This is a genomic window from Poseidonocella sp. HB161398, assembly GCF_005870025.1.
Taxonomy (GTDB): Bacteria; Pseudomonadota; Alphaproteobacteria; order Rhodobacterales; family Rhodobacteraceae; genus Mangrovicoccus.
Genome location: NZ_VATA01000023.1, coordinates 1 through 57671 on the forward strand (window position 1 = coordinate 1; position 57671 = coordinate 57671).

Genomic DNA, 57671 nt, shown 5'->3' on the forward strand with positions numbered 1-57671 from the left:
TCCGGCACCGAGGGCGCTGCCGGAAACAGGAGGAGCTCGAGGTTGTCGTCGGACAGCGCCTCCGGCAGCGGCCAGCCCAGCCCAGCCCAGCCCAGCCCAGCCCGGCCTTCCGGGCCCGCCCGATTTAGGCCCCGACAGTTCCTTTTCCCAGCCCGAGCGACGTGGCGATCGCCCGCTTGCTCAGCCCCTGGGCATGCTTCAGCCACCGTGCTGCAGACAGACGCCGAATACATGGCCGCACCCGACCAGACGCTTGAAGCCCACGAAACGTCCTTGCCACGCGGGAGCCATCCATACACGGTCTGAGCGCATCGCGAGCGGCGCGCATCGTCTGGGCCTTGATGAAGAGCGGAGAGACCTACCGGGCTCCGGCCATGGCGGCGTAAGGCCAGCCACCGGTCGTGAGACGTCGGAGCGGAGGAGGGCTAGGAGCAGCTTGGCGCAACGGTCGTGAGACAGGATCGGAAAACCAGGGCGCAACAGAGTGCCATCGAGCACGCGGCGTTGATTTGGAGCCGATCCGCGAACACCATGCGGGCCCGCGGCATGGAGAAGGCCGCACCATGAGGCCGGATGCATGTCAGCACCCGACACCGCGCCAAAATGCTCCGAAAACCCTCTTGCGCAAGGGGCGGTTATACATGTTGCGCAAATCCAGAAGGATTCATCTTGTGAATCCAGCATGGTAGCTGGGCAGCATGAGCAAACCTCCGAAGCCGACCTACAAGACGACCAACTGGACGAGCTACAATCAGGCGCTGAGGCAGCGCGGATCGCTGACCGTCTGGTTCGATCCTTCGATGCAATGGGAGGCCATCCCATCGGGGCGTCGCGGCCGTCAGCAAGACTATAGCGACGCGGCGATCTAGGCCTGCTTGACCCTCAAGGTCCTGCTCGGCCAGCCACTCCGGCAAACCACCGGTTTCGTGGCGAACCTGCTGGAGCTGTCCGGACTCAACTGGTCCGTGCCCGACTTCAGCACCCTGTCGCGTCGCCAGAAGACCTTGGACGTCACCATCCCCTATCGCGGTTCGAAAGGCGCGCTGAACCTGCTAATCGACAGTACAGGGATCAAGGTGGAAGGCGAAGGCGAGTGGCACACGCGCAAGCATGGTGGCTCGAAACGGCGCAGTCGCGCTGCCGCTCGGACCGGTGGCGCGGCCCGCTCATGGCGCAAGATCCACGTCGGGATCGACGAGCAAACATTGGAGATCCGCGCCGTCGAGGTCACCTCCGGCAATCTCGGCGACGCGCCGATGCTGCCCGACCTGCTCGCCCAGCTCCCGGCGGGCGAGGAGATCGCCACCGTTACCGCCGACGGCGCCTATGACACCCGCGGCTGCCATGACGCCATCGTGGCCCGCGGCGCGGCGGCGGTCATTCCGCCGAGACGAACCGCAGGGCCATGGAAGCCGGACACCGCCGGAGCCCGGGCACGCAACGAGATCCTGCGGGCGTCCAAGCACTTGGGCCGCAGGCCGGGCGCTCTGGCGGAACTGGAGCGGGTACCACCGGCGCAGCGTATTCATCCGGCGAGGGCCGCCTGACGGGGTTGGTGCTTCGGTGATAGGTCCGACCTTATGCGCGACCTTATGTTCGAACCCAAAATTGAAGTCCTGTCCGCTGCAGACGGCGTTCGCCGACGGCACTGGGACGACGCGGACAAGGTCCGAATTGTCGAGGAAAGCTTGCGCGGCCATCTGCCGGGATTGCGAGCGGATCTGCCTGACACCAAGGTCTCGCGCGTGCCTGAGCTGCTGCCCTGGAACTGGACGGCACAAAGCGCCCAATCACGCAAGGCCGCATGACCGCGGCCCTCGCCGGATGCTTACGGCGCAGCAGGGTGGAAACGAAAATGAACTGCGTGAAGCTGCTCGGGCAGCGGCTGATGTCACGGCATTTCGACCGCCAGGTGACGGAGGTCCAGATCCGGGTGGCGGTCCTGAACCGCTTCACGGCGCTCGGCATACCGGTGACGGTGGCTGTAGGATAAGTGTTTCCGGGGAAAGGGGGACTGCGGTCGCCAGCTGATTTGTCCAACAACGCCTCCACCCGAGGTACATCGCGCGCCCGTGAGGTGCGGTATCAGGCTTCAAAGAGGCGGGGGAAAAGCATCTCGTGCGTCTGACTGGGGAAGCGCAGTTGCAGTGGCGCGCGGGGCGTGGTGGACCCCAGCACCCCATCATCGGTGAGTTCCTTGATAACGGCGCGCGCGGTGCGCGGCGCCACGCCCAGGATGGCCGCTGCATCCCCGCGATCAACTTCTCCCCGAACGAGGACTGACCGCAACAGATCGGACGCGCCGGCACGGAAGTCGCGGCTCGTCGCATAGCGCGCCAGACGCTTGCCCATCACGTCAAATCCCAGAAGCTCGTCCATGAACTCCACCTGATCGAGACAGACCTTCAGGAACCAGTCGGTATAGGTGGTCAGTGCCGCAAGGGAGAGATTGCCTCGCCCGTCCCGATCGCCCTGCCGAACTCGGTCGGCCAGATGCATCATGGACTTGTACTCGTCGCGCCCGGGTATTCCTCTCTCCAGTCCGCGGGCGAGCCCCCGGGAGACCGACCAGAGGCCGCTGGCACCGATCCCGGCATGATGGGCCAGAGCATGGCTCATGAGCCGGCTGACGCGGCCGTTGCCATCGTAGAATGGATGGATGAAGTTGAGCCGGTGGTGGGCCGTGGCCACCGCGAGGATCCGGGCCGTCTGCCCGTGCAGCCAGTCAAGCCGGAAGCGCTCATGGAAGTGATCCATGAAGGCCGGCACCTTGTCATGGGGCGGAGGCACATGCTCGCCGATCTCCACGTCCCCGTCACGCCATTCTCCTGGCACCATGACCACCGGGTGCGCGCCTTCCCGGATCGTCAGGGCGGAGGCGTCGAGGTCCCGGTAGAATTCCGCGTGGAGCCAGCGGATGAAGTCGGGTCCGGTCGGGTCTCCGAGTGTGCCGGCCGCGGCCAGGGCATCGATCTGTGCCTGGATGCGGACGTGGGCGGCGCTTTCCTGTTGCAGGGCACGGCGCTTCGGGTCGGCATCGAAGGTGCCTGACAAGGCGCGCTCGATCTCCCGGGGACGGGTGTTGTTGCCCTCGATCCGGTTCGAGTAGTAGCTGTTCATCACCCGGATCATCGTGGCCACCTCGGTCAAGGTTTCGTCGGGCAGGTTTCGACCCAGCTTTGTGGTAGCGGACGCTAAAGCCAGGGCGGAGTCGGCCAGCTTGATCGGCAGATCCTCGATACGGGCAGGCTCGATTCGCGTAGGGGCGATGATAATCTCAGCCACGCCAGAACTCCATTTCGTGCCACTAAGTTGTTTATCTAAGTATCTGCGTTGTGAAGGCTTATTCAAGGTTATTGCAGTTTTATGCCACTAAGGTATGCCACTATTTCGTGCCACTCCGCCCGACCGCTAGACGTCCCAATGAAGCTTCCTGAGCCGGTTAAGGAGATGAACTACGGCCAGCCAGTGCTGTGGCGGCAGGGCCGCCTTCATAGCCCTGGGTCTGAAGCTCCTCGAAAATCCGGATCCGGGTCAGCCTCTCGCGCTTCGGGCGGCGGGAGTTCTCCTCGAGCAACCGGTCGAGGGCGTCGCGGAACGGATCGATCGTGAGCGTCACGAGCCGGCCGCTGTCGACCGGCCTTGACGGGCGGATCGCTCTCAGCGGAAGGACTTTGCCCTGCGCGGCATGAAGTGCGCGCGGATGGCGACGACAGCCCTGGCAACCTTCGCGACAGCGGCGGCATCAAGGTTGGCGCGGGGGTCGGCCATTTCTCTGATCGGTCCTATCAGGTCGCCCTCTGCTCCCTGCAATACCGGTTTCCAGAGCCTGGGCGCGAACTTCGTCCCGAGCAGGAAGCCACCTGCCCACAGGTAGGGCGCAGCCGCCGCATCGCCGTGCGCCACCAGCCGCGGGCGCCAGGTCCCGGGCGTGTCGCCCAGCCCCGAGGAGATCGCGTTGTAGGCCGCAACCAGGGACTGGACCGCCTTGGCCTCGGTCGTGTGCTCGGGCGCCATGAGGGCACCTTCGCCGACGAAGGACGGGATCCACTGGCGGGGATCGATGAAGTGCGGCCCGATGATGAGCGCGGTGAGGTATCCATCCAGGGTTTGCGGATCGGTGGCGGGCGGACTGGGGCGCTGCGCACGGAGGAAAGCGAAGAAGTCCTTCTCGTCGAGCATGAGCCGCTTCGGCGCACTGGTCGGGGTGGATGTGTTCATGCAGCCTGCGCCTCCAGAGTGTCGTTGGCCTTGGCCAGGCGTGCCGCCTTCCAGTTCCAGGGCAGAAGCTCATCGAGCCGGTTGATGGTGGTGCGCCCCGAGACGATGCGCTCGAGCACGTCGGAGAGCCGGGTCTCTGGGTCAATGTCGTTCATCTTGCAGGTGTTGACCAGCGAGGCCAAGACAGCCCAGCTCTCGCCGCCGCTGGCAGAGCCGGCGAAGAGTGCGTTCTTTCTCGTCAGGCACACCGGCTTGATGGCGCGCTCGACGATGTTGCTGTCCACCTCGATCCGACCGTCCTGCAGGAAGACAGTCAGTCCTTGCCAATGCTTCAAGGTATAGGCCGCGGCCTTGCCGATCGAGGACTGCGAAGCGACGGCGTCGCGGAACTCTGTCAGCTGCCGCTTCAGATCCTCCATCAGGGCCGCACTCTCCGCCTTGCGCACCGCCAGCCGTTCGGCATCGCTCAGGCCACGGATGCGCTTCTCCACCTCGTAGACCTTTGCAATCCGGCCCAGGACCTCGAGCGCCGCCCGCGACTGGGTCGTCTTGAACACGTCCGCGAACTTGCGCCGGGCATGGGCAAGGCAGAAGGCAAGCTCGAGCGGGGCGGCGTTGCTCTTGCGACGCTGCTTGGCCACGGTCTTGTAAGCGCCAAACCCATCTACTTGGAGAACGCCGGCAAAGCCGCCCAGGTGCGCCAGAAGATCCTGCGCGCCGCGTCCCTCGGTGTAGACATAGGCCACGGCTGGCGGTGCGGGGCCCCGCCAGTTCCGGTCGTCGACGGCATAGGCCCAGAGCTGGCTCACCTTGGTTCGGCCGCGGCCGGGGGCGAGCCGGGGCAAAGGTGTCTCGTCACAGAAGACCCGCGGCTGCGCCAGGATGAAGCGCAGCAGCCGCTCATGCAGGGGCTTGAGCCACCAGGCGGCGCGTGCGATCCAGCCGCTCAGCGTGCCGCGGTCAAGCTGGACGCCATGGTCGGCGAAGATCTGCGTCTGCCGGTACAGCGGCAGGTGCCATGCAAATTTGGCGGCCGCAACATGGGCCACCAGCGCCGTGCTGACCATGCCACCAGACATCACCCGGGCAGGTGCCGGCGCTTGAACGACGCGCTCCTGGCAGTGCCGGCAGGCATACTTCGGACGGATCGTGCGGATGACACGCAGCCGCGCGGGCACGACATCCAGCGCTTCGCTGACATCCTCGCCGATGCGCACCCGCAGGGCGCCACAGCAGGCATAGCCTGCGTCTTCGGGTTCGATGACGGCCTCGACGCGGGGCAGATGCCGCGGCAGTGCCCCCATGTTGCGTGCCGCCGCGCGCGGCGTGGCGGTCTTTGGCGCGTCCCGCACCTCTGGCGTCGTCGGAGCGTCATCATTTGCAGCTGCAGGCAAATCCGCCAGGTCCCCGAGATCTAGGGCAGTCTGCGTGGGATCAAGCGTCGCAAGCTTCTCGGTTTTGGCGCCGAAGATCATGATCCGCAGCAGGGTGGCATAGACGCGCAACTCTGCATTTTCGGCCTGAAGGGCCTTCACGAGCCGCGTCAAACCGGGCGCATCAGTTGGGATCAAAGTGCTGTCAGCCTGCATGGCGAACCATACCATGCAGGCGACAAAACTCAAACAAATACAGATAGTTCAGACAATATATACGGGCCTTTTGACAGCTGGGCGTCGAGCCTTCGTCCAATCCAGGCCGGCCAGGAGCAACCCGAACTCCTCGCGCGTCAGCACCATCGCGCCATCCCCGGGAGCAGGCCAGGCGAACCGGCGGCCCTCAAGCCACTTCGTGGCCAGAACCATGCCGCTGCCGTCCCAAAAGATCAGTCGCAACCTGTCCGCGCGGCGCGGTCGGAAGATGAAGGCGTCACCGCAATACGGGTCGGCTGCGAGCGCGCTGGCGACGATCGCCACCAGTCCGTTGATGCCGCGCCGGAAGTCGATCGGCGTCGTGGCGACGACGATCTTCACGCCAACTGTCGGCAGGATCATGATGCGCGCAACGCCGCGACGAGCGCAGTCACGACAACGGGGTCGACGGGCCCGGTCAGGACCATGCGGCCCCCGCCGATCTCGAGCTCGATCCGGCCGCAGGCCGTGCTGCCCGGCTCTTCCGGGCGCCGCGCCGCGGAAGGCAGCGGAGCTTCCGAAGCGGCAAGAGTGATCGGCACGAATTGAAGCGGCCCCTGCGGCGGGGTCACCGTACGGCGACCGCGCGCGCTGCCGCTGACGCCAGCTTCCCGCCGCCAGACAGTGAGCAGCCCGGCCGTACATTTGCCGCTTCAGCATCTTCAGGCGGTTGATTTGACCTTCTGTCTGGCCATTGGACCATGGCTCGGTCAGGGCCGCGGCCACCGCGTCGCAATCTTTCTGGAGGCCGCGGGCAAAGGCGCCCAGCATGCTGTCCTCGGCCTCTTCGAGCCAGGGAGCCAGCGCAGCTTCCTTGCCATTGCGGAATGAGCGCGGGTGCGCCATCGGTCCGCGCGAATGCGGCGAACCTGTCCGCCAGCGTCCTGGCGGTTGCCAAGGCCGGCAGCGCCGCCTCGACGCGGGCCACCGTAAGCGCGTCTTCCCGGTTCAGATGATCCCGGCCCAGTGTCAGCAGCCGCGCGATCTTGCGGGCGGGCGGCGCTTTTCCCGTCCCAGCGGAGAGCACCCGCCCTGCGCGGCGCTGACGAGTGGCCCATTCGCCGAGTTCAAGACGGTCTGCGAAGCAGGTCGATCGATCCGCGGGATCGATCGAAGTCGCAGAACACGGAGACTGCCGCGGAATCCGTCAGCACGCAGGCGGCGCCAGAGCTCGGCGCCGGGCCGCACAGCCACCTGACCATTCCCGTTCCAGCTTGGGCAGCCACGGCGTCAGGCTGCTCTCGCGGATGCGGAAGACATCTTCGCGCTCGCCGCGAAGGACCTGCCGGACGAGCTTCCGGCTGCGGCCGGTCTGGCGCATGATCTGCCGGTCAGGCCATGCCACTATCTGCGAGTTGCCGGACCAACTGGCTGGTTGGCCGGCGCCGCAGGAAGCCCTCGTATTGCAGTTTTTCCGCGGCGCTCAGCATCTTGGGGTCCAGCGTCAGGGCGTCGGCTGCCTTGCGGATCGCGGGCATGCTCTTCTTCACAGCCAGCAGGAAGGCTTCGCTCGCCTGCTGCGGGACTTTCGCCGCGCCACTGGCGCGACGGTTCCCTGCGCAGTCGGGCAGATGCCAGCGGTCCGCAACCCGTTGTCCGGCAGCGATTTGCGCGCAAACCGCGAGAGGATGGACCGCATCCGGCAAGGCCCGCGCCACCGCGCCCGCATAGCCACTATTGCGGTCGCGGGCGACGATCCCGATGCCGGGGTGATCCTTCAGCCAGGCTTCGACCGTTGCCGGTTCGCGGTCAGGCAGAAGGTCAATGACCCGGTGCCGTTCGAGGTCGCAGATCAGCGTTCCGTAGCGCTGCCCCTTCCGCCAGGCCCGGTCATCTATGCCGATCACCCGTGGCTCCGCCATGTCCCGGGTGCCATCGGCCGGGAGGCTGCGCAGGAAAGTGTCCCTGCTGACGCGGAGCAGGAGCCGCCCTCCCAGGGCCTGGGCGGGGCGGGGCGGCCGCCGAGGGCCAGGGCGAGATGCCGGACGAGGCCCCGCATCCGCGTTGTCCGCCGTCCCCAAGGACGAGCGGCCTCCGGACGGAGGCGTTCCGAGAAAATCGCCTGGGGGCATCGCTGCGCGCAACACCGGAAGCGCCGGACCGTGACGAGAACCCGGACTTCCAGCCCGTGCGCAGGCAGGTCGGCGAGCTGGCGGACGTAATGGCTGTGAACATGGTGGGATCTTCTCCCGCAGCACGGGCAGGCCGCCGAAACGGCGGCGGAGCGTGCGGAGATTTCGATGAGGCCGACACCGGCGGAGACTTTCTCCACGACAAGACCAGCTGGAAGCAGCGTTTTCATGCTCAATCGTTGCATCTCGCTTATCCTCCTGAACTTACTCAGAAAGATAGGGGCCGCGCATGCGCGGCCTGCATCAAAATCGAGATGCCGTAACGGGGCCTGCGTCCCGCGCCGCCCGCATGTTGCGCTTGCCCGCCAAGCGGGCGGCTGGCGACGCTCCCGTATCTGTTCTGGCAGGAGGAATGCGGAATGAAGCTGTTCATTGGCCTCGACGTCTCGTTTGCGAAGACGGCGGCCTGCATGCTCGACGAACACGGCAGGATCGTCAGGGAAGCGGAGATTGCCAGCGATCCGGAGGCGCTGGCGAAATTCGCGACGGAGCAGCCCGGCGAGATCGCCGTGATCGGCCTCGAGGCCGGACCGCTGTCGCAATGGCTGCATCGCGGGCTGGCCGATGCCGGCTTCGACGCGGTCCTCATGGAGACGCGCCAGGTCAAGGGCGCGCTGAAGGCGATGCCGATCAGTGAGGCGGAACACAGATCGGTCCGGGGGACCGATCTGCCGCCGAACCGACCGGCGGGACGCCGAGGGCATCGCCCGGCGGCTCGCATCTGGGCTGGTTCCGGCCGGTCCATTGCAAGTCCGTCTCGGCGCAGGAAGTCCGGGCGCTGCTCGCGGCGCGCGAGGCGGTCAAGAAGGGCATGATCAACCTGGAAATGTCGCTCCGCGGACTCCTGCGGAATTTCGGGCTGAAGGTCGGGACAATTTCCAGGGGCGGGTTCGAAGCCCGCATCCTGGAAATGGCCGGGGGAAATGCCATGCTGGAAGCCGCAACTGGCCCGATGCTGCGCGCCCGCGCCAGCCTGCGCCGGGAACTTGCGGGACTCGAGAGGCAGGTCCGGCAGCTCGCTCAGGACGACCCGGTCTGCGGCCTGCTGATGACCATGCCCCCTCTCGGCGATTGCAGGCAATCGCCTGCCGGGCAGCGGGGATCGGAGCGGTCGAGGCACTGACCTTCAAGTCGGCGGTCGACGACCCGGCGCGCTTCGCCTCCTCGAAGAAGGCCGGGCCCTGGGCCGGGCTCACGCCGTCCCGGCAGCAATCCGGCGAGCGCGACATCACCGGTGGCATCACCAAGGCGGGTGACACGGGCCTGCGCCGCGCGCTCTGCCAGGCGGCAACCGTCCTGCTGCACCGCGGCCGCGCGTCATGGCTGCGAACATGGGCGGCGCGGGTCGCGAAGCGCCGCGGCAACAAGCGCGCGATGGTGGCGCTCGCCCGCCGGATCGCGGTCGTTCTGCACCGCATGTGGCGCGACGGCACGGCCTTCCAGCCGGACTCGGCACCCGCGATGATCTGACCGGCCCGCCACTTCGCTTGCCGTCCGACGGGACGCGGGCCTCCGAGGTCCCATGGGGACGTAGTTCCGGCGATGCCGTGGCTCTGACTGTTGCCGCCTTCGAAGGCGAGCCCGAAATTGAGATGGGCACGCCGGAATTGCATCGAACCAGCATCATGTTGGCAGCCGCCGCGCTGACCACGGACCGAAGCATGCACCCAGGGAAACCCCAGCAGCGAGGCCACGCGCACCAGTGACGGACGGCAACCTGATCTACCGAAACACCGCTCTGGCGGATCAGGCCGCTTGGCCGAAAACGCTTGACGGAGACGGCCCCGTTACCGAAGTCAGAGCCCCCTTTCGGCGCCTATCGCCCGGATGCCGGGGGACTTTTGCATGCTGAGTCACAACTGGCTCTTTCTGCCGGAGCGGCAGGCCGAACAGAAGCACCTCTCACTGCGCATCGCCGCCGGATCGGCTGGGGCAGGGCCTGTCCAGTTCAGGCGGGCGGACGGCGGGTGAGCTCCTCCCAGTCCCGATCGAGACGCCAGCGCTTCCGGGCCCATTTCGCGGCGGATCGTTCCAGCTTTTTGCGCTGTTCCCAGAGCCTGAGCGACATTGCGGCGACCACATGGGCCTTGCCCACACTGATCGCATGTGTTCCGCTTGCATGGAAAAGTTCGCGGACTGGCTCGGCGCCCACGACATCGGCCGAGATCTCGCGCCGGATCCGGCCGATTGCTTCGAAATCGCTATCGAGCACCGGGTGAGTTGGCTCCAGGATTTCGGGAGGATAGTCGTCTTCGTAGATTTTTTGCATCCTCAGTGCGCCGACGAGGAACAGAGGCGCATAGGCGTTTTCGCTGCACGGTGCCCGCTGGATGCGTTCGGGGCCGGAACCGATATGCTCGAGCTGACGGGCCTTTTCCCTGTCCGCAAGGCAGGCGGTGCACAGTTGGAGCGTCTTCGGAAGGTCCTTCCAATCGCCGATCCAGATGTAATCGTCCTGGAGCGCCAGCTGGCGCCGCACCTCGACCTGGTTCGTGTAAATCAGGCCATTTCCGAAGAAGCTGGCACTCCCGCCGCAATCCGCGCATCCGAGGAAAAGTTCAGGCTTCATGTGTTCACCTTTCTGCCTTGGACAGAAGAGGCCAGGAAGGGGCTTCAGACCAGCCGGAAACTGCCGCTGCCGGCGAGGGCAGGCGTAAATTCCGCGTGATGCTGCGACTCGACGGGCTGAGAGAGATACTGCGTCTATGTAGCTTTAGGCGACATTTTGCTTGACTGGATATTACGTGTCGCCTAAAGCTACACCATGAGGCAGATCAGCTACACGAAATCCGCGATCCGGATATTGCGGAAAATGCCTGCGAATACCGCTGCGCTGATCCGCTCGAAGATCGAGGCCTATGCCGCGGACCCGGCGTCGCAGGCAAACAACGTCAAGTCCCTCAAGGGGCGGAGCGGCATCCGTCTGCGGGTCGGAAACTGGCGGGTGATCATGGATGACGGCGGCAATGTCCTCGCCGTCCTCGAGATCGGGCCGCGCGGCGGCATCTACGAGTGAAAGGGCACGACATGAACGAGATGGTGACCATTCCCCGCGAAGAGTACGACCGGCTGCGGGCCGCGGCGGAGGACCTTGCCGATCTGCAGGCCCATGACCGTGCGATGTCCGGCCTTGCCGCGGGCGAGGAGGAGCTGATCCCCGCGGACTTCGCCAACCGCCTGCTGAACGGCGAAAGCCCGCTGCGTGTCTATCGCGATCTCCGGGGCCTGACCCAGGCCGAGCTTGCCGCCAATGCCGGGGTGGGCCGGGTGACGGTCGCCGAAATCGAGACCGGCCGCAAGCAGGGCTCTGCCGGAACCCTCCACGCCCTGGCCGGGGCACTCGGGATCACGGTGGATGACCTGTTGGCATAGGGGAGGGGACCGGACCCAGTCGTCCGGAGGAAAATGGAATGGCAATCTCGGGGAATGCGATCTGCACCCGGTTCGATGGAAAGGCGCTGGCCGCAGGCAGGGAGGAGGCGAGGCGGGCTCTCGTGCTCGGTCTTCGCCACCGCGTAGAAGCTGCCGCGCAGCGCCTGGTGGAACAGCGTGCCGCTCCCCGCATGGGCGGCGCGGCGGTGCTCGGCGAGGCGCTTGGCCAAGCTGCGGCTGGTGAGGCGGGTATAGACGAGGCCGGTTCCGGCATGGGCCGCCCAGGGCAGGACCGGATCCGCGCCAAGCCGCATTTGCGCGATGGGCATCGGGGCGCCGCTGGGATAGAGATGATGGCTATGCAGCATCCTTTTTGCGCTGCGGCTGGACCAGGATATCGAGAACGTCGCCGTTCGCATCCACCGCACGCCACAGCCAATCGGCCTTGCCGTTCATCCGGATGACGACCTCGTCGAGATGCCACTTGTCCGCAGGAGCCGGACGGCCCCGCCGGATGCTTGCGGCAAATTGATGGCCAAAGCGGCCAACCCGGCCGCGCATCGTCTCATGGGGAACCGTGACGCCGCGCTCAGCCGGGAGATTCTCGTGGTCGCGCAGGCTCAGGGCGAAGCGGTGATACGCCCACACGGCATAGCCGATGACGTTTCGCGGGAAGCGGAAGCCTTTGATCCGGGACAAGTCTTCGACGTTGAGCATGAAATCAGGCTACCGCCATCTGGAGCGCTCGGCAACTTGAGAGTGCCGCGGCGGTTCCCTTCCCGGTCCCTGGCGGAACGGCCGGACCTGGCGCAAGCTGCAGTCAAATGCCGCATTTGCGCCAAGTCATTTATGAACATTCTGATATGAGAGAGTGTTTCGCCGGATCCGCCGCAGAAGAGGCCCGCCATGTCGACCCGAACCCGCCTGTTCCAGGGCCTCGCCATGATCTCCGCCACCTTGCTCCTGCTCGCGCTCGCAGGCGGAGTGCTCTGGCAGGCGGCGCGGGACGGCGCGCTTCGCGCCGCACCGGCCAAGACGCCGAAGGAGCGGCTCTATGCGGTACAGACCGCGATTCTGGAGCCGGAGGACGTGGTGCCGGAAATCACCGCCTACGGCACGCTGGCCAGCGGCCGGTCGCTTGAGCTGCGCGCGCAGGTAGCGGGCGAGATCACCGCCCTGTCGCCGAATTTCCGCGAGGGCGGCCGGGTCGCGGCCGGCGAGGTGCTGTTCCGCGTCGACCCCGCCCGGCTGGAGACGGCCGCGGCGCTCGCCAGGACCGATCTGGCCGAAGCGGAGGCGACCCTGGCCGAAACCCGCGCGGCGCTGGATCTGGCGCGGCTGGAGGCAGCCGCCGCCGAGGCGCAGCTCGCCCTCAGGAGCCAGGCGCTGAAGCGCCAAGAGGGCCTGCGCGACCGCGGCGTCGGCACCGCGGCGGATGTCGAAGCGGCGGGGCTGGCCCGCGCCGCGGCCGATCAACTGCTGATCAACCGCCGCCAGGTGGTTGCCGGGGGCGAGGCGCGGGTGGCCCAGGCGGGCATCCTTCTCGACCGGGCGCGGATCGCGCTGGCGGATGCGGAGAATGCCGTGGAGGACGCGACCTATCATGCGCCCTTCGCGGGGGTGATCGACACGGTTTCGGTCTCGCTCGGCGCGCTGGTCTCGGCGGGCGGGGAACTGGGCACGCTGATCGACCCGTCCGCGCTGGAGGCTGCCTTCCGCGTCACCAACACCCAGTTCGCGCGGCTTCTGGGCCCTGAAGGGTGGCTACCCGCGGCGGAGGTCGCGGTGACGGCGCAGCGCAGCGGCCAGCCGATCCCGGCGGTTCTGGACCGCGCGGGGGCAGCCAATGCCGACGGACAGGTCGGACGGCTGCTCTTCGCCCGGCTCGAGGCGCCCGACCCGCGGCTGGTGCGTCCGGGCGATTTCGTCACCGTCCTGCTGAAGGAGGCCCCGCTGTCGGGCGTCGCGGTCATTCCCGCCGCGGCGGCCTCGGCGGACGGGCGCATCCTGCTCGTCGGCGAGGACAACCGGCTGGCCGAGGCGGAGGTCCGGCCGCTCAGGCTTCAGGGCGACATGCTGGTGGTCGGCGATGCGCCCTTCGGCAGCCGCTATGTCCTGGCGCGCTCGGCCCAGCTCGGCGCCGGGCTGAAGGTCGAGCCGGTCGCGGCCGCGCCGGAAACCACCGCTGCGCCGCCCGCGCCGCCGCCGCCAGACACGCTGCCGATCGATGACGCGCGCCGCGCGGCGATCATCGCCTACGTCGAGGCGAGCACGGCGATGAAACCGGAAAACCGGGCGACGTTCCTCGAGGAGCTGTCGCGTCCGGAGGTGCCCCGCGCCACGGTTGAACGGCTCGAGGCCAAGATGGCGGAGGGCCGGTAATGGCGCCGGAGCGCAGCGGCATCCTCGCCTATTTCGCCGGGCACCGCACGGCAGCAAGCTTCGTGATGATCGTCATGCTGGCCCTCGGACTGATGTCGGTCTCGCAGATCCGCTCGCAGTTCTTTCCCGACGTGGTGGTCGACACCGTCAATGTCACAGTGAAATGGGACGGGGCCGGGCCGGGCGAGCTCGACCGCGGGGTGGTGGCGCTGCTCGATCCGGCGCTGCGCTCGGTCGAGGGCGTGACCGGCTCGGCGGCGGTCTCCACCGACGGCTCGACCACGATCACCTTGGCGATGGAGCCGGGCCGCGACCTGGGCCGCGCCACCGAAGAGGTCAAGGCGGCGGTCGACGGGGTGACGACGCTGCCTGCCGGGGCCGAGGCGCCGGTGGTGAAGGCGGCGATCTGGAAGGACAAGGTTACCGAGGTGGTGCTCCATGCGCCGATCGCCCCGGACCAGCTGGCGCGGCTCGGCGACGATTTCCTCGCGCGGCTCTGGCGCGCCGGGCTGACCCGCAGCACGGTGACCGGCATCGCCGCGCCCCGGATCGAGCTGTCGGTGCCCGAGGAGGCGCGGCTGCGCCATGACATCCAGCTGGGCGAAATCGCCGATGCGGTGGCCCGCGCCGCCGAGACCCGGCCGGCGGGCAATGTCGCGGGCGGCACCGCGCGGCTCAGGGCCGGGGAGGAGACGCGCGATCCGGAGGAGCTGCGCGACCTGGTGGTGCGGGTCAATCCGGACGGATCGAAGCTCCGCCTGCGCAACGTCGCGCAGATTTCCGAGGCCGGGTCGGATTCGGGCCGCGCCTACAGCTTCGGCGGCGATCCCGCGGTGCTGATCCGGGTCGACCGCACCGAGGGCGGCGACGCGATCGGCATGGAGGCGACGGTGCGGCAGCTGGCGGAGGAGATGCGCGCCGAGATGCCGCCCGGCGGCGACGTGGTGCTGATCAATGCCCGCGCGCGCGACATCACCGCCCAGCTAAACCTGCTCTACGAAAACGGGCTGGCCGGGCTGGTTCTGGTCCTGATCACGCTGTTCCTGTTCCTGTCGGCGCGGACGGCTTTCTGGGTGGCGATGGGCATCCCGGTCTCGATGCTGTCCGCGGTGGCGGTGATGCAGGCCGGCGGGCTGACGCTGAACATGATGTCGCTTTTCGGGCTGATCATCACGCTGGGCATCATCGTCGACGACGCGATCGTCGTGGCCGAGCACTCCGACTGGCGCGCGCGGCACCTGGGCGAAAGCCCCGCGGTGGCGCCCGTGCGCGCGGTGCGGCGGATGGCGGGGCCGGTCGCGGCCTCCACCGCGACGACGGTGCTGGCCTTCGTCGCGCTGTGGTTCATCGGCGGCGAGTTCGGCTCGCTGATCTCGGACATTCCCTTCGTGGTGACCGCCGTGCTGGCTGCCTCGCTAGTGGAAAGCTTCCTGATCCTGCCCAACCACATGCGCCACGCGCTGGAACACGGGCGGAAGAACAGCTGGATCGACTGGCCGAGCCAGTGGTTCAACCGCAATTTCGAACGAGTCAATGCTGCGCTCTTCGTGCCGCTGATGCGGTGGATCATCCGGCTGCGCTATCCCTTCGCCGCGGCGATGCTGCTGCTGCTGTCGGTGTCGGGCGCGGCGCTCCTGCGCGGCGACGTGCCCTGGGCCTTCTACACCGCGCCGGAGCGGCCCTCGGTCACCGGCAATTTCGCCTTCCTGCCGGGCGCGACCCGCGCGGAGAGCACCGCCTTCGCCGCCGAGCTGGAGCGCGCAGCCGCGGCGGTGGGACAGAAACTCGCCGGGCCGGACGGGACGCCGCCGCTGGTCCATGTGCTCAGCGAGGTCGGCGGCACCGGCGCGAAGGGGCTGCCGGGCGAGGACACGATGGACCCGGACACCCTGGGCTCGGTTGATATCGGTCTGATCGGCGCTGACCACCGCAACTTCACCGCGCAGGAGCTGGTGCGGGCACTCAATGCCGAGATCCGGCTGCCCCCGAACCTTGCCGTGCTGAGTTTCCGCAGCCAGGGGCTGGGACCGGGCGGCGACTCGCTGTCGGTCAATTTCCACGGCGGGGACGGCTTCGCGCTGAAGGCCGCAGCCACCGAGCTGATCGCCGAGCTGCGCGGCTATCCCGAGGTCACCGGGCTGCAGGACAGCCTGCCCTGGGGGCGCGACGACATGGTGCTGCGGCTGACCCCGGTGGGCGAGGCGCTGGGATTCACCACCGCCGGGATCGGTGCAGAGCTGTTCGGGCGGCTCAACGGCATCACCGCGGCGGAATTCCCCGCAGGCAGCCGCACGGCGGAGATCGTGGTGCAGGTGCCGGACGCCGAGCTGACCGCAGGCTTCCTGGAGGACACGCTGATGCGCGCGCCCTCGGGCGCATGGGTGCCGCTGGGCGAGCTGGTGACGATAGAGAGCCACCCGGCCTTCGCCTCGATCGCCCGGGAGGACGGGCGGCAGCTGGTCACCGTGACCGGCGCACTCTCCGAGGACGACCCGGTGCGCGCCGCCGAGATCGCCGGGGCGCTGCGCGGGGACATCCTGCCGCGGATCGCGCAGGCGCACGGGCTCGGCTGGGATCTGGGCGGGCTGGCGGTGCAGGAGGATGACTTCCTCGGCGAGGCCATGGTCGGCTTCCTGCTCTGCGTGCTGGGGATCTACCTGGTGCTGGGTTGGGTCTTCGGCAGCTGGTCGGCGCCGCTAGTCGTCATGGCGGTGATCCCCTTCGGCCTGATCGGCGCGGTCTGGGGCCATGCGCAGTTCGAGCTGGCCTTCTCGCTCTTCACGCTGATCGGCCTGATCGGCACGTCGGGCATCGTCATCAACGACGCGATCGTGCTGGTGACCACCGTGCAGGAGCATGCGCGCCGCATGCCGGTCGCCGCGGCCGCGGTCCGGGCGGCAGGAGAGCGCCTGCGGCCGATCCTGCTGACCACGCTGACCACGGTACTGGGGCTCGCGCCGCTGATGTTCGAGGAGAGCCGGACCTCGCTGTTCCTGAAGCCCACGGTGGTGACCCTGGTTTGGGGCCTCTCGGCGGGGTTCTTCATCGTGCTGGCGCTAGTTCCGGCGCTGCTGGTGATCCGGTCGGATGCGGCGCGGGCGCTTGCCAGCCTGCGGCGGATGCTGCGCGCCGGGGGACGGGCGGGACGGCTGCCGCTGCTTCTCGGGGCGGCGATTGCGGCAATGGCCGCGCTCGACCTCGTGCTGCTCTGGCCGTGGATCGCCGCCGCCGCCGCGCCCGGTCTGCCCCTGATGGCAGCGGCGGTCGGCAATGTCGCGATCCTGCTTCCGGCGGCGCTCCTGCTGCAGCGGCGCAGGGCCGCGCGATGACGGAGGCCGCCCGCGCGCCCAATTCGGCAGGGCCCGACCCGGCCACCCGCGGAGAAGTGTCCCGGCCGCCGCCGGATCGGGCCAGCCCGTCGTCCCGGCACCGGCGCGGGGATGGCTGGCCCTGCGCCGCATCGCTGTCGGGCGCTCCGGCGCAAGCTTCGGACGGACTGCCGGTAGGGTGGGCCGCATGGACCGGATCGAAAGCGATGGCTTCAAGAAATCCCTGCTGGGACTGGCGCTGGCCGAGCATCTGGCCTGGGCGGTCGGGGTGCTGCCGGTTCTGGCCGTGCTGTTGGCCGAAATCCTGTGCAGCCTGATGCGCGGCGCGGTCGGACTCGACATCGTCGCGCCCTGTCGATGAGCGCGGCGCTGGGGCTCTCACGAGGGGGAGGCCGGGGTCGAAACTCGTAGCCACAATGTAGTTGGCAGTTCGGAAACTAGCGCAGCTGCCGTTTCCCCGAAAACCGTCAGAAATGCCGCAGACTATAAAACCCCGCCCACAGCGGTCACTGTGAGCGGGGATGAGCTTGGTTGTGAGTATGTGGTCAACTGCAACCCTAGCCAGAAGAGGGTCTGGCTGTCTATCTCTAAGTATGCGCCATTTCGCCATAAAATGGCCTGAAAGGTAGTCTGCGGCGCGACGGTCGGCCTATGCAAGAGAAGCACCAGATCACCCGTCGTCACCGTACTGGAGGATCTGCACGGCGGCACTGCCCAGATGTACGCTCGGCAGGACTTGCGGGAATCTATCCGGGAATCGCGCCGCGATCTTTCGAGGTGCGCTGAAGCCGCTGGCTGCCGTCAAGCTGCCCCTGAAGGCGCGCTATCAGGTGAAAGATTGCATACAGAGCGGAAGCCTCGCCGTGGTCTGTGGCGAGCCGAACGTGGGCGAGATGTTCTTTGCGCTGGACCTCTCTTTGCACATTGCCGGTGGCGCAGAGGACCAGCAAGGCGCCCGCGTGGCGAGCATGAAGGGCAGGCGGTCCACATTGCAGCCGAGGGCGGGCACGGCGGCTGCAGCGGGCTAGAGGCCCGCTGGCGGAAGAATCCGGAGCGGCGGAGCGGGGGCAGTGCGTTCCTGCTACTGCCGTGAACGGTGGACTTCTGCGGGGACGGTGATGCCGAAACGCTGATCGAGGCACTGAAGGGGGCGAGCTCCCGCCTGAGGAAACCTGGAAATGTCCGTGCAGCGACCGGGGCGGATGTGATGGTGATCCACCACAGCGGCAAGGACCCGTCGGCGGGGGCAGTCCAGACAAGGGCTTTGGATAGTTCGGCGGCGGTATTTGCAACAACTGAAGATACGACCTGATTTGCGAGCCAAGGGCACGTCGTTCGCCGTTCTTGGGTACTCATCCCCAAAAGTGCCGCCACGGTCTACACGTGGCGGCAAAGTACTTGGGGTAAGCCGGAAGGGTGCCAACCCGGGAGAGCGGCATCCGGCTGTATCTGAAATGCAGAATGTGAATCCGGCTGCCCGTCAACTCTTCTTAAGGTTGTGTTACAGATTTGTGACGACCAGGTTTGGAGATGGAAACCGGAATTCCAAAAGTAGTGCCGCCACGAATCAACCGCAGCGGCACCGATCAATGAGGAAATCGCCGTAGGAAGCACCGACTCGGAAAGTCGGCACCATGACTGTACTGCGGATTCGGCAACTGTCATTAGCCTAACATCAAATAATCTTCAGGTTGTGCCGAGCGTCTTCTGCCGCGACCTGATCCACAAGGAACGGCAGTTCGCAGACCTCCGAGCCGATCCGAGCGATCCGCGATCGAATGGCTGCACCGAAGCCGACCAGAGACGACCAGGATACAGACAGATGAATTCTGTTCTCGCTGAGGACTGGTTTAGGCCCGGATACCGGTCCCCGGGCTGCTGCAATTCCCGGCATGCCCCGTCCCGCTGACTTGCCGCGCGGCCAATGTCCGGCACCTTGCGCAACGCGAAACAGGCGGCGGGCGCCCGGGCAAGCGCCCGCCGGAGTTCCGGGCTCAGGCCGCCCGGTCCCGGACTGCCTCGCGGACGCGGTCCCATACTTCGGCCACCTGCGGCACGTCGAGGCCGAAGACCGAGTCGAAGATCTCGGCGAGTTGTCCGGCCCCGGCGACGCGGCGCTCGCTGATCCCGTGCGCATTTACGCGCCGAAGCCTGTCGTCCTGCAGCGAGACATAGCCGTCCCCGGTGTGCCGCAGCACGCCGAGCGCGTTGGCGAAGGGCGAGCCCGGATCGCGCATTAGCCAGGCATGGGAGGCCGCCATTTCCGCCTCGCCGCCGTGGCCGGGACGGAAGTCGAAGCTCTTCGCCATGCCGCGCGCATGGTTGGAGAAGCGCAGCCAGCCATCCCCCGCAGGCGCGATCGAGAAGCCGAAGCCGCGCTGGCTCACCGGTCCCGTCACCATCCGAACCGGCTCGAGGATGGCGTCGCCGACGCCGACCTCGGCGAGCCAGGGACCGTCGAGGTCGACCTGAAGCGTCAGGTGGTTGCCGATGGCGGCATCGCCGAGGATCTCGCGGTTGACGCCGCCGCAGAGCCGGGTCACGCGGAAGCCCATCGCCGAGAGGGCCGCGCCGAAAAGCCCGTTCATCTCGTAGCACCAGCCGCCGCGGCGCTGCCCCACCATCTTGGCGAAGGCGGCATCGGGGGCGATGTCCGAGGGCCACCCCATGAAGGCGTCGATCGCCTCCCAGCTGAAGGCCATCAAGTGGGCGCGGTGCAGCGCCGCGAGACTGCGGCTGTCGGGCGTCCGGGGCCGTTCCATGCCGATGCGCGCCAGATAGGCGCCGAGCTGCTTCTCGGTCAGTGTCATCTTGTCTTCCTGCGAAGGGACATGCGTCATCCTCCGGTCTCCCTGCAATGGACCGTTTCCTGTCCTGGGTCGGTTTCGGATTGGCCCGGGCGGGGTCTGCCGCCGCATCGCGGGCCGGTGTGGCACTGTGCTTAGCCCATCGCGGCCGGACGCGTTCCTAAATGGATGCGCAGCGAGGAGCAGGATATACTAATAAATTGCTAAGACGGACCGGAACGGTCGGGGGAGGACGGGCTTGCGGATCGACGACGACCTCATCGACTTCTTCGGGCAGCCGCTGATGTGCATCATCGCGGCGGCAGACAGCGCGGGCCGGCCGGCCGCGGGGCGCGGCATTGGCTTCGAGCTGCTCGGCGACCGGGAGACCATCGACGTGATCTTCTCGGGCTGGCAATGGCCGGAGATCGCGCGCGGCATCGAGGAGACCGGCCGGATGGCCGCCACCTTCGTCAGCCCCTCGGACTATGTCAGCTTCCAGCTGAAGGGCATGGCCCGGATGCGCGCAACGCTGGACGCAGACCTTGTCCGCTCGGAGGCGTTCATGGCTGCAGCAACCGCGGAGCTCGCCGGCCTCGGCGTCGCGCCCCACATGATCCTCCCCTGGCTGACAGCGCGCGGCGCGTGCGTGGCGCGGCTGGCGGTCAGCGAGATCTACGTCCAGACGCCGGGGCCGCTGGCCGGGATGCGGGCGGGGACTGCGCCGCAATGAGCCTGCGCCTGCCGGATCTCTCCGCCTGTTTCGAGGGCGTCATTCCCTCGATCATTGCCACCGCCTCGGCGGACGGCATGCCGAACGTCTCCTACCTGTCGCATGTGGTCCGCGTCGACGAGGAGCATGTGGCGCTGTCGAACCAGTTCTTCGCCAAGACGGCCGCGAATGTGAGGGCCAATCCGGCCGTCACGTTAATCCTCGTGGACGGTTTCACCGGCGAGCAGTTCCTCCTCGATATCAGTTTCGTGCGGTCAGTCGATTCCGGCGAACTTTTCGAGCGGATCGCGCGCGACCTCCGGGCGACGAGCGCGCAGGTCGGCATGTCGGAGGTGATGCGGCTCCGCAGCGCCGACATCTTCCGGGTCAGGGGCATCGAGCAGGTGCCCTCGCCAGTGGAGGCGGGTCCCGGCGCGGCAAGCCGCCCGCCGGTCAGCCTGCCCGCCCTCGCCAGGGCCGTCGCCGAGCTGGGGCGGCAGGCCGGCGCGGGCGAGGTCATCGACGCCCTGCTGGCCAGCGTGCGGCAGGTCCTCGGCTACGGCCATGCGCTGGTGCTGCTGCGCGACACCCGCACTGGCGCGCTCGTCACCACCGGCAGCACGGGCTACGCGCGCTCCGGGCTTGGATCGGAGATCGCGGACGGCGAGGGGATGATCGGCACGGCTGCCGCAAGCGGCCGGCCCGTCAAGGTCAGCGACATGAGCCGCCTGCGCCGCTTTGGCGGGGCGATCGGTCCCGATCCGGAGGAGGCCGAGAACCTCACCCGAACCGTCGCCTTCCCGGCGCTGCCGGGAGCGATGAGCCAAATCGCCGTGCCGATGTGCACCAGAGGAGCGGTGACCGGCGTCCTCTTCGTCGAGAGCGCGCAGCGGCTCGCATTCCGCGAGGAGGACGAGGCGGCACTGTGCATCCTCGCAGGACAGGCGGCTGCCGCGCTGGGATGCAGCGAGCGCGAGGCCGATCCGGCTAGCCCTGCCCCTGTCTCGTCGGTCCCGTCCGCGGCCGACCCCGCCAGGGGCGCGATCCGGGTTGTGCATCACGGCTACGACGACAGCATTTTCATCGACGGCACCTATATCGTGAAGGGCGTCGCCGGGATGCTGCTGCAGCTGATGGCCGGATGGCACGTGAACGAAGGCCGAAGCGAGTTCACCAACCGCGAATTGCGGCTGGTGGCGGGCGCGCGGATGCCCGAGGTCAAGGATAACCTGGAAAGCAGGCTGCTGCTCCTGCGGCGCAGGCTGGAGGAGAAACAGGCCGGGCTCCGGATCGTCCGCACCGGGCGGGGGCGCATCAGGCTCGAAGTCGACGGACCGCTCGAGCTGGCCGAGGGCAGTGAATAGCGGTTCCCGGCACCGTCTGTTGATCGGGCCATCGCCTTGGTGTCGCGGCCCGCATGGGCGTCGATCAGTGTCCGCGCTCCAAGCGCGGAGGAGGGCGCCCGCTGCCGCGAAAGAAGATCCACCTGCCGATCCCGGTCCGCGCGTCGGTCCCGGTCCCGAAAGCATTCAGGCAAGGCGCACTCCGCTCCACGAGGCCCTCTCCTGGCTGCACAGCACATAACCGTGAAACTTGGGCCAGTCGACCTGGACCTGCGCTTCCGTGGGTGTCTCCACCCGCCGCTGCGCCCGGACTGCCGGAGCAGTGAATATCCGCCTACAGTTCCGCTGCCCGGACTTCAGGTTGCCCCGAACTGGTTGCAGAGATCGGCGCCAGCATGCTGGCTGCGCGGATCGAAATCGTCCCGGAGGATCGGCCAGAGCGTGGCCTATGTCGAGACCTGGCCGGGGGCGCTGCGCAACGACAGGCGAAGGATTTTCCGGGCGGCGAGCGCCAGTCAGAAGGCGGCGGACTGGCTGGCGGCAGCTGCGGAAGATGCCCCGCCCGAAGGCGCGCTTCCGCAATGCGGCCAGACAAGCGGGGCAGACCGGAATGACGGGCCGCGCCCCTCGCTTTTCACGGGCCCGAAAGTTCGCTGATCGGCCATTGTCCGGCCGGTGTCAGTGGCTTGAGGGAATTGGACGCAATATTCCCGTCACATTGCATTGCATTTTGATGGGAATGTCGGCATCAATCGCCTCATGCAGATCTGGAACTCTCCCGCCTGGCCGAGTTTCCGGCATGATCCAGCCCTGACAGAGATTCCGCTCGCACGCGTCATGGAACGGCTCGGCAGGATCGAGGGCCTCCATGCCGGGCTGGTCCCGGTAGAACGCGAGGAAGTCTTCCTGCGAGCCGTGATTGGAGAAGCGCTGGCGAGCTTCGCCATCGAAGGAGCACCGCTTTCGCCTGCGGAAATCGAGGCCTCCGTCGTCGCCTCGCTCGCCCATCGCCAGGCCCTGCCGCAACGGCGGAGCGATGCCATTGCCGAGCTGATGCTCGAAGCCCGCGCAGGCAAGGGGCGCCTCTCTTCGGAGACTCTGCAGCGCTGGCACGAACTCCTGTTCCACGGCATCGAAGCCGAGGAGCTCGGGAGGGGGCGAAGCTTTGCGATGGAGATTGTGCGCCGCCCCACGGGCCGCCCCGGGGATGTGCTCTACAGCGCGCCCCCGCCGAGCGCATGGCGCTCGAGATGGACCGTTTCCTCGACTGGCTCACCGCCGACACGCACCCGTTGCCCGTCCGCGCCGGGCTCGCGTATCTGTGGTTCGAGTCGATACACCCGTTTGCCGACGGAAACGGCCGGATCGGCCGTGCAATCGTCGAGCATGTCTTCGCCACTGAAGCGGCCCTGCCTTTCTCGCTGTCGCGGCAGATCGAGGCGGACAAGCGCGGCTACTATACCGCCCTGCAGGCCGGAAGGCGTGTGGCAAACCACACTATCGATGCCACGCCCTTCGTGCTGTGGCTGCTGGAACGGCTAGAGGCGGGAATCGGCGAGGCAGGGCGCGAGGCGCGCTTCCTCGTGCGCCGCAACGCCTTCCTCTCCGCACATGCCGATCTGCCGGAACGTCCGCCGTCGGTTCTGCGCCGTCTTTTCGCGGAAGGCGAGAGCCGGGTAGAGCAGGGACTCTCGTCCGGGCCCTATGGCAAGATCGCGAAGGTTTCACCTGCAACGGCAACGCGGGATCTGACTGATCTGGAGCAGCGGGGCGTCGTGGCACGGGCCCCGGGAGGCGGACGGTTCACACGCTACTTGCTGAACTGGTAGATCCTCGATCCGGCACTGTCCCCTGTTGAGCCAATGGGATGACCCGCCTTCCCGCCGAACCGCGGCTATCCTTGCGGGCACGTGTGGAGAGAGGTGAAAATCTGATGGACCTCAAGATTTTGGGGATTGATCTGGGCAAGACCGTTTGCCGTCTCGCGGGACTGCACGAAGCCGGGGCGGTCGTGTTCCGCAAACGTGCCCAGCGGCATCGCCTGCCCGATCTTCTTGATGGGCTTCCGCCTTCCGTTGCTGCGATGGAGGCTTGCGGCGGCGCACTCTTCTCTTTCCCAGCCATCGGGTGCGACGGAAAAATGACCTAAGTCAGCTCGGAACTGCCCGAAATGCGCTATTCTTCTGCAATCGGCGGACAGGCGCGGCCCGCTCCGCCCGGGAGGGAGTCTCCGGTATGAGGAAAATCCTGGCCTGTACGGATTTCTCGCCACGGTCTGAGGGTGCGCTGCGGCGCGCGCAGCTGCTTGCGGCGGCGAACGAGGCGGAGCTGGTTGTGGCAACCGCGATCGACAGCGGCTTGCCGGCACTGGTGGCAGGGGCGATCGCCGATGGCGCCCGACTGAAGCTGGAGCGGCACTGCGCTACCGGCCCTGTCGCCTGCTCGGACCTGCATGTTGAAACCGGTGCGCCGGTGGAGACGCTCTCCCGGATCATGGCCGAGGTTGCACCCGACCTGGTGGTGCTCGGAACGCACCGTCCCCGCCCGCTCTGGGACATGGTTTCGGGCACCACGGCCGAACGGATCATCCGTGCCACGCCTCTGCCGGTGCTGCTGGCCGCTGGACCGCCGGAATCTGCGTGGCGTCGTGTCCTCTGCGGGATCGACCTGTCGCCAGCCTCGGCGGCCGCGGCCCGCTGGGCGGCGGAGCTCGCGCCCGGGGCGGAGCTGCACGCATTTCATGCGCTGCCGGTACCGGTCCGCGGCTGGACGATAGCCGGGGGAACCGCGGAACTGGCGGCGCCCTTCCTGTCCGATGCCCGCGCCCGCCTCGATCTGTGGTGGCTGGACGAGGTCCTGCCAAGACGGCTGGCGAAGCCCGCCCCAGTGGCCCTGCCGGTCGCCGAGGCTTTCGCTGCCGAGCTGGTCGCATTCCGTCCTGACCTAGTCGCAGTCGGAGCGCACGCCCACGCCGCCTTCGTGCCGGGCCATCTCGGCAGCTTCACCGAGGCGCTGATCCGGAGGCCGCCATGCGACCTGCTGATCGTGCGGGGCTGAGGCGGTGGATCGAGCCGAGACCATGCTCTGCGTCGGCTTCAGGCAGAGGGTTGCACCATGCTATTCCTCAGGCCATCGAAGGTTTCATTTTCGTCGTCGGCGTTGCTCAAGCTCATGCCAATGAAAGCCGCACCGCCTGATCAGGCTACGTTGCGGAAATTTCACCATTGTGTGGATCGCCATCAAACCGAGACTCTACCTGATTGTTGTCTAAGCCTCTAGTTATATGAATGAAATCTCTTCTTGTGGAGGATTTCTGTCGACGCCCATCTGCACCCGGCCAGAGCAGAAAAGTCTGCGTATAGACAGCTGGCTACAAGTCAATGAGGTGGCCAGGATCAAGGTTTGATGACGATCCATGGCGCGACGTCGAGGATCTCATGGCCGAGCGTGGCGTGACGGTTTCCCACGAGACGATCCGTGACTGGCCGGGCCGCTTCGGCCGTCAGTTTGCCGCCCAGATCCGGAGGCATCGCCCGGTTCTGGCGGACAAATGGCATCTCGACGAGGTCGTCATCCGGATGTCGATCCGTACGGGCCGCGCGGCTCCGGGGGCCGGAGCCTGCAGCAGAGTGGCGCCGCCGTCCTTGCCCTGTGCCCGGACGAACTCAGTCGGCGGAGGGCGGGGTCCGGCCGAGTTCTTCCATCAGCCATTCGGCGCGGGCGATCTGCTCGCTCGCCACCGCAAGCTTGTGCTCTAGGCGCTCCCGCGTCGCGCCGTCGGGGCCGTCGGCGATCGCCTCTGCCAGGGCGCTCTTCTTCCGGTGCAGCTTGTCGAGAATCCGCGCAACATGGTCCGGCCGGATCTCGCTCGCATTGCCTCTCTCCTGGCGGGACCGGTACTCGGCAAGCTTGGCGGCCAGCTTTTTCAGGCCCATCGCGTCAGTTCCCGCTAAACGAGACCGGCAGGATGCCGGGTCTCCTAGGTGGCAGTTTACTCTCCTGCTCCGCGCTGCGCGGCGGCCGCGTCAGGTTCCCCTGGATGGGGCAGTTCGTCTTCGTCGAGCGAAATCAGCTTCTCGACTTCGGCCATGGCCAAGTCGCGTTCCATGTAGCAGCGCCGCGCGGCATTTGTCAGCAGGCGCATTGCCGCGTAGGCGTAGTGCGAGTCGTTCAGGAAGGAGGTTGCCCGTTCCGCCGACAGGAGGTCGGAGCGGATCAGCCGGTCGACCCGCGCGGAGGTGGCGCGCGCGTCATGCTCGATCTGGGCACGTTCCTGGTCTAGCCAGAGCGCGCTGCGTTCCTCGGGATCGGCCAGCGACAGCGCGTGGATCTCGGCGGCGATCCGCGCCAGTTCCGCCCGCAGCACGTCATAGAGCTCGGTCGTCAGGCCGAACGACCGCGTCGTGTAGCGCTGGACGTTCTTGCGCAGGTGCTTGACCGATTTGACAGCCTGCACGACATCTCCGGCCACGTCGCGCAGCTCGTAGACCCGGTCGGCGATTTCCGGGGCGAATTCCCGGTCGCCGATATGGCTTGAGAAGTCGAGGATTGCGGCATGGAGCGACTTTACCCGGCGTTCGTAGGCGTCGTCGTAATCGAGCAGGATCGCGGTCCGGGCGGTCCGCACTGTGCTGTCGAGGTCCTGGCTGGCAAAGACCTCCTCTTCCTGGAGATTTAGCCCGCGCAGGATCAGCCCGACGGCATTGTCAGCGAGATGCCGCACTTCCTTGCGCAGGGCGGTCTCGAAGGTCAGCGGCAGGTCGTACACCGCCTCGTTGAGGTAAAGCGGCCGGCTGGTTTCCGGCAGCGTGTCCGGCAGCCAACGTTCCAGCGCGGCGACCAGCTGGTCCAGGAGCGGCAGCATCAGAGCAACGCCGATCAGGTTGAAGACCGTGTGGAAAGCCGCGAGCTTCAGCGTGTAGTCGTCCGCCGCGATGCCGAGTGCCGCCGCGATCCGGTCGACCGCGCCCGCAAGTGGCGCAATGAAGGTCAGGGCGACGACGGCTGTGAGGGCGTTGAAGACCAGATGCGCCAGCGCCAGCCGCCGACCCTGGACGTTGGCCCCGAGTGCTGCGAGGATCGCGGTGACGGTGGTGCCGACATTCGTGCCGATGGCAAGCGCCAGCGCATTTTCGTAGGTCAGCTGCCCCGAGGTCAGCGCGGTCAGGATCAGCACCATGGTTGCGTGGCTCGACTGCATCGCCACCGTGGCGGCGGCGCCGATCACAGCATAGACGGCCAGTCCGGCAATGCCGGTCAGGGCAAACCGGGTCAGGTCGAACTGGTTCTGGAATGTGTCGAACCCGTCCTTCATGAAATGGATGCCAAGGAATAGGAAGCCGAGCCCGCCGAGGGCGAGACCGGCGCCGCGCAGCGGCTTCGACGACTGGAAGACCAGCAGGATGCTGAGCGCCAGCATCGGCATGGCATAGGCGGCGATATCGACCTTCAGGCCAAGCCCGGCGACCAGCCAGGCCCCGGTCGTGGTGCCGATATTGGCGCCGAAGATGATGCCGACCCCGCCGGCCAGCGTAATCAGGCCTGCGCTGAGGAAGGAGATCGTGATGACCGAGACGAGCGAGCTCGACTGCAGGAGCGAGGTGGTGACGAAGCCCGACAGCAACGCGCGCAGCTTTGATCGAGTTGCGCCCGCAAGCACCCGCTCCATGGCACCGCTGCCGAAGAGCTTGAACCCGTCCTCGAGCATGAACATCCCGAAGAGGAAGACCGCGACGCCGGCGGCGATCTCCTGCAGGTCGGGCACGCGCCAGAAGGCCAGGATCATGCTTGCCATGGCGGCGGGGAGGACATAGCGCTTCATCGGGGCCGTGCTTTCATTGCGCCGTCTCCTTGCGGCCATGGGGCTCCAGCTTTGCGCCTTCCCGTTCCGCTCCGTCAATGCCGACCTTCCGTTAGCAACCTGTCGGTGCCCACGTTGGCCTGTCCTGCCTGAAATGGATCGAAGCGGCATGTCTTCCCTGCTGCGCGATCGCAAGGCTGAGTGCCTCGTGGTTAGGGGTTCGGAATGACCAGATGCCCCGGAATCCTTGACCGGATGCTGTCAGGGCCGCTGATCAGATGATCCCTGCATTCGTATCTGATCGAAACCCAGCGTGCGCGCTCTGTGGTACCAGCGACGAAGTCCAGCCCGCTCGCGCGCAGTTGTTGATGGTCCGAGTGCTTCTCGCAACAGGCGACGCCGATCCGCCTGATCCCGGACAGGGAGAATGGCGGTCATTCTGCGGTGGTCGCGCTCCTGACGGTCCTCGCTCGCGGTGGCGTCCAGCAGCCCGGGCCCGGATGCGGGCAGGGTGCAGCGAGAGTGGTCGCAAGTTCCGCCAAGGTGTCCTTTCCGCCGTCCCCTTGCCCCGGGGCAGCAGCATGCCGGGCAGGCGGCTTCCGAAGCCGGAAGGAAACAATTGCAGGAATGGCAATTCGTGGCATCGTGGCATCGTGGCATCGTGGCATCGTGGCATCGTGGCATCGTGGCATCGTGGCATCGTGGCATCGTGGCATCGTGGCATCGTGGCGGCGAGAGCGGCGCCAGATCTCCGGCGCGGCCGCAAGCGGATAGAAGGACGGGGATGCCCGAGGCAGCACGGATTGAATGCCGCGAGTTCGGCCACCGATGCGGAGACGCGTCTCCGGACCTGTTCTCGCGAACCAGTGACTTCCGTTTCTTCGGCAGGGACGGGCGCCTCTCGCATGCCATCCTTCCAGCTGGACCCAAGGGGCTGAAAGTCGCCCGGATCCTGTCCACCGGCCACGCGGCAAGCTTCAGCGAGGACGCAAGGACCGCGCTCACGATCCCCCTGGCAGGCAGGTCCGAAGTCCGTCTTGGCCGGGAAACCTGCGCGGTCGGTGCCGGGGACATCTTCGCCGTCGGCCCATCGGAGCGCCGCAGCAGGCTGCTGCCAGACGCCGGCGGACACTATCGAAGCTACACGGTGCTTTCTGCCACGCACCGGGAAGCCTCCTCCGGATCAGGACGGTGCTGGCATCTTCCGGACGCTGCCAGCGCCGGGCGGCTCAGGCAGCTTCTGGATTTGACCTTCGCGGCCTTCACCGGCCCGGTGCCCGTTTCCTTCCGCCGCGCTGCACTTTTCGAAGCGCTCATTGCCGACATGTTCGGCGACCTCCTGGCCTTGCCGTCGCGCGGTGAGACCCGTCCTCCGTATCCTGTCGGCCAAGCGGGTATCGTTGCATGCGCGAAGGACTTCATGGGCGCGAGCTTCGCCGATCCGCTGACCACCGCCGATATCGCCGCCGCGGCCGGTGTCAGTCCGCGGCATCTGCAACGGGCCTTCGCTGCCGTGGCAGGCGACAGCCCGCTCCGGCTGCTCTCGGAAATGAGGCTCGACCAGATGCGGGCGCGTCTGGCAGCGCCTTCGGAGGGCACCACTGTCACTTCCGCGGCGCTAGAGTCGGGGTTGAGCCATCTGGGCCGTTGCAGCGAGGCCTACAGGCGGCGCTTCGGCGAGCTGCCCTCGGAAACCTTGAAGCGGACCCGCAGGCGCCACGGCTAGCCGAAGACGGGAAGCATCTCGATCCAGACGCGGAAGACCGCCGCAGAGAGGCAGGCAAGACCCAGGAGCAGTGCCGTCCCGGCAGCCACGGCATCGGCTGCGATCAGCCTTCCGACTTGCCGACAGTCCGGGTGGCAGCGCCTCACCGCCTCCATTGCCGCCAGGCGCCAGGCCAGCCATGCGGCGATACCGGCAAAGACAGCGGCCATGGCCATGTTCACTCCGGGCAGGCTTGCCGGTTCGCGCAAGCCGCCGATTGCAGTCACGCCGGACAGGGCCAGCCAGCACATTGACGCAAGACCGGTCAACACCCTGTCAAACACCATCACGGCCGAAACTCCCTTGCCGGTTGATCGCAGTCCGGGTCTCGGACGCCAGCTGCAGTCCCAAGGCATCCTGGCGCATGCGATACCGCCAGGGCAAGGGCTTGAAGCGGGCGAACGTCCGCAGCTGCCTTCGCCCATGGCGGGATTCGGATAGACAGACAGTCACCGGCCGCGGGACACTGCGATCAGAGCCCGCCTGCACGGGCCGCGCGCCAGATGGAGCAGACCATGCCGCGAAGACCTTTCACCGCAAATTTTCGCCGGACGCTTCCGGCGGCGGGACTTGCCGCGCTCTGCGCGTCGGCGGCTCTCGCGCAGATCAGGACCGAACGTGTCGCCTTTGCCCCGGGGACGAGCAGCGCCAGCCTCCACGGCGGCATCCGGGGCGAGGAAGTCGTCGACTACGTGCTCGGCGCGTCTGCTGGCCAGACCATGACAGTGCAATTCGAGCCAACCAATCCGGGCGCCTATTTCAACGTGATGGCATCTGGCACCGAGAGTGCGATCTTCACAGGGTCCATTGGCGGCAACAGCTTCGAGGGCGTGCTCCCGGCATCGGGCGACTACGTGGTCCGGGTCTATCTCATGCGCAGCGCAGCGCGCCGTGACGAGGCCGCGCGCTACATCCTGTCGGTTGCCATAGCCGCCGCGCCCGGAGACTTCGCCGATGGAAACGCCGGAGGTCCGGACTGGTGGCAAGTGTCTGGCGTAGCGTCGGATGATGCGCTGAACATCCGCTCCGGTCCCGGAACCGATCACGGCGTCCTTGCGGCGGTTCCGGACGGCACTGCCCTGCGCAACCTCGGCTGCCGCGGCGAAGGCGGATCGCGCTGGTGCGAGGTCGAGGCTCCGCGCGGGACCCGCGGCTGGGTTGCCGCACGCTATCTGAAGGAAGGACCGGCGCCTGCTGCCCTGTCGCTGGCTGGCGCGACGGGCGGCGTGGACACGAGCCGCGCCGAGGCGGCCTGCAGGCAGGCACTTGCCGGCACCGCGAATGTGTCCACGGCGGATGTCGCCGTCTTCGACGTTCTCTGGGGCGAGGCCGGGATCGGGGTGATGATGACGCGGGCAGGCTCGAACGACCGCTGGAGCTGCCTGTCGGACGAAGCAGGCAACGTGCAGGGGCTGGGCAGGATGGGCGGCTGAACTGCCGCCAAGCGCAGTTGCCCTGGCCCGGACCCGGTACGCGGAGCAGCCCGCCAGAGCCGTCCCGCGAGATTTCGGCAACCAATGGAGAAGACCCATGCCGCGCCAGTTCCCGTACCTGCTTCTCGGCTGCGCGATTTGCGCAGCAGTCCAGGCATCGCATGCGGCTGATGACCTGCCGCCCGTGACGGCGGACGAGCTGGTCTTCTCGGCCGGCAACATGGACCGTTCCGTCGCGCCGGGCGAAGATTTCTACCGCTATGCCTCCGGCGGCTGGCTCGACCGAGTGTCCCGTCCGGAGGACATGGCGGACTGGGACATCCTCAGCATCATGGGCGAGCGCGTGGTGCGACAGGTCTCGGCCATAGCAGCAGAGGCGGGCAGCGGGGCGGCCTCGGCGCCGGAGGGCAGTCCGGTCCAGCTCGTCGGCAGCTTCTACAATGCCTTCATGGACGTTGCGGCAATCGAAGAGCGCGGCCTGGCCCCGCTTCAGGACATCCTGGGGGCCATCGACGCAATCGTGACCTTCGACGACATGACCCGCTTCATGGCTGCGCAGGCACTGACAGGCGGACCCGGCCTGTTCAACATCATCGGCCCCAGCCCGGACCCGGCCGATTCCAGCCGCTACGCCCTCTACGTGGCGGGACAGGAGTTCGGCCTTGCCACGATCGTCCTGCCGGTGCTTGCCCTGCCGGAGGACGACTCCCGCAAGCAGGCCTACCGGCGCTACGTGGAGGACACCATGGCGATCGCGGGGCATGACGCGGCAGAGGCAGAGCGCATCGCCGCGCTCGTGCTGCGGATCGAGACCGCACTCTATTCCGGCATGCTCTCCCCGGCGGAGGGCAACGACCCCCGCCTGCGCTACGGCAAGCTGGACTTCGATGAGGTGCAGGCGATGATCCCTGCGCTGGATATCGGCCTCTATCTCGACGAGATCGGGTTCGCGCGCCCCGAATTCCTCGTCATGTACGAACCGCGCGCGCTCGGCGCGCTGGCAGAGCTCTGGCAAACCGCGCCGATGGCGGATCTCAAGGATTACGCGCGCTTCCGTGTCGTCGCCAAGTTCTCCGCATTCCTTGATCCGGCCTTCCGCGACCCGGGCCTGGCGCTGTCGCGCGCACTGGTCGGAACGGCAAGGGACCGGCCGCGCGACGAACAAGTCCCGGGGCTTCTGTCCGAATACCTGGGGCATCCGTCGAGCCGGCTCTATGTGGACGCGTTCTTTCCGGAAGCCGCGCGCGCCGAGATGGCGGAAATCATCCGCAGGGTTCACGAGGAATTCGGCAAGAGGATCGAAACCCTGGATTGGCTGACGGCTGCAACCCGGGACGAGGCCCTGGAGAAGCACGGAAAAATGGTCTTCGCCGTCGGATATCCCGACAGCTGGATCGATTTCTCGCAGGTCGCGATCGGGGCGGAGTCGGTGGCCAATATCCGGGCTCTCGCGGCATTCGACCTGGAGAGGACACTCGGAAAGATGGGACATCCGGTGGCGACCGACGAGTTCGCCTCGAGGACGACCCTGCCCACCGCCGTCAATGCCGCCTACCAGCCCGCCGCCAACCGCTTCGAGGTCACTGCTGCGATCACGCAGCAGCCGGTCTTTTCGACGGAGATGGACCCGGCGCTGAAATTCTGCCGCCTCGGCGCAGTCGCGGGTCATGAAATGACCCATGGTTTCGACAGCGGGGGCCGGCAGTACGATGCCGCCGGCAATTTCCGCGACTGGTGGACCGCCGGAGACGCCGCAGCCTTCGAGGCCGAGGCAAGCAAGCTGATCGACCAGGCCGAGGCCTTCGAGGCCCTTCCCGGACTGTTCCTGAACGGCCCGCAGACCGTGCGCGAGAACATGGCCGATGTCGGCGGCATCACTCTGGCGCATCTCGCATTGCGGACCTGGCTGGCGGAGCATCCGGAACAGGATGTCGAGATCGACGGCCTGACTCAGGACCAGCGCTGCTTCGTGGCCTGGGCACAGTTCTGGACCGGCAAATCTTCGGAGGACTACATCCGGACGAAGGTCGCCGCCGACTACCATCCGCCCGGCTTCTACCGTGCTGTCGCTCCGCTCCGCCATGTCGACGCCTTTTACGAGGCCTTCGGCATCGGGGAACAGGACCCCGTTTGGTTGCCGCCCGGGCGGCGCGTGAGGGCCTGGTGACGGAATGCGGCAGCCGGCATCCCCAGGATGCTTGCTGCGCGGCAGCTGCAATCCGGACGCCGGAAGGCCCGGCGCGGCGCCCGGGCATCCCCCGACTTGCCAAAGGAAGGAAACACGAATGAAGACATCTCTGCTCATCCTGCCGATTGCGGCACTCGCCTCCGGCTGCCTCGAAACAGAAGGCAGCTACGGGACCGGACGGAATTCCTCAGGAGGGACCGCATCCGCATCGGTCAATGACCGCAGCGGCGGAGGCTTCACCCTCGTGCTGAGTGCAGGGGGCAGCACCTGCACGGGGATCTTCGACGATCCGGCTCCCGGCGGAAAGGAACTGAGCCCGCTCAACTGCTCTGGAGGAAACAGCGGAAACGCGACGGTGCTCTATGATGGCAATGGCCGGCCGGAACGCGTGGTCTTCGGCGGCGTCGGCATCGGGAGCGGCAGCATAGAGTTCTAATCTTGGCCGAAACTGCGCTCCTGGTACTGGCTTCCAAGTCCGGGTCGGGGCAGGGGCCATACGCAGCTGCGCAGGGTCATGGGGCAGAATCGTGTACGCCCTGCCGGGATGGGCGCAGTCATGGTCGCCTATCCCGCACTCGAGAAGGTGTGCCCCCTTCGCGCGTGATGTCGCTGTCTTTGCCGCCAATGGAGGCATCCTATCCCGGGGGTCCGGATTGGCGGATGTCCCGGAAACAGTCATTGCCATGCCGCGTTCGACGAGGGCGCGGCTCTAACGTCGGCAACCGTGTCTGCGCCGGTCCTGCCGTAGATCCCGACGGCGTCGAAGCCGCCGCCCATGGCGCTATCGCCGGACGTGCTGAACTGGAGATCACGGCTTGCCCCGCTGCGCTTCGCACCCGGCGCCGGTGGCACCTCATGTGTCCTTCTCATTGAAGACCCGATGCGGGGCCGTGCCTCGCTTCCGAGCGATCGCCGGACGGTGGTGCCGGATACCACAGTCCCGATGCACAGGTTTGAGGCAGGACAGGTGTCCCCCTGCGGGGCAGGGCTCTGCCGCCACTTATCCACAGAACTGTCCCCGCATGCTGGGGAGAAGCGGCCAGCCCTCACTGCGAAACTTCGCTTCTTTCAGGCTGGAACCTTGACCGGGGAATCCGCCAGCACTTCCGCGGGAGAGAGCCGAAGCCGAGTCGAGGGCGCGGTCGCTGCCCGCGTGGACCGCGGCCGCAGGCCGGTGCCGTAGGTGGAAGACTAGGGAGCATGGCCTCCTGGGGTGCCGGTGCCCGCGCCGATGGGGCCGTGCGTGGCAGCAGCGGGCGCGGCAACCGGATCTTCGCGAGGCGGTGCTGCGGAATGAGCTGTGCCGCGCGATCGGTCCGAGCGGCGATGGCGAACGATTTCTGGTCGCGCTGGCGCGATTTGCCAGATGGCGCCGGCCCCTGGAAACCGGCGTCCCGGCTGCTCGGCCTCCGGACCCGCGGGGGGGAGAGCGGCAGCGGATCTCCAAATAGCATGTTCCCGACAGGACCGTCATTCGCGCCTGCCAGTGGCATGTCCATTGCGCGCATCGAGTTCCCCTCATGGGCCCAGGTTTGCACCCTCTCAATTGCGTCGCACGCCGCTTTCGGAGGCCGCCAGGAATACGCCCGGGGCAAAACAGAAATTAATTGAGGCGCCCGACTATCTTCACCCTTTCCGATTCGCCCGGATGAATGGACAGTGATGTCCTGTTCAGGTCCCTCGAAAGCTCCGCTGCATGGCATACGGGTCAAAGTCCCTATCGCTTACGCCCGAACTCGTCTCATTGGTTGAGCGCCTTGAGCCGGATCCCGGTCCGCAACCGGGAATGGAGGATCCGAGCGACAGAGATCTCGAGGCAATGGCTGACGCGCTGCTGCTTCAGCATCAACCCTCGCCGCTTTGGCTGTTCGCGTATGGCTCTCTGATCTGGAATCGCAACTTCGAAAGCCAGCTAGCGCAGCGGGCGGTTGCGGCCGGATGGCACCGCTCGTTCTGTTTCGTGGTCAAGCGATGGCGCGGTACGATGGACACGCCAGGCCTGATGATGGCGTTGGACCGCGGCGGCTCGTGTGTGGGCATTGCCTACAAACTTCCCGATCATGACCACAAGGCACAGCTGATCCGGCTGCTTGAAAGAGAAGTGGACGCGAAAGTGGCCACCAATGTCCCCAAATGGATATGGGTCACTACTGGCGAAGGCCGCATCAAGGTGCTTGCATTCGTTGCCGCAAGAGATGGACCTGCCTATGCCGGAAGGCAGTCTGCTGAAGCAGTTGCCCGCGTTATCGCCCGAGCGGCCGGCAATTGGGGCTCTTCGGCTGCGTACCTCCAGCGAACGGTGTCCAAACTCGAGGAGCATGGAATCCGAGATCGGAACCTCTGGCGACTGCAGGAACTCGTTGCCCGCGAGATAGTCGCATTGCCAACCGGCGCGCATCAAAATTTCCTGCCTTCAGCGGGGCCTTCTATCCGGACTCCAGATTGAAGCGAGCAATTCATTGCAGATCGGGCTGGAACTACCTCGGACCCGCCTGATATTGCCAACTTTATTCCGAAGCGCTGCGTGTCGTCGGCGAATGTCTCGGCAGCAGTATGCAGAAAGCTTGCGGCAGAATTACAAGGTGCCGAACCTGGAATTCTGCCGAAAAATGAACCTCTTTGCCGGAAGTGGCTGCGGCGATGGGGCACGCTATTTCTCTGGGGACTTGCACTGATTTAATTTTCGTCGGAACGTCGTGTCACGTCTGACCACGAAATTGTTGCCGGGATAATTTTTGCCTTGTTTCCTATTTGCGAGATTTCCGATGGAGGTGCCTTCCTTGATTAAGGAGCGGACAGAAACGTCTTTTCCGCGGGAGCTTTCGGAGCGGGAAAGTTCGATGATAAACTCCCTGCGCGTTTTCTGCATCTTCTTCATGATCTACGCACATGCCGATCTGGGGAAGGGCGGCGAGGCGGACACCATCCTGCAGAGCGACAGCCTTGCCTGGGTGTCCGTGATCTGGGTGGATCTGCTGTCGCGGGCGAGCGTCGCTGCCCTGAGCTTCGTGAGCGGCTTCCTGATTGTCCGGAGCCTGGAGCGGGGACGGCCGGGCAAGTTCATCCGGGGCAGGGCACAGGTCCTTGTCGTGCCGATGATCTTCTGGAACTGCGTCTTCATCGCTCTGGCGGTCCTCGCGCATATGGCCGGGGTGGAAAGCAGCGCCGGGGGCGTGTGGCAGCCCGAAGACCCCATGAGCATGGTCAATGCGGTGACCGGGCTGGCCGGGCCGATGGTCGCGCCGTCGCTGGGCTTCCTGCGCGATCTCTTCGTCACCTCCGCGATCATCGCGCTGACCTGGACCTGGATCCGGCCCGTCCTGCCGGCGGTCATCGCCGTGGTTCTGGTCGCGGCGCTCTTCGATGCGCTGGAGCCGGTCATCTTCCGCCCGTCGATTCCCGTCTTCATGCTCGCGGGTGCCTATGCCCGCAGCCGGGGCTGGCGGCTGACCCGTCTCGCCGCGCCGCGGCTTGCGCTGCCCGTCGCGGCGGCAAGCGCGGTCCTCGTGCTGGCCCTCGGCCTTCATGGCTTGCAGAACCCGCAGCTTGCCGAGGCCAGCAACCTGGCAAAGCGCGCAGGGCTGATCGCGCTTGTCCTCTGCCTGGCCGGGCAGCTCACGGACACGCGGGCACAGGCGATCTGCGACCGGCTGGCCCCGGTCAGCTACCTCGCCTATCTCAGCCATGTGCGGGTCCTGTCGGTACTCTTCTTCCTTCTGGCCATCGACCCCGGCAGTTCGGCTTTCCTCGCCTTCTTCCTGTTGGCGCCGGTGATCGGATTTGCCGCGGCACTAGCCATGACGCAGGTCCTGGCCGTCCTTCCGCCCTGGGTGGCGCGGTTCGTGCAGGGCAAGGCGCCGCGCGGGCGGATACCACGGCCGGCCACGGCCTGACGGGGCGGTTGCAGTGGCGACACAGTCAGCGATGGTCAGCCCGAGCCCGGATTCTCCAATCCATGGTCTTGCAGCGCAACCCGCCCACTAGATTGTCGTGATCGGCATCGATCGCCGCAGCTCCGGATGGGCGAACACGGGCATTAGTGCCACTCTACCAAAGAACCTGTGCATGCTCGATGGGGTGTCGATCAATAATGCCACCGTTGCCTCCACTCTGAGCTGCGGCAATCGGACAGGGCTGGCACGAAAGTCGATCCAGGATGGCTCATGGCTCGCACGCCTGCTGCGCCGCGAGCCCCTCATGCTGATCGCATCACAATGGCGAACTTAACGTGAAGTCAGAACGACGTTTGCCAACGGGGTGCTGCGCTTCTTGCCGCCGAAGTTCCTGGAGGCGAAGGAGAAGGAGTGCAAATTCGAGGTGGCTGCGGGCTGAGCCCCGGGCGTGCCGCCGCATCCCTGTTTGGAGACAAACGGCATATGGACATTTCCCTGCAAGGGTGCGCCCACGGCAGGCCGGGAGCCATCCCCGCCAGCGGTGTCGTCTCTGCCGTAGGCGGCGGGCGCAGGCAGGGGCACCCCGCCGTCATGACTGGCGTGTCGGCGCAGCGTCAGTGCGGCGGCCTTGCGCTTCCGGCAAGTGCCAAGATCGTCTCCGCGCCGGTGAGGGCCGACAGTCCCGCTTCGACCGGAGCGATGCGGGTGACCACCTCGTCAGCTGATCCGCGACGCAACGCTTCAAGCACCGGACCATCGGCAAAGGCCGCGGCGGCGGTGGCGTCACGGAAGAGATAGACGCTCGTGCCCAGGCCAGCTTCGGGATCGAGGCCCCAGATCTTCCATAGGAAGCCAGGCGTGCTTGCGATGTCGGCCGCAGCAGCCCCGGCCCCGGAAAGGAAATCCGGGAGCGGGACGCGCAGCGTGTAGGTGACAGAAAGCAGGACGGGGGTCATGTCCCTGCCTCCAGCCAGCGGGCGTGCCGATGGTCCGGGGCGGGTCGGGACACCGGTTTGCCGTCAACCTGGATCGCAATCTCCGGCCGATCCCGGCAGGTGCCGCGGCTCGGGCACGCCTTGCAGTTGGCCGGTGCCCGGTGGCCTCGGTCGCTGACGATGCTTGTGTCCATGTGTCTCTCCTTTCGGATTTGTCAGGGAATGGAACGGACCGCCCCCGCGCAGTCAGGCCGCGTGCTCGGCGCTGCGGCCCAGCTGCGACAGCAGCAGCGGCTCGTTGATGGTCAGCCAGGTCTCGGCGATCCTGCCGTTCTCCATGCGGTAGAGCGCGACACCGTCGAAGATGATCCGGGCTCCGTCCGGCTGGATGTCCTGGAACGCACCCGAATGCGTCGCCCACCATCTCCCAGTGCGCCGAGACGAACTCTTCGGTTGCGATCATCCTGGTCGTTTCGAACGCCATCTGGCTGAACGACTCGCGGAAGATCCGGAAGAACGCCTTGTAGCTCTCCCGGTCGAAGAACTCGCCATTCGGGAACCCGGGGAATCCGTGGCAGGTGATGTGGGGGACGACGGTGGTGTCGATCACCTCCACGTCGGCGATATCCGGCGAATGCGTGCCGGCAAGAAAGCGGGCGACGGTCGCCTTGTTCGTTTCGATGATAGTTGTAGTCATGTCGGTTCTCCTTTGGTGATGATCGGTTGAAGGGCCCAGGTCGCGGCAGTGGCAGCCCCGCCGCCCGCCAGTGCCGTGCGGGATCCGGCGTCCTGTACAAAAGCCGGAGTCAGGCCAGGATTGCCGCGACCTGATCCGCTGTTTCGGCGGTCACGGACGCGCTCGTGCCCCGGCCATAGGCGTTGCGCAGGATATCGGTGAGCGTGCCGATTCCATGTGCCACGGGCAGGTGGCCCGAAAGCACATGGGCCGGATCGAGCGCATCGAGCGCCCGCAGCATCCCGCCGAGCGTGCCGCGGTCCATCTGGGCCAGCCAGGGCGCATCCACGCCCGACCAGGCCACCAGCCCCTCGCGTAGCGTCCCGGACGGAATTTCACCGATGGTTTCCGCGCTGCCCGGCAGCAGCGCGCCGAAGGCGTCTGCAGCAAAGAGCACCCGGTCGGTCTCGTCGAAGAAACCCATCGTCTCGGGCGCGTCGTAGTAGGGCGGCCTGACCTGGTGGAGGCGCCGTCCGCCAGCCTCGAAGATCTCGCCGGGCGCCAGCAGGCGCATCCTTGCCGGATTTCCCGCACCCAGCATCCCCATCTTTCCCGCTCCGAGAAAGTTCGTGACGACCGTGGCATTCGGCGCGAGGGCAAGGATGCGGTCCAGGTTCCCGATGTGGTCGGCGTCCGTATGGCTGAGCCAGATCCACCGCAGATCCGCCAGATCGATCTCCTCGGCGAGGCGCAGGGCCATCGCGTCCGACAGGGCGCCGAGACCGGTATCGACCAGCATTGGCTCGGACCCTTTCAGCAGGAAGGCGTTGACCGGCAGGGTGCCAAGGCCGGGGACTGGAAGCCAGGACGGCAATGCGACCCAGGAATTTGTGACCCTTCGGGACGGGTGCAGGGCGGGTTCGGAAACCGGTGTCATGTCGACCTCATTTTCAATGATCACATATGTTCAGTGAAAATAGCGCATAGGCGATTCGAGCTCGGCTTGTCAATAATTCGATGATCAGGCATGATCACTGAATGACAGAGAAGAAGCGTCCCTACCGCCTGCGCGAGCGTGCAAAGTCGCAGGAGGAAACCCGCCAGAAAATCGTAGAGGCCACGATGCATTTGCACGAGGAACTCGGCCCGCGGGCCACGACCATCAGCGCAATTGCCGAACGCTCGGGTGTGCAGCGGCTGACGGTCTACCGGCACTTTCCCGACGAGGCCGCGGTATTCCAGGCCTGCACGTCACACTGGCTGTCGCTGAATCCGCCGCCCGCCCCGTCCTCGTGGGACGGGGCGGGCGATGCCCAGGAGAAATTTCACATCGCGGTTTCAGTTTTCTACGGCTATTTTTCGCGCACGCGCCGGATGTGGAAGGCATCGTTCGAGGACGTCGCCCATGTTCCGGCACTGCAGGGGCCGATGGCGGAGTTTGCCGCCTATCTGGATGGCGTCGCCTCCGGACTTGCCGCGGCCTTCGGGGAAAGGCCGGAGATGGTTCACATCGCCCCGACGATCCGCCATGCCCTGCGGTTCCAGACCTGGGCCGATCTCGAGGAGCAGGGCCTGGACGACAGCCGGAAGGCCGAGCTAGCAGTCTACTGGCTCTGCTGTCCGGGCATGGAGTGACGCGCAATGCCCATGGAGGCCGATCACCTTCCGGTCAAAGCGAACGGAACTTCATCGGTGTCGACCGGGCGCGCTGTCGCCGATTGCTGTCGGTCAGTCGGCTTGCTGGATAACCGAAACTTCAAGGTGCGGGTCCGTGGGCCGCCGCGAGCACAAGCGCCTGCGGTCGCCGCTGCCAGATCAGCGCAGCTCGATGCTGACCTTGCCGATCGTGCCGGAGAAGGCGAAGGGGGCCGCAGCGCGATAGGCCGGCGAGACGGTCGATCCGAGATCCATGCCGATATCCAGTGTCTCGGTGGCCGAGTAGCGCGTCGGCACGACCTGCTCCACCGCCTCGGCGGCCACCTCGGCCCCGTCGACCAGCAGCGTTGCGGTGCCGCCGGTGACATCCTTGCCAGGCTCGAACGGCAACTGGCGGTAGACCATCGCAACAGTATGCGCGCCGGGCTCCAGCGGCGTCTCGCCCGCAACCCGGTAGAGTGCCTGGCCGAAATAGTTGAACTCGTAGACCGGCACTCCGTCCTCCAGGTAGAGCGTGTAGCCCGCCGAAGAGCCGCCGTTGGCGATCAGCACGCCGCTGGCGCCGCCCTCGGGTACCTCGATTTCCGCCGTGATGGTATGCGAGCGCTGATAGGCCGGAGCGGCGCTGCCTTCGGGGACCCGCACCGTGCCGGGCGCATATTCGAACAGCGTGCGGCCGCGGGTGACCGAGGGACGCTCGGGGTTCGTGCCACGCTCGGCGAACCGGTCATCGAGCGGGTAGACGTCGAATTTCTTCGCCTCCTCGTCGAACAGCGCCTCGAGCTCGGCCAGTTTCTCCGGGTTTTCCGCGGAAAGGTCATGCGCCTCGGAAAAATCTTCCTCTATGTTGTAGAGTTCCCAGACGCTGTCGTCGAAGCCGACCGATCCGCTTAGCACCCAGGGCGCGCCATGGAACGACGCCGCGACCCAGCCGTCGTGATAGAGCGCGCGGTGGCCGCCGGTTTCGAAGTACTGGGTGTGGCGGGTGCTGGGGGCATCCGCATCTCCGAAGCTGTAGTCCATGCTCACCCCGGCCATCGGCGTCTGCTCCGTGCCGTTGACCACCGAGGGCTCGGGAATGCCGACGGCTTCGAGAATCGTCGGCGCGATGTCGACGACATGGTGGAACTGGGTGCGGATGCCGCCGTCGTCGGTGATCTGCGCGGGCCAGCTGACGATCATGCCGTTGCGGGTGCCGCCGAAATGCGAGGGCACGCGCTTCATCCACTGGAAGGGCGCGGAGCCTGCCCAAGCCCAGCCGACCGGATAGTGGTTCTCGTGCAGCGGGCCGCCGATCTCGTCGATCTCGGGCAGCTGCGCCTCGACCGTGTCGGGAATGCCGTTCTGGGTCATGATGTTGTTGAGCGTGCCGGTGATGCTGCCCTCGGCGCTGGGGCCGTTGTCGCCCGCGATCAGGATGATCAGCGTGTTGTCGCCTCCCGGCAGGGCATGGACCTTGGCGATCACCCGGCCGAGCTCGTGATCGGTCTGCGCGAGGAAGCCCGCGAAGACCTCCTGGTGCCGTGCGAAGAGTTTCTTCGCGTCGGTGTCGAGGGAGTCCCAGGCGGCGATCTCGGCCGGGCGCGCCGTCAGGTCGGTGTTCGCGGGCACCAGCCCCATGGATTTCTGCCGCGCCAGCGTCTCCTCGCGCACCGCATCCCAGCCCTGGTCGAACTGGCCCGCGAATTTCGCGATCCAGTCCTCGCCGACATGCAGCGGCGCATGCACGGCGCCGGGGGCGAAATAGAGGAAGAACGGCTTCTCCGGGGCGATGGACCGCTGCCGGTCGAGCCAGGCGATCGCGTCGTCGGCGAGATCGACATTGAGGTTGTAGCCGTCTTCCGGGCCGAACTCGGGCTCGACCGGGGTGGTGTTGCGGAACAGCTGCGGGTCCCACTGGCTGGTCTCGCCGCCCTGGAACCCGTACCAGTATTCGAAGCCGAGCCCGGTCGGCCAGCGGTCGAAGGGCCCCATCGGCGAGGTTTCCCAGTCCGGCGTGTTGTGCCACTTGCCGAAGGCGGCGGTGGAGTAGCCGTGATCCTTCAGGATCTCCGCGATGGTCGCCGTCGAGCGCGGCCAGATGCTGTTGTAGCCCGGATAGCCGGTGGATAGCTCGGTGATGGTGCCGAAGCCCGACTGGTGGTGGTTGCGTCCCGTCAGCAGCGCGGCGCGCGTGGGCGAGCAGATCGCCGTGGTGTGGAACCGGGTGTAGCGCAGCCCCTCGGCGGCCAGCGCATCGAGGGCCGGAGTCGGGACCGGTCCGCCGAAGGTGCCCGGCTGGCCGAAGCCGAGATCGTCGATGAGGATGACCAGTACGTTCGGCGCACCCTCTGGCGGTGCCACCGGCTGCGGATAGTCCTGGGTGGAGCCCTCGAAGGTCTCGGTGATCACGCCCGTGAAGGGAGCGGGCGGCAGCGGCAGCACGGACCCGTCGCGCGGCGTGTCCTGCCCGATGGCAGCCGAGGCGGTCGCTGACAGCAGGAGTGTGAAACCCCCGCAAATTTTGGAATGGAAAAGGAAAGATGTCATCGCTCGGCCTCCCGGCACCGCCAGACCCTGAAAATACCTCTACGATAACATACCTGTCTCCTGATGGAACTGCTCCATGTTCCGTCACCTAGCCCTCGCGGGCGCAGCGCTTTCGATCAGCTCCGAACGACGGATCTTGCTGCCGCGCTGCGGCATGGGTGCCACCTTCGGGCGGACCCCGCAGGAGGAGGGTCTCACCGAAATGCCGCTGGCGGGTGAAAATGGCCTCGATAGGCTGAGTTATGAAAATAATTCCACTCTGCCGGACGCTCCGCCTGGTGGCAGCCAAGGCCCGACTCGGCCGCCCGCGGGACAGAGTCCCGGCCGCATCCGGATCGGGCCAGCCTGCAGGTCCGGGCCGCCGCCTGCGGGGACCCGGCCGGGTCACATGCGCTCGCGCATCAGAAAAGAGGACTGGCCCGATCCGGCTGGCCTCGGGACAAGGGCGCAGCGGCAGCCGGGTCGGGCCTTCCCGGGCTGCCGCCTCCGGCCGGGTTCAGCCGGCCAGGAGCATCGCGTTGCCGCCCGCCGCCGTCGTGTCGATGCACAGATGCCGCTCGTGCAGCACATGCGCCGCGTCGGGCATCGACGTGACCAGCGCCAGGAGCGGACCCGGCCGCCCGGCCAGCGCCCGGCCCTGGGCCGCCGCATCCTCGCCCCAGCTCAGCACCGCGGCGATGCCCGGCAGCCATTCCAGGGCCTCGGCCGGGACATGGCCCGAGGCGCCGACCGCGATCCCGCCCAGCCGCTCGACCGCCGCGATCTGCTCGGCCACCGCCTCGGCGCCCGGGCCGAGGCAGAGCACCGGACCGCGCGGCATGACGCTCAGCCGGTTCGACTCGCCCGTCGGCCCCGGCAGCTCGATCCGCCGCAGCGGGGCATGCGCCCCGGCCGCGGCCGCCTGGAGCTGCGCGGCCAGCTGGTCGAGATTGGCCTCCTTGCGCCAGCTGCCCGCCGGGCCCGCCGCAGCGGGCGCCGCGATGCGCTGCAGGTAGAACGGCCCGCCCGCCTTCGGCCCGGTGCCCGAGAGCCCCTCGCCGCCGAAGGGCTGCGAGCCCACCACCGCGCCGATCTGGTTGCGGTTGACATAGATATTGCCCGCCGCGACCAGATCCGCGATCTCCTGCACCCGGGTGTCGATCCGCGAATGCAGCCCGAAGGTCAGGCCGTAGCCGGTCGCGTTCACCGCCGCGACGACCTTCTCGACATCGGCGCCCTTGAAGGTCGCGACATGCAGCACCGGGCCGAAGATCTCGCGCTCGATATCGCCGATGCCATTCACCTTGATCAGCGTGGGCGGCACGAAGCAGCCCGCGGGCGCCTCGAGCGCATGCAGCACCCGGCCCGCCTTCTTCGCGGCGGCGATATGGGCGAGGATGCCGCTCTGGGCCTCTTCGTCGATCACCGGGCCGACATCGGTGGCCAGATGCCAGGGGTCGCCGACGGTCAGCTCGTCCATCGCGCCCTCGATCATCTCGATCAGCGACGGCGCGATGTCCTCCTGGACGTAGAGGCAGCGCAGCGCCGAGCAGCGCTGCCCGGCGGAGCGGAAGGCCGAGGCGACGATGTCGCGCACCGCCTGCTCGGGCAGCGCGGTGGAATCGACGATCATCGCGTTCATCCCGCCGGTCTCGGCGATCAGCGGCGTGCCTGGCTCCATGTGCTCGGACATGGCGCGGCGGATCAGCCGGGCGGTCTCGGTCGAGCCGGTGAAGATCACGCCCTTGATCCGCGGATCCGAGGTCAGCGCGCGGCCGACCGTGTCGCCCTGGCCGGGCAGCAGCTGCAGCGCCGCGGCCGGAACCCCGGCGCGGTGCAGGAGCCGCACGGCGATGGCGGCGATCAGCGGCGTCTGCTCGGCCGGTTTCGCCAGAACGGCGGCGCCGGTGGCCAGCGCGGCCGCGATCTGGCCGGTGAAGATCGCCAGCGGGAAGTTCCAGGGGCTGATCGCGGTGATGACGCCGCGCGGCTGCGGATCCTGCGCCTCGGCCTCGGACGCGTAGTAGCGCAGGAAGTCGACGGCCTCGCGCAGCTCGCCCACCGCATCCGACATGGTCTTTCCGGCCTCGCGCGCCAGGACGGCGAAGATCGGGCCGAATTCCGCCTCGTAGAGATCGGCCGCCTTGCGCAGCACCTCGGCGCGCTCCGCCACGGGCGCGTCCCAGATGGCAGCGTCCTCGATGGCGCGGGCGACGGTTTCGGCATCGGCCTCGGTGACCTGGGCCACGGTCTCGCCGGTCGCGGGATTGGTCACGGCAACGGCAGTGCCGGTGCCCGGGCGCAGCGTCAGCGGCCCGGCATCGGGCAGCGCGGCGCCGCGGGCCATCTCGATCCGCGCCAGCGTGTCCTCGTCGGTCAGGTCGAAGCCCTTCGCGTTCACCCGTCCCTCGCCGAAGATCGCCTGCGGCGCGACCAGCCCCGAGGGCGCCTTCGCCGTGGCGAGCGCGTCGAAGGGATCGGCCGCGATTTCCTCGGGGCGGACATTCTCGTCGACGATCTGGTGCACGAAGGAAGAGTTCGCGCCGTTTTCCAGCAGGCGGCGGACCAGATAGGCCAGAAGATCGCGATGCGCGCCGACCGGCGCGTAGATGCGGCAGCGGCCGCCGCTGTCCTTCAGCACGATATCATGCAGCCGCTCGCCCATGCCGTGCAGGCGCTGGAACTCGAAGCGCTGTCCCTCCGCCATCTCCAGGATCGCGGCGACGGTATGGGCGTTATGGGTGGCGAATTGCGGATAGATCCGGTCGGCATAGCCGAGCAGGCGCTTGGCATTGGCGATGTAGCTGACATCGGTGGCGGTCTTCGAGGTGAAGAGCGGGAAATCGTCCAGCCCCTCGACCTGCGCCAGCTTCATCTCGGTGTCCCAGTAGGCGCCCTTGACCAGCCGCACCATGATCCGCCGGTCGAGCCGCGCGGCCAGGCCGTAGAGCCAGTCGATCGTCGCCGAGGCGCGCTTGCCATAGGCCTGCACGACCACGCCGAACCCGTCCCAGCCGGCCAGCTCGGGATCGGACAGCACCGCCTCGATCACCCGCAGCGACAGCACCAGCCGCGCCTGCTCCTCGGCATCGATATTCAGCCCCATCCCGGCCGCCTTGGCCGCGCGCGCCAGATCGCGCACCACCGGCACCAGCTCGGCCATGACCCGCTCGTCCTTGGCCAGCTCGTAGCGCGGATGCAGCGCCGAGAGCTTGATCGAGATGCCCGGATTGGTCTCGACCGAGCCCTTGGTGCAGGCCGTGGCGATGGCGGCGATCGCATCGGCATAGGACTTGGCATAGCGGCGGGCGTCGAGATCGGTCATCGCCGCCTCGCCCAGCATGTCGTAGGAATAGGTGTAGCCCTTGGATTCCAGGCCCTTGGCCCGCTCCAGCGCCTTGTCGATGGTCTGGCCCAGCACGAATTGGCGGCCCATCTCGCGCATCGCGCGCCCGACCGCGGTGCGGATCACCGGCTCGCCCAGGCGGCGTACGGCGCCGCGCAGCACCCCGGCCATGCCGGGCGCCTCGTCATCGAGCACCTTGCCGGTCAGCATCAGCGCCCAGGTCGAGGCATTGACCAGCGGCGAGGCCGCGTGGCCCATGTGGCGGCTCCAGTCCGAAGGGGCGATCTTGTCCTCGATCAGCGCGTCGATCGTCATCGCGTCGGGCACGCGCAGCATCGCCTCCGCCAGGCACATCAGCGCCACGCCCTCGCGGGTCGAGAGCCCGTATTCGGCCAGGAACTGCTCCATCACCCCGGGGCGGGAGCCCTCGCGGATGCGCCGGACCAGTCCCGCGGCCCGCACCGAGGCGGCCTTGCGGGTGGTCTCGGACAGGGCGGCCTCGCGGACGAGGCGGTCGAGCACCGCGGCTTCGGACGCGGTCTTGGCGGCGTGGGTGAAGGCGTCGAGGGACATGGGCGGGATCCAGGCTGTGTATCGGGTGTCGAGGTGAATCTAGTGGAAGTCTCGTGGTCGTTGGGTCTAATAGTGGTCAAGACTATGGTCGATCAGACCAATTTCAAGGAGAAATACAGGCCATGTCGGTCGAGATTGACGCGATTGACCGGAAGATTCTCCGCGAGCTTGCCGCCAATGCGCGACTGGCGACGGCGGAGCTCGCGCGGAGGGTGGGCCTGTCGAAGACGCCGGTGGCCGCGCGCATCCGCGCCATGGAGGATAGCGGGCTGATCTCGGGCTACCGGGTCCAGCTCTCGCCGATGAAACTCGGGCTGACCCATGTCACCTTCGTCCAGGTCAGCCTGTCGGACACCCGCGAAAAGGCGCTGCGCGAATTCAACGCCGCCGTGCGCGCGATCCCCGAGATAGAGGAATGCTACATGATCGCGGGCGGATTCGACTACCTCATGAAGGTCCGCTCGCGCGATATCGGCGAATACCGGCGGGTCATGGGCGAGGCGATCTCCGCCCTGCCCCATGTCAATTCCACCTCCAGCTTCGTCGCGATGGAGGCGGTGGTGGAGAATGCCCTGACCGAGACGCCCTGAGCCCGGCACGTGGCATCATGTCCGCGCCCGGAGGGCCCTGCCGCATTGATCTGGCGGCCAAGCTGTTCTAGGCGGTGGTCGACCTGCGCCCGCGCGCATGTCGCCGCCCGCGGCAGCCGGGGCCCCGACGGGTCCGCAACCGGGCGGTGAGAGAGATCACGACCAAGGGTACGAAAAGGGCGGACATCATGGCGGACACGACGACCCCGGATATTGTGTATACGATTGTGGACGAAGCACCGGAGCTGGCCAGCGCATCGCTCCTGCCGATCATCCGGTCCTTCGCCGAGGCAGCCGGCATCACCGTCGGCACCAAGGACATTTCCCTGGCCGGCCGCATCCTGGCGAACTTCCCGGAATACCTGACCGAAGAGCAGCGCATCCCCGACGACCTGGCGGCGCTCGGCGAGCTGGTGAAGACGCCGACGGCGAATGTCATCAAGCTGCCGAACATCTCGGCCTCGCAGCCGCAGCTCGACGCCGCCATCGCGGAACTGCAGGCGAAGGGCTACAAGCTGCCCTCCTACCCGGCGGCGCCTGCCACCGACGAAGAGAAATCCGTCCGCGCGCGCTATGACGCGATCAAGGGCTCGGCAGTGAACCCGGTCCTGCGCGAAGGCAACTCCGACCGCCGCGCAGCCGGCGCGGTGAAGGCCTATGCGATGGCCAACCCGCATTCCATGGGCAAATGGGCCTCCGACTCGCAGACGACTGTCGCCTCGATGCCGGGCTCGGACTTCTACGCCAACGAGACCTCCGCGACCGTGACCGAGGCGCAGGCCGCCTCCGGCCCGGCGAAGATCGTCTTCACCGCCAAGGACGGCACCGAGACCGTGCTGAAGGACGGGCTGAAGCTGACCGCGGGCGAAGTCGTCGACGCGACCTTCATGTCCGCCAAGGCCCTGCGCGCCTTCATCAAGGCGGAAATGGAGTCGATGCCCGAGGGCGTGCTGTTCTCCGTGCACCTCAAGGCCACGATGATGAAGGTCTCCGACCCGATCCTCTTCGGCCATTTCGTCGCCGTCTGGCTGGAGCCGTTCCTTGCCAAGCATGCCGACGTCCTCGGCGGCGTCAGCCCGAATGGCGGCATCGGCTCGCTCGAGGCCAAGATCAAGACCCTGCCGAATGCCGACGAGCTGATGGCCGAGCTGAAGGACACCCTCGCGTCCCGCCCGCCGCTCTACATGGTCGACAGCGACCGCGGCATCACCAACCTGCACGTGCCGTCTGACGTCATCATCGACGCCTCCATGCCGGCCGTGATCCGCGCCGGCGGCAAGGGCTGGGGCCCGGACGGCAAGGAAGCCGACGCCAAGTGCTGCATCCCCGACAACTGCTATGCGCCGGTCTATGAAGAGACCGTCAACTACTTCAAGGAAACCGGCGCCCTGGACCCGACCACCTCGGGCACGGTCCAGAATATCGGCCTGATGGCGCAGAAGGCCGAGGAGTACGGCTCCCACCCGACCACCTTCGAGATCCCGGCCGACGGCACCGTGACCTACGTGCTGGGCGACGGCACCGTGCTGCATTCCCACGCGGTCGAAGCGGGCGACATCTGGCGCTCCTCCACCGCCAAGAAGGCGCCGATCGAGGACTGGGTGCAGCTGGCGATCGACCGCCAGGCGGCGACCGGCTACCAGGCGATCTTCTGGCTCGACGCCAAGCGCGCGCATGATGCCGAGCTGATCAGCTACGTCACCCCGATCCTCGAAGCCAAGGGCGTGGCCGACAAGTTCGTCATCCTGGCGCCGCGCGAAGCGACCCGCCTGACGCTGGAGACCATCCGCAAGGGCGAGAACTCCATCGCGATCACCGGCAACGTGCTGCGCGACTACCTGACCGACCTGTTCCCGATCCTGGAGCTCGGCACCTCGGCGAAGATGCTGTCGATCGTCAAGCTGATGCAGGGCGGCGGCCTCTTCGAGACCGGCGCCGGCGGCTCGGCACCGAAGCACGTCCAGCAGCTGGTCAAGGAAAACCACCTGCGCTGGGACAGCCTGGGCGAGTTCTGCGCACTCGGCGAGAGCCTGAACTTCCTGGCCGACGCCAAGGGCAACAAGAAGGCCGCGGTGCTGGGCAAGGCGGTCGATGCCGCGACCCAGGGCGTGCTGCTGAACAACCGCTCGCCCGAGCGCAAGGTCGGCCAGCCGGACAACCGCGACAGCCACTACTGGTTCGCCCGCTACTGGGCCGAGGCTCTGGCGGCGCAGGCCGAGGATGCCGACTTGGCGGCGCATTTCGCGCCCATCGCCGAGGCGCTGGCTGCCAAGGAAGCCGAGATCACCGGCGAGCTGGCCGGGGCCCAGGGCCCGGCGGCCGATCTGGGCGGCTACTACAAGACCGACGCGGCAAAGACGGCCGGCGTCATGCGCCCGAGCGCCGCGCTGAACGCCATCATCGGCTGACGGCCCCGCGCCTGACCTGATCCGCGCGCCTCCCGGCCTCCCGGGGGGCGCGCTTTGCGTTCCGGCCAGCCGCACCGCAGGATCGCCGTCCGCCCCAAGCAGGCGCCCGCGGCAGCAGGTGCACCGCGGCGGTTGCTCTGCCCGGCAAGACGGGAACGGCCCCTGAGTGGCGTTCCATGTCGGTCGTCATGCGCCAGGCGCGGAGAGCGGCCCGATGTCCGGTTGGCGCGCAGATTTCCCGCACTCGGCCCGGTGCAAGAACCCGAGGCCGGCTATTCCCGCCCGCTCCTGCCGGGGGCTGCCCCAGGGCGGCGGGACCCCCTCCAAGCGCCCTCGACCTTGGGGGGCTGGCAGGATGCCGAAGACGTCTGCCCGGCCGCGGAGGCTGCGGATAAGACCGGGAAAATGGTCCTGTAGGCAGCTGGACTTGCTCAATTCCGGGAGCGGCCCTGTCCAAATCCGGAACGATTTCCATCTCGACGATGCTCTGGGGACGTTTTCAGCAGCCCCCTATTCATTGCCCTTGGAATTCATCAGGGTGCCGGACAAACCTGTCGGGTCGCGGAGCACGGAGACACAACGGGGAAAATGGTCCTGGAGGAGGCAATCGTCTCTCGCTTCCGGGGGCGGTCCTGACCAGATCCGGAACGATTTCCTCCGGGACGACGCCCAGGAATTCTTCTCCAGCAGCCATTTCACCGAACATTTCAGATCTGGCGTCTCCGAAGCGCGCAGGTTGTTCCCGCAAGGACCGGCGTTCGATCATATTCGGTCGCTTGCCCGGCACGCACCTTCCTCGCGGCATCGAGGCTTGCGGGGATGGCCGGGCTCGTTGCCGTGACCGCCTTTACTCGGGCCGGGCACGGGTTCTGCAGGTCCGGTCCTGACCCGCACAAGACTGCCATCCCAACCGGCAGGGCGTCCGCTGATGGACGGCGGCGAGAATGCAGCTTCGATACGGGACGCGGCGCAGTCACGATGCCGGCGGGTCTCTGCGCGCTTGCTGCTCGTCTCGGTCATCGATGTCGTTGGCCCCCCGGCTGCCATTCTGGCCTGCAGCACAGGCAGGGCGTGCGACCGCCGACAAGCGCCGCTACGCCCTTTCGTCCCTATGACTGGTCGTCCCGGCTAGCACAGGACGCTTTGGCACGTGCCATTCGCGGGGATGCTTGCATGGCATTCCGATTGGTTTTGCCTCGAGGACCGGAATCTGGGTTCGAGCGACAGACGGGCGGTGCCTCGAGGCCATGACATGGGCCGATGAGGCGGTGCCCGTGCTGCGCTGAGTCCGGTCTTCCTCCGATGGCCGCGCCGGTGTTCATGCCGGTGATGGTCCGGGCGGTGCCTGCCTCACCGCGCGCAGTATTGCGAGGCAGCCCGCGCCCGGCATGGGGCCGGGGCGCGCTTCGCCTAGGCACCTGCGGCGAGCCTCAGGCCCGGCGCAGGCGGCGGCAGCAGACGTTGGAGCAGCGGCGCAAACTCCGGCTGGCCCGCCGCGATGAGGTCGTAGAGCCGCTGGTCCAGCGCGACGTAGCGGCGGCAGGCGGCCTCGAGCTGCGGCGTCCGGCGGAAACGCCGGGTCTTGCCGCCATTGACCCGCGCCTCTTCCGGGATGGCGATGCCTGCCGCGCCGAGCCCGGTCTTGAACTGCTCCAGCGTCGCGCAGAAAGCCAGCCCCGCCAGCCGCCGCTGCACCTGGACCGGGGTGAGCCGCTCGAGGTCGACATAGGCCAGGATGTCGCCGCTGCGGGGCGCGAAGAGCATGGTCGCCTGGATATTGTAGAACATCCGCGCCTTGGCGAGCCCGTCGAGCAGGAAGAGCTGCCGCATGTCGGCGGCGCTGTCGGGGTCGTAGCGCGCGAGCGTGCGCACCAGCTCCTTCATGCCGGGCTTCAGCGCGGCGAAGGAATGCAGGTCGATGCCGTGGTTGAACCGGTCCATCCAGTTCAGATGCGAGACCAGCCGGTCGACCGGGTCGCGCAGCACGGTGAAGATCTCGTAATGGCGGTGGACGCCCGCGCGGCGCAGCGACGCCATCGGACTGTGGGCGCTGACGAAGCCGCGGCCGAGAAAGGAGAGCGGCCCCCCCTTGCTGACCGCGTGCTGCACCTCGCGCTCCTGGAAGGCGATGCAGGCCTCCTGCCCCATCCGCTCCGCAAAGAGCTGCGCCACGAAGGACCCGGCGGTCTTCGGGATATGCAGGAAGAACAGGCCCTTGTACCGTTCGTCCTGGGCGCCTGCCGCCATGCTGTCCTCTGTCTGGGCCAATCCTGCCTCCTCGATCCTGTCCGCGGGGAGATTAGGGAGACATGGTTACCGAAACCCCAAGCCGGACGCCGTCAGGGCGAAAACAGGTCGCCGGGATCGAGGGTCGCGTCATGTCCGGCCAGGCGGATCACCAGCTGGTCGAAGACCAGCTCGACCCCGCCGCTCCAGGCGCGCATGACCGGCCGGGCGGTCACGCCGTCATAGCCCGGCACAGAGAGCCGGTCGATGCCCAGCTCGAAATCGCGGATCTCGTCGGTATCGGGATTGCGCGGATTGCCGAATTCGAAGACATCCGCGCCGATGCCGCCCCAGAGCAGATCCGGCCCCGGCCCGGGGATCAGCGTGTCGTCGCCCACCCCGCCATTCAATTCGTCCGCGCCCCAGCCGCCCGAGAGCCGGTCATTGCCGAGCCCGCCGATCAGGTTGTCATTGCCATTGCCGGCATTGAGCGTGTCATGCCCCGGCCCGCCATCGAGCGTGTCCCTGCCGTCGCCGCCGCCGATGATGTCGTTGTGCAGCTCGCCCAGCAGCCGGTCGTCGCCATAGCTGCCGGCCAGCGTGTCCTCGCCATCGCCGCCCATCACCGTGTCGTTGCCGTAGCCGCCGGTCAGCCCGTCCGGGTCGTCGCCGCCATCGAGATAGTCATGCCCCGGCCCGCCGCGCAGCGCATCGGCGCCGATCTCGCCCATCAGCCGGTCATTGCCGTCGCCCCCGCCGAGGAGATCGCGTCCGGTGCCGCCCATCAGCGTGTCATGCCCTGCCCCCGCGCCGATCGAGTCATTGCCGTTGCCGCCCGAGAGATAGTCGTTGCCCGCCTCGCCATAGAGCCGGTCGGCCTTGTTGCCGCCATGCAGGCTGTCGCCGCGGGCACTGCCGCGGATCAGGTCGGCGCGGGCGGAGCCGAAGACGGTCTCGATCTCGCTCAGCGTGTCGACATGGCCCCAGCTGTCGGTCACCAGCCCGGTCCTTAGATCGGCCGAGATCGGCGAGCTGCCGGTCTCGGCGCCGTAATCAACCGTGTCGTTCCCCGCGCCGCCGGTGAAGAAGTCGCGCCCGGCATGGCCGGTCATCAGGTCGTTGCCGTCGCCGCCCTCCATCGTGTCGGCGCCCGCCAGGCCGAACAGCGTGTCGCTGCCGCCGCCGCCCTGCATCATCGAGCCGGCCGCCGCGGCGCGCATCAGGTCGGCATAGCGCGAGCCCGCCACCACCTCGACCGCGATCAGCAGGTCCGTGTCGCCATAGGTGTCGGTGACCTGCATCGCCTCGAAATCCAGCACGATGCCGCGCCCGCCGGCCTCCTCTTCGTAGGAGGCGGTGTCCTGCCCCCATCCGCCGTCCAGCGTGTCATTGCCCGCGCCGCCGCCGATCACGTCCCAGCCCAGCTCGCCATTGATCCGCTCGTTGCCGCTGCCGCCCTGGATGAAATCGACCGATCCGCCGCCCGAAAGCGTGGAATTGAAGCTGCCGCCCTGGATGCGGTCGGTGTATTTCGTGCCCGTCAGCCGCGCCATGCCGAAGACCCGGTCGGTATCGCCATGGCTGTCGATCACCGTCGCGGCGTTGAGGTCGGCGACGATCCCCTGGCTGCCGCCGTCGGAGCTGTAATCGGCCTCGTCCGTGCCGCCGCCGCCTGCCAGGGTGTCGTTGCCCGCGCCGCCGGTCAAAGAATCCGGGCCGGTGCCGCCATTGAGGTAGTCCGCCCCGCCGAAGCCCCAGATATGGTTGGCCGCGCTGTCGCCATTGACCCGGTCGGCGCGGAAGCTGCCATGGACATCCTCGAATTCCGACACCGCGTCGGTCGTGCCGTAGGAGTCCGTGGCCGTGCCGGCCGCCAGATCGACGGCAATGCCCTCGCTGCCGTCATCGTCGAGGTAGCTCAGCGTGTCGCGGCCGATCCCGCCGCGCAGGGTGTCGCGCCCCGCCCCGCCCGCGACGATGTCGTCGCCGGCATTGCCCGACATGCTGTCATTGCCGCCGTGGCCGTTCAGCGTGTCGTTGCCGCGCCCCGCCAGCAGCGTCTCGGCCGCGGCGGTGCCGATGACATGGTCGTCCTCGGTCGTCTGCGCAGTGTCCAGCGCGGCGAGGTTGATCTGCTGGTTCGCCGCCAGGTCGCCGCCCGGCTGGGTGTAGCTGCTCTGGTCGATCTGGGTCAGCATGAAGCGGGCGAAATAGCCGATCGTGGGGATCGGCGGCAGCGCGTCGCCGCCCAGGTGGAAGATCCCGAAGACGCTGCGCCCGGCCGCGGGACCGGACAGGTCCGCCCCCGAGACCAGCCGCGACAGCACCGTGCTCTGCCGGGTCTCGCCATTGGCGTCCCAGGAGACGGTGAAGACCTCGTCCGTCGTGGCCAGCCCGTAGCCCGAGATCGACAGCCCGCCGGAAATCGCCGTCCCGGCCGCCTCGGGCGTGCCCAGATTGGCGGTCAGGCTGCCCGCCCCGGCATAGCGGTAGCTCAGCCTTGCCGGCCGGTCCTCGAACCAGGTGAAGTCCATCAACGCGTCCTCCACCGACAGGATCGTGTCGGTGGTCGTGTCGAAGACAGCTGCGAATCCAGTCAGGCTGTAGGTGGTCATCCGGCATCCCCGAAGCTCGCTCCGGGGATACGCCCATTCTGGTTAATTCCGCCTTGTCAGCCGTCGGCGAATTGCCGTTCCAGCCCCATCAGCGCGTAGGTGATCTGGGCCGAGGTGAAGTCCGAGACCTGGCTGCCCTCGACCGGGGCCAGCTCGACCACGTCGATGCCGACGATCTGGCGCCCGGCGCAGAGCCGCTCCAGCAGGTGGATCGCCTGCCAGAAGCCCAGCCCGCCCGGAACCGGCGTGCCGGTGGCGGGCAGGACCGACGGGTCGAGCCCGTCGACATCGAAGCTGACATAGATCTTCTGCGGGAAATCCTCGGGCAGGACCGGATCCTCGCCGCGGGCCAGCGCCTCGCCGTCGCAATGGACCACGCCCAGCCGCTTGCGGGCCTCGGCCTCTTCGCTGCAGAGCGCGCGGACGCCGTACTGCGCCAGCGCGATGCCGTCCTCCTCGGCCAGGAGCCGCATCACCGAGGCATGGCTGTGCCGCTCGCCCTGGTAGTCGTGGCGCAGGTCGGCATGGGCGTCGATCTGGACGATGCCGACCGGGCCCTCGGTGGCGGAGACCACGCCGCGCACCGCGCCGTAGCTCAGCGAATGCTCGCCACCCAGCACGACCGGCACGGCGCCGGCCTCGACCGCGGCGCGGGTGCGCTCGGCAATGCGCTGCATCACCAGGTGCAGCGGGCCGTCGCAGAGCACCGGACCCTCGGTCGCGATCCCGGCCATGCAGGGCTCGGAGCCGCGCCAGAGCCGTTCCAGCTCGACCGAGGCGTCGAGGATCGCCGCCGGCCCGCCGGCCGTGCCGGAGCCGTAGGAGACCGTGCGTTCCAGCGGCACCGGGATCACCCGGAAGCGCGCAGTTGCGGGATTGAGTTCGTCTGCAGAGAGTTCGCCGTCGAGAAAGATCATAGCCGTTCCAGGAAGTCCCGATATCCGAAGTCGCGCACCATGGTCAGCTCGTCCGTGTCCGAGTTCCACAGCGCAATGGCGGGCAGGGGCACGCCGTTGAAGGTGTTGGTCTTGACCATGGAGTAGATCGCCTGGTCGAGGAAGGCGAAACGGTCGCCGACCTTCCACGGCGTCCCGGGCCTGTAGTCGCCGATCACGTCGCCCGCCAGGCAGGACGGCCCGCCCAGCCGCACCGGCGTGCCGGTCTCGGCCTCGCCCAGCAGCTTCGGCCGGTAGGGCGCCTCGATCACGTCGGGCATGTGGCAGGTCGCCGAGATGTCGGTGATCGCCAGCGGCATCGCGTTCTGCGCCAGGTCGAGGATCTCGCCCACCAGGATGCCGGCATGCAGCGCGACGGCCTCGCCCGGCTCCAGATAGACGTCCAGACCGTATGTCTCGCGGATCCGCTTGAGGAAGGCGATCAGCCCGGCGCGGTCGTAATCGGGCATCGAGATGTGGTGCCCGCCGCCGAGGTTCAGCCATTTCATCTTCGGCAGCCAGGCGGCGATCTTCGGTTCCACCGCGGCCCAGGTGCGCTCCAGCGGCTCGAAGCCCTGTTCGCACAGCGTGTGCATGTGCAGCCCCTCGATCCCCTCCAGATCGGCGTCGGAGATCTGCGAGACCGGCGTGCCGAGCCGCGAGCAGGGCGCGGCGGGGTCGTATTTCTCGGTCCAGCCCTCGGAATGCTCGGGATTGATCCTGAGCCCCGGGCTGGCCTTGCTGGCCTCCACGGTGGCGCGGAAGCGGCGGAACTGGCCGGGCGAGTTGAAGATCACGTGGTCCGAGATCTCGACGATGCGCTCCAGGTCCTTCTGCTTGTAGCCCGCGTTGAAGGTGGCGACATGGCCGCCGAACACCTCGCGGCCGAGCCGCGCCTCGAAGATGCCGCTGGCGGCGGTGCCCGAGAGGTGCTTCATGATGGCCGGGGCCGCGGCGGGCATGGAGAAGGCCTTCAGCGCGGCGAAGATCTTCGCCCCGGAGGCCTCGGCCACGCCGGCCAGGATCCGGCAGTTGCGGGCGATTGCCGCCTCGTCCACGACGAAGCAGGGCGAGGGCACGCGGTTCAGGTCGAACCGGGCGAAGCGCAGGGCGGCATCGGCTTCGATATCGAGAGGCTCGGTCACGTCGGTCTCCTCTGGTCTCGGGGCACAGATGCGGCGAAGCCCGCCGCAGGGCAAGGCCGAATCCGGACGGGGCGGGAAATTCGGCTGGATCAAGCGAATTGTCCGCATTTCCCGGGGCCCGGCTTCATCGGGCGGAAAGCCCGCGCAGGCCATTGAGATCCGGCCCGGGACCGATGACGTTCCTTCCCGCTGCCCCCGGGCGGAACCTTCGGCGATGGCAGAGACCCCAAGCGACAGTGACGGCACCGCCCTGCCGGGTGCAGTGGCCTCGATGCAGGAGGTCGAACTCGGCGGAACGGCACAGTCCGGGCCGGACTTCGTGCCGGTCGGGACCGCCCCGGCGGCCGCCCCTTCGTCGCCGGCGGAAATCCGGCCCGCGGAGGCGCCCGCCGCGGCGGACCATGCCGCGCTCGCCCCGCAGGATGTCGAGCAGGCCGGGCTGCTGGCGCAGACCTTCGCCGCCCTGCGCGGCGCGCTGCTGAAGCTCCTGCCGGACGAGATCATGTTCGTCCTCTCCGCCGGGCAGTCGCTGAGCCTCGGCGCGACGCAGCTCGACCGCGCCGCCACGCTCTGGAGCGGGCCCGTCGATGCGGACCGCGCCCATATGCTCGATTTCGACCATGCCGGGATCGGCGCCCGCGGCTGGAACTACATTCCGCTCGATCCGGCGCTTTACCTCGGCATGGAGCCGATGGAGAGCCGCGTGACCGAGACCCCTGCCCCGGCCATGGCGGCGCAGATCCTCGACGCCTATGACAGCACCGGCCGGCTGGCGCCCGACCTGCTGCATTTCGGCACCGGCGCGATCGGCGCCTCGCTGGTCGAGCTGATGACCGGGGCCGAGGATCTGGCGACCGGCCTCGCCGCCGGGCTGCGGCAGAGCGGCGAGGGCGATCTCTTCGCCCTGGCCCGCGCCGACGGGCGCTACGACTACTACCTGGACCATGACGGCGCGGCGGTCGCGCTCGGCACCTTCCGCCATGCGCCCGGGCTCTGGGACACGATGGAGGCGCAAATTGGCTTCGCCGCCGCCGCGGCGGCTGCGGAGGGCTACCAGGTCGGCAGCACGGTCGC

40 protein-coding genes and 7 pseudogenes (1 of these 47 running past the window's edge) are annotated in these 57671 nt (G+C 67.4%); 27 read left to right on the forward strand and 20 right to left on the reverse strand.

Annotation, left to right across the window (positions count from 1 at the left end):
* Positions 1 to 698 precede the first annotated feature (698 nt).
* From FGX59_RS18260 to FGX59_RS18270, 3 genes and pseudogenes are all read left to right on the forward strand, one after another.
* Positions 699 to 1521 (forward strand): annotated as a pseudogene (locus FGX59_RS18260) (IS5 family transposase); the annotation flags it as partial.
* 59 nt (positions 1522 to 1580) lie between these two features.
* Entirely contained in the window at positions 1581 to 1808 is a 228-nt protein-coding gene (locus FGX59_RS38760; RefSeq protein WP_240722565.1) for a hypothetical protein, read from the forward strand.
* A 23-nt stretch (positions 1809 to 1831) separates the two neighbouring features.
* Positions 1832 to 1993, forward strand: a pseudogene (locus FGX59_RS18270) (IS5/IS1182 family transposase); the annotation flags it as partial.
* 92 nt (positions 1994 to 2085) lie between these two features.
* On the opposite strand, the gene FGX59_RS18275 reads toward FGX59_RS18270, so the two are convergent.
* From FGX59_RS18275 to FGX59_RS18295, 5 genes and pseudogenes are all read right to left on the reverse strand, one after another.
* A complete protein-coding gene (locus FGX59_RS18275; protein ID WP_206078382.1) occupies positions 2086 to 3285 on the reverse strand; it encodes a Fic family protein in 1200 nt (399 codons plus the stop codon).
* Between the two features lie 375 nt (positions 3286 to 3660).
* A complete protein-coding gene (locus FGX59_RS18280; RefSeq protein ID WP_138468577.1) occupies positions 3661 to 4221 on the reverse strand; it encodes a UPF0149 family protein in 561 nt (186 codons plus the stop codon).
* Positions 4218 to 5810 (reverse strand): IS66 family transposase, encoded by a 1593-nt coding sequence (locus FGX59_RS18285; RefSeq protein ID WP_138468646.1) that lies wholly within the window; start codon positions 5808 to 5810, stop codon positions 4218 to 4220. The genes FGX59_RS18280 and FGX59_RS18285 overlap by 4 nt, the downstream gene beginning before the upstream one ends.
* Before the next feature lie 48 nt (positions 5811 to 5858).
* Entirely contained in the window at positions 5859 to 6191 is a 333-nt protein-coding gene (gene tnpB / locus FGX59_RS18290) for an IS66 family insertion sequence element accessory protein TnpB (protein WP_240722560.1), read from the reverse strand.
* 288 nt (positions 6192 to 6479) lie between these two features.
* A pseudogene (locus tag FGX59_RS18295) lies at positions 6480 to 8166 on the reverse strand (ISL3 family transposase); the annotation flags it as partial.
* A gap of 174 nt (positions 8167 to 8340) precedes the next feature.
* Between FGX59_RS18295 and FGX59_RS18300 the strand changes: the two are divergent.
* Positions 8341 to 9451 (forward strand): annotated as a pseudogene (locus tag FGX59_RS18300) (IS110 family transposase).
* 478 nt (positions 9452 to 9929) lie between these two features.
* Here FGX59_RS18300 and FGX59_RS18305 read toward each other — a convergent pair.
* Positions 9930 to 10550, reverse strand: coding sequence for a hypothetical protein (locus FGX59_RS18305; protein WP_138468578.1), 621 nt, complete (start codon positions 10548 to 10550; stop codon positions 9930 to 9932).
* Positions 10551 to 10745: 195 nt separating this feature from the next.
* Here FGX59_RS18305 and FGX59_RS18310 point away from each other — a divergent pair, with 195 nt between their 5' ends.
* Positions 10746 to 10997, forward strand: a complete 252-nt coding sequence (locus FGX59_RS18310; RefSeq protein WP_138468579.1) for a type II toxin-antitoxin system RelE/ParE family toxin — start codon at positions 10746 to 10748, stop codon at positions 10995 to 10997.
* A gap of 11 nt (positions 10998 to 11008) precedes the next feature.
* Entirely contained in the window at positions 11009 to 11353 is a 345-nt protein-coding gene (locus FGX59_RS18315; protein WP_138468580.1) for a helix-turn-helix transcriptional regulator, read from the forward strand.
* 360 nt (positions 11354 to 11713) lie between these two features.
* On the opposite strand, the pseudogene FGX59_RS18320 reads toward FGX59_RS18315, so the two are convergent.
* Positions 11714 to 12070: pseudogene (locus FGX59_RS18320) on the reverse strand (transposase); the annotation flags it as partial.
* Positions 12071 to 12259: 189 nt separating this feature from the next.
* Here FGX59_RS18320 and FGX59_RS18325 point away from each other — a divergent pair.
* From FGX59_RS18325 to FGX59_RS37615, 3 genes are all read left to right on the forward strand, one after another.
* Complete coding sequence (locus tag FGX59_RS18325) at positions 12260 to 13735, forward strand: efflux RND transporter periplasmic adaptor subunit (protein WP_138468581.1); 1476 nt, start codon at positions 12260 to 12262, stop codon at positions 13733 to 13735.
* Entirely contained in the window at positions 13735 to 17064 is a 3330-nt protein-coding gene (locus tag FGX59_RS18330; protein WP_138468582.1) for an efflux RND transporter permease subunit, read from the forward strand. The genes FGX59_RS18325 and FGX59_RS18330 overlap by 1 nt, the downstream gene beginning before the upstream one ends.
* A gap of 187 nt (positions 17065 to 17251) precedes the next feature.
* Positions 17252 to 17425, forward strand: coding sequence for a hypothetical protein (locus FGX59_RS37615; protein WP_171060703.1), 174 nt, complete (start codon positions 17252 to 17254; stop codon positions 17423 to 17425).
* 1633 nt (positions 17426 to 19058) lie between these two features.
* Here FGX59_RS37615 and FGX59_RS18335 read toward each other — a convergent pair.
* The gene (locus tag FGX59_RS18335; protein ID WP_206078384.1) at positions 19059 to 19874 is read right to left on the reverse strand and encodes an arylamine N-acetyltransferase; all 816 of its coding nucleotides are present in this window, start codon (positions 19872 to 19874) and stop codon (positions 19059 to 19061) included.
* Between the two features lie 235 nt (positions 19875 to 20109).
* Here FGX59_RS18335 and FGX59_RS18340 point away from each other — a divergent pair, with 235 nt between their 5' ends.
* The 7 genes and pseudogenes from FGX59_RS18340 to FGX59_RS18365 all read left to right on the forward strand — a co-directional run.
* Positions 20110 to 20583 carry a pyridoxamine 5'-phosphate oxidase family protein gene (locus FGX59_RS18340; protein WP_138468584.1) on the forward strand — a complete coding sequence of 158 codons (474 nt, stop codon included), beginning with the start codon at positions 20110 to 20112 and terminating at the stop codon, positions 20581 to 20583.
* The gene (locus FGX59_RS18345) at positions 20580 to 21926 is read left to right on the forward strand and encodes a GAF domain-containing protein (RefSeq protein WP_138468585.1); all 1347 of its coding nucleotides are present in this window, start codon (positions 20580 to 20582) and stop codon (positions 21924 to 21926) included. Before FGX59_RS18340 ends, FGX59_RS18345 begins: the two co-directional genes overlap by 4 nt.
* A 738-nt stretch (positions 21927 to 22664) precedes the next feature.
* Positions 22665 to 22847, forward strand: a pseudogene (locus FGX59_RS38765) (DUF4172 domain-containing protein); the annotation flags it as partial.
* A gap of 296 nt (positions 22848 to 23143) precedes the next feature.
* On the forward strand, positions 23144 to 23734 hold the full coding sequence (locus FGX59_RS38770; RefSeq protein ID WP_240722548.1) for a Fic family protein: 591 nt from the start codon (positions 23144 to 23146) through the stop codon (positions 23732 to 23734).
* Between the two features lie 104 nt (positions 23735 to 23838).
* The gene (locus tag FGX59_RS18355) at positions 23839 to 24054 is read left to right on the forward strand and encodes a hypothetical protein (protein ID WP_138468586.1); all 216 of its coding nucleotides are present in this window, start codon (positions 23839 to 23841) and stop codon (positions 24052 to 24054) included.
* An 86-nt stretch (positions 24055 to 24140) separates the two neighbouring features.
* Complete coding sequence (locus FGX59_RS18360) at positions 24141 to 24962, forward strand: universal stress protein (protein ID WP_138468587.1); 822 nt, start codon at positions 24141 to 24143, stop codon at positions 24960 to 24962.
* 365 nt (positions 24963 to 25327) lie between these two features.
* Positions 25328 to 25480: pseudogene (locus FGX59_RS18365) on the forward strand (IS6 family transposase); the annotation flags it as partial.
* Between the two features lie 90 nt (positions 25481 to 25570).
* Here FGX59_RS18365 and FGX59_RS18370 read toward each other — a convergent pair.
* On the reverse strand, positions 25571 to 25840 hold the full coding sequence (locus FGX59_RS18370) for a hypothetical protein (protein ID WP_138468588.1): 270 nt from the start codon (positions 25838 to 25840) through the stop codon (positions 25571 to 25573).
* Between the two features lie 56 nt (positions 25841 to 25896).
* A complete protein-coding gene (locus tag FGX59_RS18375) occupies positions 25897 to 27726 on the reverse strand; it encodes a Na/Pi cotransporter family protein (protein WP_138468589.1) in 1830 nt (609 codons plus the stop codon).
* 763 nt (positions 27727 to 28489) lie between these two features.
* Between FGX59_RS18375 and FGX59_RS18380 the strand changes: the two genes are divergently transcribed.
* Complete coding sequence (locus FGX59_RS18380; protein WP_138468590.1) at positions 28490 to 29431, forward strand: AraC family transcriptional regulator; 942 nt, start codon at positions 28490 to 28492, stop codon at positions 29429 to 29431.
* On the opposite strand, the gene FGX59_RS18385 is transcribed toward FGX59_RS18380, so the two are convergent.
* Positions 29428 to 29760, reverse strand: coding sequence for a hypothetical protein (locus FGX59_RS18385; protein WP_138468591.1), 333 nt, complete (start codon positions 29758 to 29760; stop codon positions 29428 to 29430). The genes FGX59_RS18380 and FGX59_RS18385 overlap by 4 nt on opposite strands.
* Positions 29761 to 29973: 213 nt before the next feature.
* Between FGX59_RS18385 and FGX59_RS38775 the strand changes: the two genes are divergently transcribed.
* The 5 genes from FGX59_RS38775 to FGX59_RS18410 all read left to right on the forward strand — a co-directional run bounded on the left by FGX59_RS38775 (position 29974) and on the right by FGX59_RS18410 (position 36984).
* On the forward strand, positions 29974 to 30903 hold the full coding sequence (locus FGX59_RS38775) for an SH3 domain-containing protein (RefSeq protein WP_240722550.1): 930 nt from the start codon (positions 29974 to 29976) through the stop codon (positions 30901 to 30903).
* Positions 30904 to 31123: 220 nt separating this feature from the next.
* On the forward strand, positions 31124 to 33070 hold the full coding sequence (locus tag FGX59_RS18395; protein ID WP_240722562.1) for a M13 family metallopeptidase: 1947 nt from the start codon (positions 31124 to 31126) through the stop codon (positions 33068 to 33070).
* Between the two features lie 118 nt (positions 33071 to 33188).
* Positions 33189 to 33527 (forward strand): hypothetical protein, encoded by a 339-nt coding sequence (locus tag FGX59_RS18400; RefSeq protein WP_138468593.1) that lies wholly within the window; start codon positions 33189 to 33191, stop codon positions 33525 to 33527.
* Positions 33528 to 34910: 1383 nt separating this feature from the next.
* Positions 34911 to 35537 carry a gamma-glutamylcyclotransferase gene (locus tag FGX59_RS18405; RefSeq protein ID WP_206078385.1) on the forward strand — a complete coding sequence of 209 codons (627 nt, stop codon included), beginning with the start codon at positions 34911 to 34913 and terminating at the stop codon, positions 35535 to 35537.
* A gap of 394 nt (positions 35538 to 35931) precedes the next feature.
* Positions 35932 to 36984: an acyltransferase gene (locus FGX59_RS18410; RefSeq protein WP_171060706.1), complete on the forward strand. Its 1053-nt coding sequence runs from the start codon at positions 35932 to 35934 to the stop codon at positions 36982 to 36984.
* A 614-nt stretch (positions 36985 to 37598) separates the two neighbouring features.
* On the opposite strand, the gene FGX59_RS18415 is transcribed toward FGX59_RS18410, so the two are convergent.
* Positions 37599 to 37940 carry a YdhR family protein gene (locus FGX59_RS18415; RefSeq protein WP_138468596.1) on the reverse strand — a complete coding sequence of 114 codons (342 nt, stop codon included), beginning with the start codon at positions 37938 to 37940 and terminating at the stop codon, positions 37599 to 37601.
* A gap of 225 nt (positions 37941 to 38165) precedes the next feature.
* Positions 38166 to 38309, reverse strand: a complete 144-nt coding sequence (locus FGX59_RS18420; RefSeq protein WP_138468597.1) for an ester cyclase — start codon at positions 38307 to 38309, stop codon at positions 38166 to 38168.
* On the opposite strand from FGX59_RS18420, the gene FGX59_RS18425 reads away from it, so the two are divergent.
* Complete coding sequence (locus tag FGX59_RS18425) at positions 38284 to 38646, forward strand: hypothetical protein (protein ID WP_138468598.1); 363 nt, start codon at positions 38284 to 38286, stop codon at positions 38644 to 38646. The genes FGX59_RS18420 and FGX59_RS18425 overlap by 26 nt on opposite strands.
* A 79-nt stretch (positions 38647 to 38725) precedes the next feature.
* Here FGX59_RS18425 and FGX59_RS18430 read toward each other — a convergent pair whose 3' ends face one another.
* On the reverse strand, positions 38726 to 39532 hold the full coding sequence (locus FGX59_RS18430) for an MBL fold metallo-hydrolase (protein WP_138468599.1): 807 nt from the start codon (positions 39530 to 39532) through the stop codon (positions 38726 to 38728).
* Between the two features lie 101 nt (positions 39533 to 39633).
* Here FGX59_RS18430 and FGX59_RS18435 point away from each other — a divergent pair, with 101 nt between their 5' ends.
* Positions 39634 to 40230 (forward strand): TetR/AcrR family transcriptional regulator, encoded by a 597-nt coding sequence (locus FGX59_RS18435; RefSeq protein WP_206078386.1) that lies wholly within the window; start codon positions 39634 to 39636, stop codon positions 40228 to 40230.
* Positions 40231 to 40410: 180 nt separating this feature from the next.
* On the opposite strand, the gene FGX59_RS18440 is transcribed toward FGX59_RS18435, so the two are convergent.
* Positions 40411 to 42780: an arylsulfatase gene (locus tag FGX59_RS18440; RefSeq protein WP_138468600.1), complete on the reverse strand. Its 2370-nt coding sequence runs from the start codon at positions 42778 to 42780 to the stop codon at positions 40411 to 40413.
* A gap of 496 nt (positions 42781 to 43276) precedes the next feature.
* Positions 43277 to 46678 carry a bifunctional proline dehydrogenase/L-glutamate gamma-semialdehyde dehydrogenase PutA gene (putA, locus tag FGX59_RS18445; RefSeq protein WP_138468601.1) on the reverse strand — a complete coding sequence of 1134 codons (3402 nt, stop codon included), beginning with the start codon at positions 46676 to 46678 and terminating at the stop codon, positions 43277 to 43279.
* A 122-nt stretch (positions 46679 to 46800) separates the two neighbouring features.
* Here putA and FGX59_RS18450 point away from each other — a divergent pair, with 122 nt between their 5' ends.
* Both FGX59_RS18450 and FGX59_RS18455 read left to right on the forward strand, forming a co-directional pair.
* Positions 46801 to 47268 (forward strand): Lrp/AsnC family transcriptional regulator, encoded by a 468-nt coding sequence (locus FGX59_RS18450; RefSeq protein WP_138468602.1) that lies wholly within the window; start codon positions 46801 to 46803, stop codon positions 47266 to 47268.
* A 188-nt stretch (positions 47269 to 47456) separates the two neighbouring features.
* A complete protein-coding gene (locus FGX59_RS18455; protein ID WP_138468603.1) occupies positions 47457 to 49676 on the forward strand; it encodes an NADP-dependent isocitrate dehydrogenase in 2220 nt (739 codons plus the stop codon).
* 1410 nt (positions 49677 to 51086) lie between these two features.
* Here the strand turns inward: FGX59_RS18455 and FGX59_RS18460 are convergent.
* The 4 genes from FGX59_RS18460 to FGX59_RS18475 all read right to left on the reverse strand — a co-directional run bounded on the left by FGX59_RS18460 (position 51087) and on the right by FGX59_RS18475 (position 56597).
* Complete coding sequence (locus tag FGX59_RS18460; RefSeq protein ID WP_138468604.1) at positions 51087 to 51944, reverse strand: sulfotransferase family 2 domain-containing protein; 858 nt, start codon at positions 51942 to 51944, stop codon at positions 51087 to 51089.
* Between the two features lie 71 nt (positions 51945 to 52015).
* A complete protein-coding gene (locus tag FGX59_RS18465; RefSeq protein WP_138468605.1) occupies positions 52016 to 54517 on the reverse strand; it encodes a hypothetical protein in 2502 nt (833 codons plus the stop codon).
* A 56-nt stretch (positions 54518 to 54573) separates the two neighbouring features.
* Positions 54574 to 55434 carry an agmatinase gene (speB, locus tag FGX59_RS18470; protein WP_138468606.1) on the reverse strand — a complete coding sequence of 287 codons (861 nt, stop codon included), beginning with the start codon at positions 55432 to 55434 and terminating at the stop codon, positions 54574 to 54576.
* Complete coding sequence (locus tag FGX59_RS18475) at positions 55431 to 56597, reverse strand: carboxynorspermidine decarboxylase (RefSeq protein ID WP_240722552.1); 1167 nt, start codon at positions 56595 to 56597, stop codon at positions 55431 to 55433. Before FGX59_RS18475 ends, speB begins: the two co-directional genes overlap by 4 nt.
* A gap of 214 nt (positions 56598 to 56811) precedes the next feature.
* On the opposite strand from FGX59_RS18475, the gene FGX59_RS18480 reads away from it, so the two are divergent.
* Positions 56812 to 57671, forward strand: the 5' portion of a protein-coding gene (locus FGX59_RS18480) for a hypothetical protein (RefSeq protein ID WP_138468608.1). 808 nt of this gene lie beyond the right edge of the window; the window shows 860 of its 1668 coding nt (coding positions 1–860); it begins with the start codon at positions 56812 to 56814; the stop codon falls past the right edge of the window.

Coding starts and splice junctions, on each gene's coding strand:
- FGX59_RS18305 (WP_138468578.1), bottom strand. CDS start 10,550: ATGAAGCCTGAACTTTTCCTCGGATGCGCGGATTGCGGCGGGAGTGCC.
- FGX59_RS18435 (WP_206078386.1), top strand. CDS start 39,634: ATGACAGAGAAGAAGCGTCCCTACCGCCTGCGCGAGCGTGCAAAGTCG.
- FGX59_RS37615 (WP_171060703.1), top strand. CDS start 17,252: ATGGACCGGATCGAAAGCGATGGCTTCAAGAAATCCCTGCTGGGACTG.
- FGX59_RS18430 (WP_138468599.1), bottom strand. CDS start 39,532: ATGACACCGGTTTCCGAACCCGCCCTGCACCCGTCCCGAAGGGTCACA.
- FGX59_RS18405 (WP_206078385.1), top strand. CDS start 34,911: ATGGCTGACGCGCTGCTGCTTCAGCATCAACCCTCGCCGCTTTGGCTG.
- FGX59_RS18360 (WP_138468587.1), top strand. CDS start 24,141: ATGAGGAAAATCCTGGCCTGTACGGATTTCTCGCCACGGTCTGAGGGT.
- FGX59_RS18450 (WP_138468602.1), top strand. CDS start 46,801: ATGTCGGTCGAGATTGACGCGATTGACCGGAAGATTCTCCGCGAGCTT.
- FGX59_RS18285 (WP_138468646.1), bottom strand. CDS start 5,810: ATGCAGGCTGACAGCACTTTGATCCCAACTGATGCGCCCGGTTTGACG.
- FGX59_RS18335 (WP_206078384.1), bottom strand. CDS start 19,874: ATGACACTGACCGAGAAGCAGCTCGGCGCCTATCTGGCGCGCATCGGC.
- FGX59_RS18440 (WP_138468600.1), bottom strand. CDS start 42,780: ATGACATCTTTCCTTTTCCATTCCAAAATTTGCGGGGGTTTCACACTC.
- FGX59_RS18380 (WP_138468590.1), top strand. CDS start 28,490: ATGCCCGAGGCAGCACGGATTGAATGCCGCGAGTTCGGCCACCGATGC.
- FGX59_RS18400 (WP_138468593.1), top strand. CDS start 33,189: ATGAAGACATCTCTGCTCATCCTGCCGATTGCGGCACTCGCCTCCGGC.
- speB (WP_138468606.1), bottom strand. CDS start 55,434: ATGATCTTTCTCGACGGCGAACTCTCTGCAGACGAACTCAATCCCGCA.
- FGX59_RS18355 (WP_138468586.1), top strand. CDS start 23,839: ATGGACCTCAAGATTTTGGGGATTGATCTGGGCAAGACCGTTTGCCGT.
- FGX59_RS18465 (WP_138468605.1), bottom strand. CDS start 54,517: ATGACCACCTACAGCCTGACTGGATTCGCAGCTGTCTTCGACACGACC.
- FGX59_RS18410 (WP_171060706.1), top strand. CDS start 35,932: ATGATAAACTCCCTGCGCGTTTTCTGCATCTTCTTCATGATCTACGCA.
- FGX59_RS18315 (WP_138468580.1), top strand. CDS start 11,009: ATGAACGAGATGGTGACCATTCCCCGCGAAGAGTACGACCGGCTGCGG.
- FGX59_RS18330 (WP_138468582.1), top strand. CDS start 13,735: ATGGCGCCGGAGCGCAGCGGCATCCTCGCCTATTTCGCCGGGCACCGC.
- FGX59_RS38760 (WP_240722565.1), top strand. CDS start 1,581: ATGCGCGACCTTATGTTCGAACCCAAAATTGAAGTCCTGTCCGCTGCA.
- FGX59_RS18370 (WP_138468588.1), bottom strand. CDS start 25,840: ATGGGCCTGAAAAAGCTGGCCGCCAAGCTTGCCGAGTACCGGTCCCGC.
- FGX59_RS18425 (WP_138468598.1), top strand. CDS start 38,284: ATGATCCGGGCTCCGTCCGGCTGGATGTCCTGGAACGCACCCGAATGC.
- FGX59_RS38770 (WP_240722548.1), top strand. CDS start 23,144: ATGGCGCTCGAGATGGACCGTTTCCTCGACTGGCTCACCGCCGACACG.
- FGX59_RS18395 (WP_240722562.1), top strand. CDS start 31,124: ATGGACCGTTCCGTCGCGCCGGGCGAAGATTTCTACCGCTATGCCTCC.
- FGX59_RS18325 (WP_138468581.1), top strand. CDS start 12,260: ATGTCGACCCGAACCCGCCTGTTCCAGGGCCTCGCCATGATCTCCGCC.
- FGX59_RS18415 (WP_138468596.1), bottom strand. CDS start 37,940: ATGACCCCCGTCCTGCTTTCTGTCACCTACACGCTGCGCGTCCCGCTC.
- FGX59_RS18345 (WP_138468585.1), top strand. CDS start 20,580: ATGAGCCTGCGCCTGCCGGATCTCTCCGCCTGTTTCGAGGGCGTCATT.
- FGX59_RS18310 (WP_138468579.1), top strand. CDS start 10,746: ATGAGGCAGATCAGCTACACGAAATCCGCGATCCGGATATTGCGGAAA.
- FGX59_RS18280 (WP_138468577.1), bottom strand. CDS start 4,221: ATGAACACATCCACCCCGACCAGTGCGCCGAAGCGGCTCATGCTCGAC.
- FGX59_RS18455 (WP_138468603.1), top strand. CDS start 47,457: ATGGCGGACACGACGACCCCGGATATTGTGTATACGATTGTGGACGAA.
- FGX59_RS18375 (WP_138468589.1), bottom strand. CDS start 27,726: ATGAAGCGCTATGTCCTCCCCGCCGCCATGGCAAGCATGATCCTGGCC.
- FGX59_RS38775 (WP_240722550.1), top strand. CDS start 29,974: ATGGAGCAGACCATGCCGCGAAGACCTTTCACCGCAAATTTTCGCCGG.
- putA (WP_138468601.1), bottom strand. CDS start 46,678: ATGTCCCTCGACGCCTTCACCCACGCCGCCAAGACCGCGTCCGAAGCC.